The organism is Bacillus sp. SIMBA_154, from assembly GCF_046536015.1.
GTDB lineage: Bacteria > Bacillota > Bacilli > Bacillales > Bacillaceae > Bacillus > Bacillus pumilus_P.
Map to the genome: position 1 here is coordinate 1 of NZ_JAWJBV010000018.1, position 57671 is coordinate 57671.

General features: G+C 40.7%; 52 protein-coding genes, 1 tRNA gene and 4 pseudogenes (1 of these 57 running past the window's edge). 14 read left to right on the plus strand and 43 right to left on the minus strand.

Translation table 11 applies throughout. The features are described from left to right. Positions 1 to 215: 215 nt before the first annotated feature. The 11 genes and pseudogenes from R0K30_RS18125 to R0K30_RS18175 form a co-directional block, all read right to left on the minus strand. Positions 216 to 866, minus strand: a complete 651-nt coding sequence (locus R0K30_RS18125; RefSeq protein WP_249705399.1) for a response regulator — start codon at positions 864 to 866, stop codon at positions 216 to 218. Further along, a pseudogene (locus R0K30_RS18130) lies at positions 863 to 2007 on the minus strand (GAF domain-containing sensor histidine kinase). Before R0K30_RS18130 ends, R0K30_RS18125 begins: the two are co-directional and overlap by 4 nt. A gap of 156 nt (positions 2008 to 2163) precedes the next feature. Further along, complete coding sequence (locus tag R0K30_RS18135; protein ID WP_410612118.1) at positions 2164 to 3909, minus strand: phospho-sugar mutase; 1746 nt, start codon at positions 3907 to 3909, stop codon at positions 2164 to 2166. A 143-nt stretch (positions 3910 to 4052) separates the two neighbouring features. Beyond that, positions 4053 to 5714, minus strand: coding sequence for a glycerol-3-phosphate dehydrogenase (gene glpD, locus R0K30_RS18140; protein ID WP_099728211.1), 1662 nt, complete (start codon positions 5712 to 5714; stop codon positions 4053 to 4055). Between the two features lie 139 nt (positions 5715 to 5853). After that, on the minus strand, positions 5854 to 7350 hold the full coding sequence (gene glpK, locus R0K30_RS18145; RefSeq protein WP_099728212.1) for a glycerol kinase GlpK: 1497 nt from the start codon (positions 7348 to 7350) through the stop codon (positions 5854 to 5856). A gap of 15 nt (positions 7351 to 7365) precedes the next feature. Continuing rightward, a complete protein-coding gene (locus R0K30_RS18150; protein WP_099728213.1) occupies positions 7366 to 8181 on the minus strand; it encodes an MIP/aquaporin family protein in 816 nt (271 codons plus the stop codon). A gap of 215 nt (positions 8182 to 8396) precedes the next feature. Further along, the gene (locus tag R0K30_RS18155; RefSeq protein ID WP_099728214.1) at positions 8397 to 8954 is read right to left on the minus strand and encodes a glycerol-3-phosphate responsive antiterminator; all 558 of its coding nucleotides are present in this window, start codon (positions 8952 to 8954) and stop codon (positions 8397 to 8399) included. Positions 8955 to 9133: 179 nt separating this feature from the next. Beyond that, entirely contained in the window at positions 9134 to 10474 is a 1341-nt protein-coding gene (locus tag R0K30_RS18160; protein ID WP_249705458.1) for an aspartate aminotransferase family protein, read from the minus strand. 252 nt (positions 10475 to 10726) lie between these two features. Then, positions 10727 to 12319, minus strand: a complete 1593-nt coding sequence (locus R0K30_RS18165) for a PucR family transcriptional regulator (protein WP_410612122.1) — start codon at positions 12317 to 12319, stop codon at positions 10727 to 10729. Between the two features lie 28 nt (positions 12320 to 12347). Next, on the minus strand, positions 12348 to 13265 hold the full coding sequence (locus R0K30_RS18170) for an AEC family transporter (protein WP_410612124.1): 918 nt from the start codon (positions 13263 to 13265) through the stop codon (positions 12348 to 12350). A gap of 88 nt (positions 13266 to 13353) precedes the next feature. After that, positions 13354 to 13769: pseudogene (locus tag R0K30_RS18175) on the minus strand (VOC family protein). A 167-nt stretch (positions 13770 to 13936) separates the two neighbouring features. Between R0K30_RS18175 and R0K30_RS18180 the strand changes: the two are divergent. Next, positions 13937 to 14353, plus strand: a complete 417-nt coding sequence (locus tag R0K30_RS18180; RefSeq protein WP_410612126.1) for a hypothetical protein — start codon at positions 13937 to 13939, stop codon at positions 14351 to 14353. Between the two features lie 45 nt (positions 14354 to 14398). On the opposite strand, the gene R0K30_RS18185 is transcribed toward R0K30_RS18180, so the two are convergent. From R0K30_RS18185 to R0K30_RS18195, 3 genes are all read right to left on the minus strand, one after another. Beyond that, positions 14399 to 15937, minus strand: coding sequence for a GNAT family N-acetyltransferase (locus R0K30_RS18185; RefSeq protein ID WP_410612128.1), 1539 nt, complete (start codon positions 15935 to 15937; stop codon positions 14399 to 14401). A 15-nt stretch (positions 15938 to 15952) separates the two neighbouring features. Beyond that, entirely contained in the window at positions 15953 to 16618 is a 666-nt protein-coding gene (locus R0K30_RS18190; RefSeq protein ID WP_230030989.1) for an HAD family hydrolase, read from the minus strand. A 309-nt stretch (positions 16619 to 16927) separates the two neighbouring features. Beyond that, complete coding sequence (locus R0K30_RS18195) at positions 16928 to 17278, minus strand: DUF5365 family protein (RefSeq protein ID WP_410612131.1); 351 nt, start codon at positions 17276 to 17278, stop codon at positions 16928 to 16930. Between the two features lie 109 nt (positions 17279 to 17387). Here R0K30_RS18195 and R0K30_RS18200 point away from each other — a divergent pair, with 109 nt between their 5' ends. After that, a complete protein-coding gene (locus R0K30_RS18200) occupies positions 17388 to 18296 on the plus strand; it encodes an RluA family pseudouridine synthase (protein ID WP_410612133.1) in 909 nt (302 codons plus the stop codon). A gap of 41 nt (positions 18297 to 18337) precedes the next feature. On the opposite strand, the gene R0K30_RS18205 is transcribed toward R0K30_RS18200, so the two are convergent. From R0K30_RS18205 to R0K30_RS18215, 3 genes are all read right to left on the minus strand, one after another. Then, positions 18338 to 18904 carry a class D sortase gene (locus R0K30_RS18205; RefSeq protein ID WP_410612135.1) on the minus strand — a complete coding sequence of 189 codons (567 nt, stop codon included), beginning with the start codon at positions 18902 to 18904 and terminating at the stop codon, positions 18338 to 18340. A gap of 52 nt (positions 18905 to 18956) precedes the next feature. Next, on the minus strand, positions 18957 to 21863 hold the full coding sequence (locus R0K30_RS18210; RefSeq protein WP_410612137.1) for a 5'-nucleotidase C-terminal domain-containing protein: 2907 nt from the start codon (positions 21861 to 21863) through the stop codon (positions 18957 to 18959). Between the two features lie 86 nt (positions 21864 to 21949). Further along, positions 21950 to 25330 carry a CheR family methyltransferase gene (locus tag R0K30_RS18215; RefSeq protein WP_410612139.1) on the minus strand — a complete coding sequence of 1127 codons (3381 nt, stop codon included), beginning with the start codon at positions 25328 to 25330 and terminating at the stop codon, positions 21950 to 21952. A 144-nt stretch (positions 25331 to 25474) separates the two neighbouring features. Here R0K30_RS18215 and R0K30_RS18220 point away from each other — a divergent pair, with 144 nt between their 5' ends. Next, positions 25475 to 26119 carry a spore coat protein gene (locus tag R0K30_RS18220; protein WP_256499428.1) on the plus strand — a complete coding sequence of 215 codons (645 nt, stop codon included), beginning with the start codon at positions 25475 to 25477 and terminating at the stop codon, positions 26117 to 26119. A 25-nt stretch (positions 26120 to 26144) separates the two neighbouring features. Here R0K30_RS18220 and R0K30_RS18225 read toward each other — a convergent pair whose 3' ends face one another. Next, positions 26145 to 27020 (minus strand): hypothetical protein, encoded by an 876-nt coding sequence (locus R0K30_RS18225; protein WP_099728226.1) that lies wholly within the window; start codon positions 27018 to 27020, stop codon positions 26145 to 26147. Between the two features lie 158 nt (positions 27021 to 27178). Beyond that, positions 27179 to 27685, minus strand: coding sequence for a YhcN/YlaJ family sporulation lipoprotein (locus tag R0K30_RS18230; protein ID WP_099728227.1), 507 nt, complete (start codon positions 27683 to 27685; stop codon positions 27179 to 27181). Between the two features lie 153 nt (positions 27686 to 27838). Between R0K30_RS18230 and R0K30_RS18235 the strand changes: the two genes are divergently transcribed. Further along, complete coding sequence (locus R0K30_RS18235; RefSeq protein WP_099728228.1) at positions 27839 to 28237, plus strand: spore coat protein; 399 nt, start codon at positions 27839 to 27841, stop codon at positions 28235 to 28237. A gap of 226 nt (positions 28238 to 28463) precedes the next feature. Here R0K30_RS18235 and R0K30_RS18240 read toward each other — a convergent pair whose 3' ends face one another. After that, a complete protein-coding gene (locus tag R0K30_RS18240; protein WP_367308151.1) occupies positions 28464 to 28628 on the minus strand; it encodes a hypothetical protein in 165 nt (54 codons plus the stop codon). Between the two features lie 242 nt (positions 28629 to 28870). Between R0K30_RS18240 and R0K30_RS18245 the strand changes: the two are divergent. The 3 genes and pseudogenes from R0K30_RS18245 to cspB form a co-directional block, all read left to right on the plus strand. Continuing rightward, positions 28871 to 29551 (plus strand): annotated as a pseudogene (locus R0K30_RS18245) (GGDEF domain-containing protein); the annotation flags it as partial. 13 nt (positions 29552 to 29564) lie between these two features. Then, positions 29565 to 29840 carry a GGDEF domain-containing protein gene (locus R0K30_RS18250; protein ID WP_410612143.1) on the plus strand — a complete coding sequence of 92 codons (276 nt, stop codon included), beginning with the start codon at positions 29565 to 29567 and terminating at the stop codon, positions 29838 to 29840. Between the two features lie 211 nt (positions 29841 to 30051). Beyond that, a complete protein-coding gene (cspB, locus tag R0K30_RS18255) occupies positions 30052 to 30252 on the plus strand; it encodes a cold shock-like protein CspB (protein ID WP_003212277.1) in 201 nt (66 codons plus the stop codon). Positions 30253 to 30363: 111 nt separating this feature from the next. Here the strand turns inward: cspB and R0K30_RS18260 are convergent, their stop codons facing one another. The 10 genes and pseudogenes from R0K30_RS18260 to queG all read right to left on the minus strand — a co-directional run bounded on the left by R0K30_RS18260 (position 30364) and on the right by queG (position 41011). Then, the gene (locus tag R0K30_RS18260) at positions 30364 to 30723 is read right to left on the minus strand and encodes a hypothetical protein (protein WP_410612145.1); all 360 of its coding nucleotides are present in this window, start codon (positions 30721 to 30723) and stop codon (positions 30364 to 30366) included. A 13-nt stretch (positions 30724 to 30736) separates the two neighbouring features. Continuing rightward, positions 30737 to 31261, minus strand: coding sequence for an NAD(P)H-dependent oxidoreductase (locus tag R0K30_RS18265; RefSeq protein ID WP_230030995.1), 525 nt, complete (start codon positions 31259 to 31261; stop codon positions 30737 to 30739). 17 nt (positions 31262 to 31278) lie between these two features. Next, entirely contained in the window at positions 31279 to 32898 is a 1620-nt protein-coding gene (locus tag R0K30_RS18270) for a DHA2 family efflux MFS transporter permease subunit (RefSeq protein ID WP_099728232.1), read from the minus strand. A 39-nt stretch (positions 32899 to 32937) separates the two neighbouring features. Continuing rightward, positions 32938 to 33570 (minus strand): biotin/lipoyl-containing protein, encoded by a 633-nt coding sequence (locus tag R0K30_RS18275; RefSeq protein ID WP_099728233.1) that lies wholly within the window; start codon positions 33568 to 33570, stop codon positions 32938 to 32940. 362 nt (positions 33571 to 33932) lie between these two features. Then, complete coding sequence (gene yhbH / locus R0K30_RS18280) at positions 33933 to 35096, minus strand: sporulation protein YhbH (protein WP_230030996.1); 1164 nt, start codon at positions 35094 to 35096, stop codon at positions 33933 to 33935. A gap of 140 nt (positions 35097 to 35236) precedes the next feature. Further along, positions 35237 to 37132: a PrkA family serine protein kinase gene (locus tag R0K30_RS18285; RefSeq protein WP_099728235.1), complete on the minus strand. Its 1896-nt coding sequence runs from the start codon at positions 37130 to 37132 to the stop codon at positions 35237 to 35239. A gap of 378 nt (positions 37133 to 37510) precedes the next feature. Then, positions 37511 to 38173: pseudogene (locus tag R0K30_RS18290) on the minus strand (YrpD family protein). 207 nt (positions 38174 to 38380) lie between these two features. Further along, positions 38381 to 38854, minus strand: coding sequence for a tRNA (uridine(34)/cytosine(34)/5-carboxymethylaminomethyluridine(34)-2'-O)-methyltransferase TrmL (gene trmL, locus R0K30_RS18295; protein WP_003211950.1), 474 nt, complete (start codon positions 38852 to 38854; stop codon positions 38381 to 38383). Positions 38855 to 38897: 43 nt separating this feature from the next. Beyond that, the gene (locus R0K30_RS18300) at positions 38898 to 39800 is read right to left on the minus strand and encodes an amidase domain-containing protein (RefSeq protein WP_099728236.1); all 903 of its coding nucleotides are present in this window, start codon (positions 39798 to 39800) and stop codon (positions 38898 to 38900) included. A 62-nt stretch (positions 39801 to 39862) separates the two neighbouring features. Then, a complete protein-coding gene (queG, locus tag R0K30_RS18305; RefSeq protein WP_410612172.1) occupies positions 39863 to 41011 on the minus strand; it encodes a tRNA epoxyqueuosine(34) reductase QueG in 1149 nt (382 codons plus the stop codon). A gap of 83 nt (positions 41012 to 41094) precedes the next feature. On the opposite strand from queG, the gene R0K30_RS18310 reads away from it, so the two are divergent. Beyond that, on the plus strand, positions 41095 to 41691 hold the full coding sequence (locus R0K30_RS18310; protein WP_249705391.1) for a hypothetical protein: 597 nt from the start codon (positions 41095 to 41097) through the stop codon (positions 41689 to 41691). A gap of 98 nt (positions 41692 to 41789) precedes the next feature. On the opposite strand, the gene R0K30_RS18315 is transcribed toward R0K30_RS18310, so the two are convergent. From R0K30_RS18315 to R0K30_RS18345, 7 genes are all read right to left on the minus strand, one after another. Next, positions 41790 to 41863, minus strand: a tRNA-Gly gene (locus R0K30_RS18315). 127 nt (positions 41864 to 41990) lie between these two features. Further along, positions 41991 to 42647 carry a hypothetical protein gene (locus R0K30_RS18320; protein WP_249705390.1) on the minus strand — a complete coding sequence of 219 codons (657 nt, stop codon included), beginning with the start codon at positions 42645 to 42647 and terminating at the stop codon, positions 41991 to 41993. A gap of 80 nt (positions 42648 to 42727) precedes the next feature. Further along, positions 42728 to 43009 (minus strand): hypothetical protein, encoded by a 282-nt coding sequence (locus R0K30_RS18325; protein ID WP_410612151.1) that lies wholly within the window; start codon positions 43007 to 43009, stop codon positions 42728 to 42730. Continuing rightward, complete coding sequence (locus tag R0K30_RS18330; protein WP_410612153.1) at positions 43006 to 43911, minus strand: PqqD family protein; 906 nt, start codon at positions 43909 to 43911, stop codon at positions 43006 to 43008. Before R0K30_RS18330 ends, R0K30_RS18325 begins: the two co-directional genes overlap by 4 nt. Continuing rightward, entirely contained in the window at positions 43895 to 45361 is a 1467-nt protein-coding gene (locus tag R0K30_RS18335) for a hypothetical protein (RefSeq protein WP_410612155.1), read from the minus strand. The genes R0K30_RS18330 and R0K30_RS18335 overlap by 17 nt, the downstream gene beginning before the upstream one ends. Then, entirely contained in the window at positions 45339 to 46085 is a 747-nt protein-coding gene (locus R0K30_RS18340) for an ABC transporter ATP-binding protein (RefSeq protein ID WP_099728241.1), read from the minus strand. The genes R0K30_RS18335 and R0K30_RS18340 overlap by 23 nt, the downstream gene beginning before the upstream one ends. 116 nt (positions 46086 to 46201) lie before the next feature. Next, on the minus strand, positions 46202 to 46414 hold the full coding sequence (locus tag R0K30_RS18345; RefSeq protein WP_003211695.1) for a hypothetical protein: 213 nt from the start codon (positions 46412 to 46414) through the stop codon (positions 46202 to 46204). A gap of 1111 nt (positions 46415 to 47525) precedes the next feature. On the opposite strand from R0K30_RS18345, the gene R0K30_RS18350 reads away from it, so the two are divergent. Continuing rightward, positions 47526 to 48818, plus strand: a complete 1293-nt coding sequence (locus R0K30_RS18350) for a homocysteine synthase (RefSeq protein WP_410612158.1) — start codon at positions 47526 to 47528, stop codon at positions 48816 to 48818. A gap of 246 nt (positions 48819 to 49064) precedes the next feature. Here the strand turns inward: R0K30_RS18350 and lepB are convergent, their stop codons facing one another. Then, positions 49065 to 49631, minus strand: a complete 567-nt coding sequence (lepB, locus tag R0K30_RS18355; RefSeq protein WP_099728244.1) for a signal peptidase I — start codon at positions 49629 to 49631, stop codon at positions 49065 to 49067. 156 nt (positions 49632 to 49787) lie between these two features. Continuing rightward, a complete protein-coding gene (gene ltaS, locus R0K30_RS18360) occupies positions 49788 to 51728 on the minus strand; it encodes a lipoteichoic acid synthase (RefSeq protein ID WP_230030998.1) in 1941 nt (646 codons plus the stop codon). Between the two features lie 548 nt (positions 51729 to 52276). On the opposite strand from ltaS, the gene R0K30_RS18365 reads away from it, so the two are divergent. From R0K30_RS18365 to R0K30_RS18375, 3 genes are all read left to right on the plus strand, one after another. Further along, complete coding sequence (locus R0K30_RS18365; RefSeq protein WP_256499427.1) at positions 52277 to 52660, plus strand: DUF7021 domain-containing protein; 384 nt, start codon at positions 52277 to 52279, stop codon at positions 52658 to 52660. Continuing rightward, positions 52660 to 53061 (plus strand): DUF2262 domain-containing protein, encoded by a 402-nt coding sequence (locus R0K30_RS18370; protein WP_410612161.1) that lies wholly within the window; start codon positions 52660 to 52662, stop codon positions 53059 to 53061. The genes R0K30_RS18365 and R0K30_RS18370 overlap by 1 nt, the downstream gene beginning before the upstream one ends. A gap of 74 nt (positions 53062 to 53135) precedes the next feature. Beyond that, a complete protein-coding gene (locus tag R0K30_RS18375) occupies positions 53136 to 53405 on the plus strand; it encodes a hypothetical protein (protein ID WP_410612163.1) in 270 nt (89 codons plus the stop codon). A gap of 85 nt (positions 53406 to 53490) precedes the next feature. On the opposite strand, the gene R0K30_RS18380 is transcribed toward R0K30_RS18375, so the two are convergent. From R0K30_RS18380 to R0K30_RS18390, 3 genes are all read right to left on the minus strand, one after another. Next, positions 53491 to 54396 carry a D-alanyl-D-alanine carboxypeptidase family protein gene (locus R0K30_RS18380; protein WP_367308155.1) on the minus strand — a complete coding sequence of 302 codons (906 nt, stop codon included), beginning with the start codon at positions 54394 to 54396 and terminating at the stop codon, positions 53491 to 53493. A 103-nt stretch (positions 54397 to 54499) separates the two neighbouring features. After that, positions 54500 to 55615 (minus strand): sensor histidine kinase, encoded by a 1116-nt coding sequence (locus R0K30_RS18385; RefSeq protein ID WP_230031001.1) that lies wholly within the window; start codon positions 55613 to 55615, stop codon positions 54500 to 54502. Further along, positions 55608 to 56309: a response regulator transcription factor gene (locus R0K30_RS18390; protein WP_410612166.1), complete on the minus strand. Its 702-nt coding sequence runs from the start codon at positions 56307 to 56309 to the stop codon at positions 55608 to 55610. The genes R0K30_RS18385 and R0K30_RS18390 overlap by 8 nt, the downstream gene beginning before the upstream one ends. A gap of 209 nt (positions 56310 to 56518) precedes the next feature. Between R0K30_RS18390 and R0K30_RS18395 the strand changes: the two genes are divergently transcribed. Continuing rightward, positions 56519 to 56710 (plus strand): hypothetical protein, encoded by a 192-nt coding sequence (locus R0K30_RS18395; RefSeq protein ID WP_099728247.1) that lies wholly within the window; start codon positions 56519 to 56521, stop codon positions 56708 to 56710. A 66-nt stretch (positions 56711 to 56776) separates the two neighbouring features. After that, on the plus strand, positions 56777 to 57313 hold the full coding sequence (locus tag R0K30_RS18400) for a histidine phosphatase family protein (RefSeq protein ID WP_410612169.1): 537 nt from the start codon (positions 56777 to 56779) through the stop codon (positions 57311 to 57313). Between the two features lie 112 nt (positions 57314 to 57425). Here R0K30_RS18400 and R0K30_RS18405 read toward each other — a convergent pair whose 3' ends face one another. Next, on the minus strand, positions 57426 to 57671 hold the 3' portion of the coding sequence (locus R0K30_RS18405) for a hypothetical protein (RefSeq protein ID WP_410612174.1). The gene runs 381 nt beyond the window's last position; 246 of the gene's 627 nt are visible here — the last part of the coding sequence; its start codon lies beyond the right edge, outside the window — the gene reads right to left on this strand; the stop codon is at positions 57426 to 57428.

The window sequence follows — 57671 nt, forward strand, 5'->3', positions numbered from 1 at the left end:
TACATTTCATTCTTCATACATACGTTAAAAATAAAAAAGATTGTAGAAAAACATGAGTTTCTCTACAATCTGAGGCTGATTTTCAGCCTTTTTACATACGTTTAGCAGTGCCAAGTGATTGGAAACTTAAAGGGGCTTTCATCCATGTCTCTTTGTGAAAATAACAGCGCATCCTCCTCATTTGGCATCGTGACTGCATGTTTACATTTTTTCTGTCAAAGCAGCTCTTTTGACTGATTTTTTTGATAATCCACTGCATAAAGAGCCGCTTGGGTTCGATCTGCCAGCTCTAGCTTTGATAATAAATGAGATACGTGCGTTTTGACAGTTTTTTCAGAAATAAACAGCGCTGAGGCGATTTCTTTGTTGCTTTTACCCTTTGCAATTTCAAATAAGACATCTCGTTCTCTATTGGTCAGCTCGTTCATTTGTGCCCATTTCTGCTCTTTTGGTTCTGTCAGATGCTGCACAAGGAAAGTCGTGATATGACCATCTAATTGATAGGTGCCATTTTGTACTTCAATCATTGTCGTGAGCAGTTTTTCTGGCGCTACATCCTTGAGCTGATAGGCTTTCGCCCCTGCTTGAATGGCTGGTATGACATAATCTTTATCTGCATAGCTTGTCAAGATCACAATGCGCGTATCGGGCATTTCCAGTGTCATTTGTTTCGTTGCCTCAATGCCATTCATAACGGGCATAGAGAGGTCCATTAAGACAATGTCAGGCTGCGTTTGTCTGACAACTTCAAGCGCCTCTTCTCCATTGGATGCCTCACCAACGATGTCCACATCAGGCTGTGTTTGCAAGAAAAACACCAGCCCTTTTCTCACAATATGATGATCATCTGCAATGACTACTCTCATGACGAACCCTTCCTTTCTTGAGAAAATGGCACTTTCACATGAATCGTGGTTCCTTTACCTAGCTCAGAATCAATACAAAATGTACCACCTGTTCTTCGGATGCGTTCAGCCATCCCTTTCAGCCCCAGTGAAGGAAGGCTCATTTGCTCGTCATACTGAAATCCTTTTCCGCGGTCGATGATTTCCATCTCAAACGTGTCTGCCGATTGCTCGAGTTTGACCTCGACTTCTTCTACTCCCGCGTGTTTTGACAATTATTCAGCGCTTCTTGACATACGCGAAATAAAGTTTCATGCCGCGAATGATCCATCTCCATACAGCCTGATAAAGATAATGTACAGTTTAATCCTAAGAGCTGTGCGTACTCTTCAATCGCCGTCGTAAACCCTTTTTCAAGTCCTCTTGGTCTTAGCTGCCAAATGAGCGACCGCATTTCAATGAGGGCATCTTGTGACAAATGCTGAATAAAATCAATCATTTCCCCTAGATTCTGATCGCTTGTCATTTGACGGGCAGCCTTTGCAGTCAGACTCACTGAAAACAGCATTTGATTGACAGAATCATGTAAATCCTGCGCAAGCCGGTTTCTTTCTTCCAGAAGTGCATGCTGCTGTTCGTTTTGTACAAGCTTCATTCGCTGAATGGCAGTGCCAATTTGAAGCGCAATGCTTTCAAGCAAATTCAGCTCTTCTTGCGTAAATGTGACTTTTCCTTTTGCCGCCACATTTAATAAGCCGAATGTGCGCTTACACGCTTTGAGCGGAACTGTCGCATGATGTGTAATGCCTTCTGTATCCCCAAGCTTTTGCTCGATGGCCGTTTCAATCCGTTTACAGTTGATAATATTGGTGGCTGATTGCAGTGATCCCTTTGTGTATCGATTGATGCAATAACAGTCGTTTTGACACATCAATTGCTTTTGGTGCTTTGCAAGTGCTTCAGGTAAAGATACCTCTGCCATCAGTTCATACGAGCCGTCTTCCTCTATAAAATAAATCCATGCTGTCTGAAAGCCTGTCACATCCATAAGCATATGGAGCACTTCATGAAGCGTGTCTTTCATTTCCAAGCCTTCATTTAACTTTTCAGCAATTTCTTTTAACGTTTTTAATGTTTTAACCTTCTCTTTGTATTCTCCCATGCTGTTTACCCCCGGCATTTGCTGCCTCCTCTTATCATTATGTTGATTATACCACGAGCACCCTTTTGTCTCTTTCTCAAAAAGGATGATTTCTTCTCATACTTTTGGCTGAGAAAAAAGCCATCATGCATTCACACGATGGCTTTGTTTCTTTCTTTATTTAGCTGTTTCTTCAACAATATCATAAACGACTTTCATCACTTCTTCTGATAGATGCTTCAGTTTTTCTTCGCTATCTGTTAAAGATGAGCCTTTAACTGCAATATAAAATTTCACTTTAGGTTCGGTACCCGAAGGTCTTAAGCAGAACCATGAGCCATCCTCAAGGAAATATTTCAGCACGTTTGATGCCGGCAGGTGAATTGTTTCTTCTTTCTTTTCTGTCACGAGATGTCTTTGACTTGATTGGTAATCCTCAATGACAGTGATTCGCTGACCTGCGATGGCGGCTGGCGGATTTGTTCTAAAGGTATGAAGGATCGCTGAAATTTGCTCTGCTCCTTCTTTTCCTTTTAAGGTTAATGACTTTAATCCTTCCCGGTAAAATCCAAACTCCTTGAAAATATCGACAAGAGCGTCGTACAATGACTTGCCTTGTTTTTTATAAAAAGCAGCGACTTCAACGGCTAACAGCGCTGCTTGCACCGCATCTTTATCTCTGGCAAAATCACCGATCAAATAGCCATAGCTCTCTTCATAACCGAATTGAAACGTGTATTCTCCACTTTCTTCAAATTGCTTGATTTTTTCTCCAATAAATTTAAAGCCAGTAAGTGTGTCAATGGTGTCCGCACCAAATGCTGATGCGACAGCACGCCCAAGCTCACTTGTAACTATTGTTTTCATCACAACTGGACGAGGCGGCAGCTGACCTAGCTTTTGTTTTTCGGACAATAAATAATGAAGCAGCAGCGCTCCTGTTTGGTTCCCTGTTAAGACTGTAAATTCTCCCTCATGATCTCTGACGGCAATGCCTAACCTATCTGCATCAGGATCTGTTGCAATGAGGATATCGGCATTCTGCTTTTCACCAAGTTTCATGGCATATTCAAACGCTGCATGCTCCTCTGGATTTGGCGATGTCACCGTTGAAAATTGCGGATCTGGTTTTTCCTGTTCAGACACAACGGTCACATGCTGATAGCCAAGAGCCTGAAGCCCATTTCGGACAGGTTGATTGGCTGTACCATGAAGCGGGGTAAACACCACTTTGACATCGACTTCATCTGCAAGCTCAGGATGCACACTGATGGTTTTTAATTTTTCAATATAAGCACGATCAATTTCTTCTCCAATCATATGGATGAGCCCATTTTGTTTCAACGTTTCTTCTGACTCTACTGAAATCGCCAGTTCATTTTCAATTGCATCTACTTCTTTAATGACTTGATCTGCTTCAAATGGAGGCAGCTGGCCGCCATCTTCTCCATATACTTTATAGCCATTATATTCTGGTGGATTGTGACTTGCTGTCACGACGATACCAGCAAATGCTTTCAGCTCCCGAACAGCAAAGGAAAGTTCTGGTGTCGGACGCAGTTCGTCAAATACGTACGTTTGAATGCCTTGTGAAGCAAGCGTTTTGGCTGCTTCCATCGCGAATTCAGGAGATTTATGGCGTGAATCATATGCAATGGCGACGCCTCTTCTTTTTGCATCCTCTCCATGTTTCGCAATATACGCAGCAAGACCCGCTGATGCTTTACGAACGGTGTAGACATTCATTCGGTTCGTTCCTGCACCAATTTCTCCGCGCATTCCTCCAGTTCCGAACTCAAGGTTTTTATAGAAGCAGTCTTCAAGAGCTTGATGATCATCTCGATGCGCCTCTAGCCATTCCCTTAGTTCAGTATCCAGGTGCTTCTCATTGATCCATCGCTCATAATTCGTATTCCAACTCATGATCGTCCTCCCAGTTCTTTTCATCAATAAAATAATATCTACTGTTATTTTATATGGAATCAACCTTTATGTCATGCTATATCATTGGCAGATGGAAAAATGATGAACAAATAAAAAAAGCCGATACACGATCGGCTTTTCTCTTATTCGGCATCAAGCGGTACGACTGCTTCATGGAATAGTTGATCTAATTCTGTTTGATGTTTTTGTTTTGTCGCTTCATCCCAGCCAAATCGATCTGCCATATAGTCAACGACAGGCTGTGCATATTTTTTTGCCCAGTTGATATTAAATAATAGGCTTCCTGTTCTTCTTAAGAAGAAATCGACAGGTGTAACGGCTAGTTCTTCTTCGATTGCATAGACAAGCTCTGCCAGTACGTACGCTGGAATGTTTCGTTTGTCTGCTTCGCCTTGAAGCTCCTCCACACGCTGGAAGAGACTGCTGACGTTTGAGCCATATTTTTCAGCTAGTTTTTGAGCAATCGGTTCTGTTAAACCAACGGATGCTCCTTCTGCCGTTTTCGCTTGAACAAAGGATGCCATATTTTTAGAACCGCCTACATGCCCACCTGAAATTGGCATATGTTTGGTTTTACATGATCCATAATCTTTTCCAGTTTCTTCTTTCAGTCCATCACGTACAAGATTCACAATGTGCTCAGCCATTTTACGGTAGCCTGTTAATTTACCACCAGCGATGGTGATTAAGCCTGAAGATGATGTCCATACCTCATCCTTACGAGAAATTTCTGAAGGGTCTTTTCCTTCTTCATGAATGAGCGGACGAAGACCGGCCCAGTTGGATTCAACATCTTTTTCCGTAATGTTGAGATCTGGGAACATGTACTGAATCGCTTGGATGACATAATCACGATCTGCTTTTGTCATACGCGGATGTTCCAGCTGTTTTTTGTATACCGTATCTGTTGTTCCAACGTACGTTTTGCCTTCTCTCGGAATCGCAAAGACCATGCGTTTGTCAGGCGTGTCGAAATAGATCGCTTGTTTTAACGGGAAAACCGATTGGTCGAATACTAAGTGAATTCCTTTTGTATGCTGTAAGTGCTTCCCTTCTTTTGAATGGTCCTTGTCTCTTAGCTGATCTACCCATGGACCTGTCGCATTGACAATCTTCTTCGCATACACATCATATGTTTTCTCCGTCATGACATCTTCAATGACAACGCCGACAACTTTTCCTTTATCATAGATAAATTCTTTTACTTTCGCATAGTTGACAGCTTCTGCACCAAATTTCACTGCCTCTTTCATGACTTCAATTGTGAGGCGTGCATCATCTGTACGGTATTCAACATAGTAGCCGCCGCCTTTTAAGCCGTCCTTTTTCACAAGCGGTTCTTTGGCAAGTGTTTCTTTCGCACTGAGCATGCTTCTGCGTTCGTTATGCTTTACTCCAGCTAAAAAGTCATACACTCTTAGACCAATTGATGTTGAAAACTTACCAAATGTACCGCCTTTATGCATCGGAAGAAGCATCCATTCTGGTGTTGTCACATGCGGACCATTTTCATATACAATGGCACGTTCTTTACCGACCTCTGCCACCATCTTCACTTCAAATTGCTTTAAATAACGAAGCCCACCGTGCACAAGTTTCGTTGAGCGGCTAGACGTACCTGCTGCGAAATCCTGCATTTCCGCAAGACCGACACGCATCCCGCGTGAAGCCGCATCAAGTGCTGTACCGGCGCCTGTAATACCCCCACCAATGATAAACACATCATATGGTTTTTTTGTCATTTCCTGCAGCATTTGTTCTCTTTCTAAGCTAGAAAAAGTCATCTCTTGTTCCTCCCATGTTGTACGGTAAAGAAAAAGAGACCGCAAACACCCAAAGCGTATTTCTACACTTCGGTGCCTGCGGTCTCTCCAGTTCTCCAACCGTTCTATTAACTTACTTGAAGTATACCATACTTTTTGTTTATTTGAAAGCTTGAGCTGCTTTTACAGCCTTTTTCCACCCGCTGTATAACGAGTCACGGCTGTCCTCTTCCATCTTAGGGTCAAAGCGCTTTTCAAGGTTCCATTGTTTTGCAATGTCTGAACGGTCGTTCCAGAAGCCAACTGCTATTCCCGCAAGATAGGCCGCACCGAGTGCCGTCGTTTCATTAATTTCTGGACGTTCTACTGGTACATCCAGCAAATCACTTTGGAAGCCCATTAAGAAATCATTCTTCACAGCCCCGCCATCGACACGCAATGTTTTTAATGAGATGTTTGAATCCTTTTCCATCGCATCTAAAACATCTTTCGTTTGATAAGCAAGTGATTCCAACGTTGCACGGACAAAGTGCTCTTTAGAAGTACCGCGTGTTAAACCGAATACAGCGCCTCTGACATCACTATCCCAGTAAGGTGTGCCTAGACCAACGAATGCTGGAACGACATATACGCCATCTGTTGACTCGACACGCTTTGCGTAAGCTTCGCTGTCTTTCGAGTCTTTAAACATTCTCAGTCCATCACGCAGCCACTGAATCGCTGAGCCGGCAACGAAAATACTTCCTTCTAAAGCATATTCAACTTTACCATCAATGCCCCATGCAATCGTCGTTAATAAACCATGATCCGACTTAATGGCTTTTTCCCCTGTATTCATCAACATGAAACATCCTGTACCATATGTGTTCTTCGCCATTCCTGCTTCAAAGCAAGCCTGACCGAATAAAGCAGACTGCTGATCTCCCGCCGCTCCTGCAATCGGGATATTTTTACCGAAGAAGTGATAGTCCGTCGTTTCACCATAAATGTGTGAAGATGGTTTGACCTCTGGAAGCATAGAAGCAGGTATGTCTAGGATATCAAGTAATTCTTCGTCCCATTTCAAATCGTAAATGTTGAACATCAACGTTCTTGACGCATTAGAATAATCTGTGACGTGTGATTTACCGCCTGTCATTTTCCAAATGAGCCATGTATCGATTGTGCCAAACAATAAGTCGCCATTTTCTGCTTTCTCACGGGCACCTTCTACATTGTCCAAAATCCATTTCACTTTTGTGCCTGAGAAATAAGCATCGATGAGAAGACCTGTTTTATTTCTAAATGTCTCATTGTGTCCTTGGGCTTTTAACTCTTCACAAATGCCAGACGTTTGTCTAGACTGCCAAACAATTGCATTATAAACTGGTGCGCCTGTATGTTTATCCCAAACAACAGCTGTTTCACGCTGGTTCGTAATTCCGATACCCGCAATTTGATCTGCTTCAATGCCAGATTCAATTAAAGCGGTTGAAATAACAGATAGAACAGAGCTCCAAATTTCGTTTGCATTATGTTCTACCCAGCCAGGGTTCGGAAAATATTGATTAAATTCTTTCTGTGATGTATGTGCAATTTTACCTTCTTGATCAAATAAGATCGCTCTTGAGCTTGTTGTCCCTTGATCTAATGCGAGAATATATTTTTCTTTTGCCATGGTGTTTTCCTCCCCTTACATACTTTCATTTACAGCATTTGTTTGGTTTTTCGTAGAGACATAGAGTCCTAACAATACCACAACTAAAATAACGCTTACAATCCAAAAGGCTGGAGTGACGTTCGCTTTAAAGGCAGCATTGTAGAAAACACCGCCAAATGCACCGCCTAAAATGGGACCAACAACAGGAACCCAAGCATATTTCCAATTCGATGGACCTTTACCTGGAATCGGCAGAATCGCATGGGCAATTCTTGGACCTAAATCACGTGCAGGGTTGATTGCATAACCAGTTGTTCCACCTAAAGAAAGACCAATTGCTACAATTAAGAAACCAACAATCAGCGGATTCACTCCGTCTGCAAATTTATTTGCACCAATCGCTAAGATTCCTAGAACCAATACAAATGTACCGATGACTTCACTGAGTACGTTTGCAAAGGTATGCGGAATCGCAGGACCAGTTGAGAATACACCTAGTTTTGCACCTGGATCGTCTGTTGCTTTCCAGTGTGGTAAGTAATGTAAAAAGACAATAATAGCTCCGAGTAATGCGCCAAGCATTTGACCGACAATATACATTGGAACATCAGCCCAAAGAAAACTTCCTTCTAGAGCAAGACCAATTGTCAGCGCCGGGTTTAAATGTGCCCCGCTAATTCCTCCAGTTGCATAGGCTGCAATGGCTACTGCAAATCCCCAACCGAAAGCGATTACAATCCAGCCGGACTGATAGGCGAGCGATTTCTTTAGATTTACGGCCGCACACACACCGCCTCCAAAAATAATGAGCAGCATTGTACCTACGACTTCACCCCAAAATGGTGTCATGAAAAATTCCTCCTCTGGTTCAGTTGCCATCCCCTATGAATGTGTAGAAAAGATAAAGAAAAAAGATCCACAACAAACATACTTTACATCAGGGTCATTTGTCACCTAGTAAAGCGCTGTTGTGGATCTCCGTTTCTCCATCACATGATATTAACTTAGTGCTATAGTATCAGAGGATGAAAACGTTGTCAATCAATTTTCACATTTTATCTTTTTCACTTTTGGAATGCTTTCCAAAGGTCTGTGTTCGATGTCGTCACAGCTGTTGCTCCTGCTTCAAGCGCTCTTTCCACATCTTCTTTTGTTCGGATAAATCCCCCTGCAAATATTGGTATTCCCGTTCTTTCGCGCACTTCTGTAATTAAATCTGGCACGACACCCGGCAATACTTCTATAAAATCCGGACGATGTTTCCCGACAAACTCCATGCTTTTTTCCATCGCACTTGTATCAAGTAAAAACATTCGCTGAATCGCATATACCTTTTTTTGCTTAGCTTTTACTATGACAGAAGACCTAGTAGAAATAATTCCTGCCGGCTTCATTTCCTGACAAATAAATTCCGTTCCATATTCATCATGTTTGATCCCGTGAATGAGATCGACATGGACAAACATTTTTTTGTGATGGGCATTCGCCTCATTCATGATGCCCTTAAGCCTGCCTAAGTGAACATCAAGTAAGACTCCATATGTAAATGGACTTTTTAAAAATTCCTCAAATTGCTTCATATTACGAACAGCAGGTAAAATGGGTTGATCATGAAAACTCATATGCCGTCTCCTTCTAAAGTGTATTGGTTCAGCCTTCTCCTTACAGTAATAGAATCTCTTCTTTTTTTCAATACACCTAGTGTGCCCGATTGCAGGTTTCACCTAGCAACTTGATGAAGATATCTTATTTGTCGAATGAATAGATCCCGCACATAGAAAAAAGCAGAGAAGTCTCTCTGCTATAGCTGTGCCATGCTTTCTTTTAAGGTGTTGATGATAAATGCCGCGTCTTCGTCTGTAATATTTAGTGGTGGTGCAAGCTGGGCAACGTTATTATAGCCAGCGGCCGTATCACCATTTTTCCCAATGATTAAACCGCGTTTTTTACATTCTGCAATCAATTGACCGACAACACTAGGATCAGCTGGCTTTTTTGACTGTTGATCCTGCACAAGCTCAACCCCAAACAGCAAGCCTTTTCCTCTGACATCACCGACAAATGGATGTTCTTTTAACCCTTGCAAACGTTCGAGCATGTCTCGACCAAGTGTGTCAGAACGTTCCACTAATTGCTCATTTTCTATGATATTTAGGTTGGCAACTGCAACCGCACAGGAAGCAGGGTGACCGCCAAATGTATTGACATGACGCAGCCGGTCATACGTATCTTCTCCTGTATAGGCTTCATAGATTTCCCGTTTGACGCATGTGGCAGAAAGCGGTAAATAGCCGCTTGTGATCCCTTTTGCCATCGTAATGATATCTGGCTTCACTTCCTCATGCATAAAACCAAACCGCTTTCCTGTTCGGCCAAAGCCGCATATCACTTCATCCACGATGAGGAGCGCTCCATGAGCTTCACAGATGTCTTTGACCTTTTTCAAATACCCTTTTGGCGGCATTAGGATACCGCCTCCCGTAATAATCGGCTCCATGATGACCCCAGCAATGGTCTCACTTAATTCCCACGTCATCGCTTGATCAATCGCAGCAGCACTTGCCAAATTCTCTTGATCCTCTGGATGCCGATACAGATCAGGAGGCGCGACGTGGATGAAGCCCTGCCCTAATGGTTCATATTTATATTTACGCTGCGCTTGACCCGTTGCAGCAAGAGCTGCTGCTGTATTGCCGTGATACGATCGATATCGGGAGATGAATTTTGTTCGTGTACTTTCTCCCTTTTGCGCATGATATTGTTTTGCAATCTTAAATGCGGTTTCATTGGCTTCAGAACCGCTGTTGGAAAAGAAGATGACATAGTCACCCCCAAGCCATTCACTTAGCTTCTCAGCCAGCTGAATAGCTGGTACATGGCTTTGTGTAAGCGGATAGTAAGGCATCGTATTTAATTGCTTATACGCCGCTTCTGCAAGCTCTTTTCGGCCATATCCGGCATTTACACACCAAAGGCCTGACATCCCGTCTAAATATCGATTCCCATAAATATCTGTCACCCATGCGCCTTCTGCCTCGTGAATGACCATGCTTTCATTTTCTTTGTTTGTCCCTTTCATATGATGCCAGATCAACTGATCATCTTTTGCCTGAAGATTTTGAGCTTGCTCATGTATTTTCATCATCCCACGCCCCCATGTATCCGTTTTCATCATTAAAGAAGCTTAGACCAGTACAGTACATTGCCTCTTCATTCATTATATGGATGAAAAGTGAGGCATATGAAACTGAAACAAGGCCGCCTCTAAGAGAGACCAATTGTTACTTTCATTATAAAAAAGGGGCCGGGCAGATTACATTAGACAGATCGTCAACTGATTGAAAAGAACCATAAGACATTCTACTTGCTGCATTCGTAAATCTAACAAATCTCATTAACGGCGATTCCCTTGCAAAAATTCATAAGCAAGAATCGCAAATTCAAGCGCCTGGCGTTTCGGTGCTTGCATCATATCCTCTCCAAGCAAAGCATGCAATTTATCCAATCTATGATAAAGTGTCTGCCTGACAATATAGAGCTGGCTTGCTGTTTCTTTTTTAGATCCGTTCGTCTGCAAAAAGATATTCAGCGTTTGATAGAGCCTCCCGTTATTTTGCTTATCATATAAAATCACCGGCTCTAAATACTCCTTTACCATGCATTCTAATAGACCGCTTTCCTTCATAACAGGCATGAGACGGAGCAGATGTAAATCTTGATAAAACGGGCTTTCCACTCGGTGCGGCATTACTTTTTTTAAATGGAGCACTTCTTTCGCTGCTTGAAAGCTTTTTCTCATATGCAAAAACTGTTCACAATATTGACCGATGCCAAAATTGATTACGGTTCCGCGAGGCTGCTCACGATCATATAATTGCCTCATTTCATTTGCTGCCTTCTCTACTCGCTCCTTCCAGTCCTCTACCTTTCTCGTGTTCAATAAAATAAACAAGGTTTGTCCTTGATGCTCATAAGCGATCAGATGGAAACCGGCACGCTGAAAGATGGAACGGCAAGATACGAGAAAGTAAAGATTTCCTGCAATTTCTTCGATTTGATGATGTTTTTGAAAGAGCATGACTACACAGCCGGTTGGTTTTTTCAGTCCTTCCGTTTCTTCAAGATGCTCTAAAATGTCTCTTTCTGTATGCTCTTCTTGGAACCATTTTTGCAGCCATTCATTCTCTTTTGTCTTCTTCAGTTCTTCAGTATAAAGCTCTCTTAAGGTTTGCTGGGCAAGGGCATTCGCTCCCTTATCCATCACGAGCAGTTCAAATTCTGAGAGTGTGTTCGATTGATGAATGAGCACAAGATCTGCAAATGTCTGTTTGAGTGCGAGGACTTGTTTTTGAGTCACTTCGTATCCTTTTGGCAAGGAAGCATACTGCAAATAATTCATGACAATCTCTTCAGTTTGTTTGGAAGAATCACATAAAATAATCGGCTCGCCTTGAACGGGTATGAGTAAAAGAATTCCTCTTAAGTGCTGATACACTTGATCTAAAATATCCATCTGCGGATGAGGGGTCAGTAAAAGCTCATTCAGCTTTGATGATAGTGCTTCTAAGTCGGCCATCATTTGATACTGGCGCTCGATCATCATCGTATGAAGATGCTGCGTGATGTTGACGAATTTCACTTCTTTTGTAAACAGAATAAGTGGAAAATCTCTTTCTTCTGCATAGGCCATCAGTTCTTCCGGCACATCGAAGCGCAGCGGAACAAATTCAATACACAAGCCGGCTGCACCTGAGTCAATCAGCTGCCTTAAAAACTCTTTAAACACATCCAATTGATCATGGAAACCTGCGGCCGTTGTTAATATAAGCTCGCCTCCATTTAACAAATCCTCTACAGCAGGCACTTCTAACACATGTATCCATTTGACCTGCCGAAACAGTCCCTTTTCCCCAGCTAATACTTTCGCATGCGTAAAATACTTCGTTTTCAACACATCACTCACTTGAAAATGAACATCTGTATTCATTCATATGTCCCCCTTTGTTTGCCGTCCCCTATCCCAGAGGGTGCATGGATAAAATCCATAATAAAACAGGTAAAGTGACGATACTTAAGATTGTACTGAGAAACGTTGTGCTTGAGACAAACTCAGGCTTCGTTCGAAATTGTACAGCCATCAGCGTTGTATTCGCTGCTGTCGGCATGGCTGCAACTAAGACCATAATTTGTTTCACCAAATCATCTACCGGTAAAATGAGCGTAAAGCCGAATGCGATCAGTGGTGAGATAAACAGCTTCAACAGCACAGCATAGGAAATATTTCGATACTCCACTTGTTTAAAAGAAATCACTGCCAGCTGCATGCCTAAAATGAGCATAATCGTCGGTATGGCCGCATCCCCAACAAGCTGAACACCCGTCATAAGCTCTTTAGGTAATGAAAGGTCAATCAGCTGAAATAATAGACCGATGAGTGCCCCATAAGCAATCGGCATCCGCAGCACTTTTTTCAAAACGACCCTTAGATTTCCCGCATCCTCTCCGCCCTTGGCTGCATAATACATGCCGATTGTACTCATGACAAGCTGCTGAAGAACCATTAAAACGATTGCTATATCTAAGCCAGCTGCTCCGAAAACAAGCAGGACAACGGGCGTACCGTAATTCCCATTATTCATAAATGCTGACGACAGAATCATGGCACAATACGTTTCATTCGAATAACCATAAATCCGAGATAAAATGAAGACACATAAAACAAGTGAAAGGCAAAGCCCTACGACAAAAATGGACAGGTACACATAGTCCATCGATACTTTGTTTTGATAAAAGGTTTCAAACGTAAGAAATGGTGACATTAAATATAAAGACATTGATGAGAGCGTATGTATGTCAAAACCAATTGCCTTCTGCCCGATATACCCTATGAGGAAAATGCCGAGCACTGGCATTAAGACAAGTAAAAACTCCATGCTGCACCTACTTTTCTCTAGATGAATTCCTTATTCCTTTTGCTTCCTCATTATCATACCACTGATAAACAATAAAAAAGAAGCACCCTTATGAAAGGCCGCTTCTCTCCTCATCCATATAGAACACTTCCCACAAATGACCATCAAGATCCTGAAAGCTCCATCCATACATGAAATCATGATCCTGCTTTTCATTAAACGGCGAACCGCCTGCTGCAATCGCTTGCTCTACCAGCTCATCAACCTCTTCTCTTGAATCGACCCGCATCGAGATAATCACCTCAGATGCCTGCTTTGCATCGACCAATTGTTTCTCTGAAATGGATTGAAAATGCTTAAGGGATAACAGCATGACGGTGATCGTGTCGTCAATGACCAAGCAAGCGGCCTGATCATTCGTAAACTGCTGTTGGAAGTCAAAGCCCAGCTGCTCAAAAAAACCCTTGATTCCTTCACATGCTTTACCGGCAAGTTGATATACAAATGTTTCGATTGTCGTCCCATATTCCTCTCCTTTTTGAACCGATGATCTCCATTCCAGTATATTCGTCTTTTGCTTCGGCATCCCTTTGTCACATGAAAAAATAAGCGTCAAGACCCATTACCTTATTTTAACAAAAATGTATAATAAATCTGAAACACAATACTAAATGAACTAGGAGGTTTTCATTATGAAAACAATCGCAAAATCTTTGATGCTCTCCACTACTGTCCTTTTATTCGCTTCACCATTGACACAGCCAGCTGATGCTGCATCTATTCAAACTAAGCAGGTCACAACAGAGAGTGATTTTCAGCTTCCTTCAATCACAGACACAATTAAACAAAACATTGAACAATCTTTTCAAAAACAAGAAAAATGGTTACAAAAATTAGAATTGATTGCAGGACAAGAAAAGCGTGAACAATTTGAACAGTTTTTCAATCAACATGTAGGACCTGATTTAAAAAGTCTTTTAGAAGAACCGGCTCTTACATGGAAGCAGGTAGATAAAACGATTTATCAATCTCTGATCAAATCAGGTGTTCCATTTTTAGCTGCCAAAAGCTTTGCTCACATTGCTACATCAGCATTAAAGAAAATGTAAACATAACAACAAGCGCCTCGCATCATAACGGGGCGCTTCTTTTCATTATTTCTTATATTCAATATGATACACATCTCTTCTACGGTCTTTCAGCTGACGTACCGTTCCATCTTGCCGCTGTCTTCTCAAAATTTCTAAATCAACATCACCAACGACAACCATTTCAATATTTGGATTACATTCTCCTACAATCCCATCTCTTGCAAATTCAAAGTCAGAAGGGGCAAAAATAGCAGATTGTGCATATTGGACATCCATATTTTCGGTTTGCGGAAGATTTCCGACAGTTCCAGAGATGACTGTATAAATCTGATTTTCAACCGCTCTAGCCTGTGCACAGTAACGCACCCGTAAATAGCCTTGGCGGTCTTCGGTACAGAACGGAGTGAAAATAATTTTTGCTCCTTTGTCAGCAGCAATCCGAGCAAGCTCAGGAAATTCAATATCGTAGCAAATTTGGATCGCAATTTTGCCGCAGTCAGTATCAAATACACGGACTTGATCACCGCTTGAAATTCCCCACCATTTTCTTTCATTTGGTGTGATGTGGAGCTTATATTGTTTTTCAATCGTTCCATCACGTCTAAATAAATACGCAATATTGTAGATTTTCCCTTCCTCTTCAACGAAGTGGGACCCACCGATAATGTTAATGTTGTACTTCACAGAGAGATCTGTAAATAAATTAATGTAGTCCTCGGTATATTCCGTGATCCGTTGTACCGCAAGACTTGGTGATCGTTCTTCTAAATAAGACATGAGCTGTGTCGTGAAAATTTCTGGGAAAACGGCAAAGTCAGCCGACGCATCTGATGCGACATCAACGTAATACTCCACCTGATTCATAAATTCTTCAAAGGAATGAATTTGTTTCATCGCATATTGAATCACACAAATTCGAACCGGGAAGGCCGATTTATAATATCTTTTCGATTGCGGACGATAATCGACATTGTTCCATTCCATTAACGTCGCATATGTGCTAGACGCTTTATCATCCGGCAAGTAATTCGGATTGATCCGCATGAGACTAAATTCATTTAACAGCTGAAAAGATAAAACTGGATCATAAATTTGGTGGAGCATCACCTGCTCCACATATTGGCGAGGCGTCATTTCCTGTTGATATTTATGATAATTCGGGATACGTCCGCCAATGATGATGCTTTTTAAATTTAATCTTCTCGCTAAATCTTTTCTAGCTTCATACAAACGATGACCAATTTTCATGCGGCGGTACTCAGTACTAACCATCACTTCGATTCCATACATGTTCATTCCATCTGGATTATGATTCGTGATGTACCCATCATCTGTAATGTCCTGCCAAGTGTGCCGATCATCGTATTCATCAAAGTTAATTAATAAACTTGAACAAGAGCCAATGATTTCTCCCTCAAATTCCGCACAAAACTGTCCTTCCGGAAAATGCTCGAGATGACTTTCAAGATGCTCTCGTTTCCAAGGATCCATACCCGGAAAGCATACCTCTTGCAGCGCAATGATTCGGTCAATATCTTCTTCCCTGATATTACGGATCACCATTCTTTTTTCAAAACGCGTTAAATCTAGTTTTTCTGCCATGACGTCTTTGCCCCCTTACTGGTCCTCTTTTTCAAGCTGATGGAATAGCTGGAGCAATTCGATTTCAGCCATGGATTCTAATCTGACATCATATTCTTCAAATTGCAGCGTGCTCGTCACTTGGTTTGGCACGATGACACATTTCATGCCTGCTCGTTTGGCAGCAACTGAGCCATTCACAGAATCCTCAAATGCCACGCAATCTTTCGGCTCTACACCTAAGCAGCTTGCGGTTTGCAAATAAAGTTCTGGATTTGGTTTGACTTCTTCCACATCATCAGACGTGCGGATACATTCAAAGTAATCGAAAAGACCAATTTGCTTCAGGTGATCAGACACCCATTTATAATCTGAGCTGGAGGCAAGTCCAATCTTAATCCCTAGCTCCTTAGCTGCTTCTAAATAAGCTTCTACGCCTGGTCTTGCTGATTCGTCCTTCATTCTCTTTTGAAAACGGGAACGCCGGTCCGCTGTGAGAGCCTCATGATCTAGCGTCTTTCCTAACTGCTCTTCCAAATATTCAAATGGCTTAAAGCCTGCCTGCGTCCCAATGACATTACCCCATACAGAAAGAGGCAGCTCCGATTCATGCTCCGCAAACATTTCCTGTAAAACTTCATATTCATGTGTTTCTGTATCTAAAATTAATCCGTCAAAATCAAATATAATCGCCTTTACCAACGAGGCCACTCCTTTTTTTACGAAAGTCTGAAACATGATACTCACTGCTATCATATCGTGAATAAAATTGACTTTCAAAGATGAATGTCTGCTAAAATGATTATGTATAAAAGGAGCCTGCATCGTTTTGTCAGGCTCCTATCATGTTCGATACATTCTGCAAGAGGTCCAAGCGCTCCGATTCGTGGAGAAATAAGCAATGTTGAAAAAGAGCGGGTTTGGTATTACAGATTTTGAAGGTTTCTCCGTTCCCTTAAAAATAGTATGTGCGACCACCTTGTAAGTTAACAAGGAAGTTCACACCAACTTTTACGCATTTTGAAGGTGGCGGCTCACAAAATCGTCTAAGTCAAACGGAAAAGAAAAGCCGCACGCATTGACCTGCTCACGGTTCCGCTCGAATAACTCGCGATCTTGTTTTGTTACATGACGTTTAGGTTTTAAAATAATGGTATGTAATAGCTGAAGACCCGATAAAATACGAAAAGCATCATCCATCGTCCCGTTATAAACCCCATCAATGAATGTAAGCGGGCGCTGTTTTTGATACGCTTCCTGCTGCTCTTCATTGACAACATGGGATAAAAGATCTTCAACATCCTTTGATATTTCTTCAATTGCCTGCTCCTGCAGGTCTGTAGCAGCTTTCATTAATCTCACGTGACATCTACCTCTCTGTCGTTATTTCTCCATTCAGAATAGCACAGAAAAAAAGGCGTTCGCTAAGGTAAGTGTTTCCTATATATACCCAAAGAGAGGAATCGATATCATGTCAATAAAAGGACACACGCTCTCACTAAAAGTAGGTGAGCAGCAGCATGGCGCTTCATTGAGTCATTTTTTAAAAACAGAAGTGTCTGCTTCTAAACCGATCATCCATTTTTGGATGGAGCATCATAAAATACGTTTAAACCAGAAGCCTGCCCTTCACGCAGCAAAAGTCAGTACAGGTGACCAGATCATCATCGATTTATTTGAAACGGAAGAAAGTGATGTCACGCCAGAATATGGTGAATTAGAGGTGCTCTTTGAGGACGAGCATTTATTGATTGTGCAAAAGCCAGCTGGTCGACCGACGCACCCGAATGAAAAAGGACAAATGGGCACACTGGCCAACCTTGTCGCCTTCCACTTTCAAGCAAATGGGGAAGAGAAGCGGGTGAGACATATACACAGGCTTGATCAAGACACAAGCGGCACCGTCATTTTTGCAAAGCACAGGCTAGCACATGCTGTCCTTGATCAAATGCTTTCTAAAAAAAAGATTAACAGAACATACATCGCCATCGCAGAAGGACTGTTCAAGAAAAAGAAAGGCACCGTCAATGCGGCAATCGGCCGTGACAAGCACCATGCAGTCAGACGGAGAATCTCTCCTACTGGACAAAGTGCTGTGACTCATTTTCAGGTCATTGAAAACAATAAACACCTACAAATGACAGCCGTCAAGCTTCAATTGGAGACGGGAAGGACGCATCAAATTCGTGTCCATCTTAGCAGCCTCGGGCACCCTTTAGCTGGAGATACATTATACGGCGGTATACGTGATCGGATAAAAAGATGTGCCCTTCACGCCAAAAAAATAGACATGAAACACCCATTTACAGGTGAGCATCTCACCATAGAGGCGCCGCTTCCACCTGATATGGCAGAGCTAATGGACAAGATCATCCATTAAACGAACAAGAGCCTGCATATGAACAGCAGGCTCTTGTTCCATTATGCAGATGCTCTTTTTGCATAAATAATGTACCGCTCTGGTGCATTGCCGACAAAATGGAATGGATAGCATGTAGTTAACACCAGCTCTTCTTTTTCATTCTGCAAGGTGATAATGGATGTATCATGCTGATTCACAATTTTCGTATGCGTGATTTCATAAACAAACTCACCATACGGCACAGTGATTTTCAGCTGATCCCCAATGTCCAGCTCCCCTGTCCGGCGAAACACCGTATCCCGGTGACCTGACAGAACGATTTGTCCATTCTGATCAGGGTAATAACTGCCTTTATAATGCCCTACTCCTTTGGCAAGGTCGTCCGCATCTGTCCCCTCGACAATGGGAAGATCTGCTTTTAATTTCGGAATCGTCAAGATGCCAGCAGCTTTCCCCATTTGAGGAGCAAACTGCTTCTTTGACATCCCTTGATCGACCGCTACGGCCTTCTTCGCTTCTTCTAATGATTGTGCTGTGTGAAGATGAGTAGAGGCGATTTGCCAAATTCCCCAGCCAAGCAGGACAATACCTGCTGTCATCACAGTAAGTGCCAGCCACTTTTTCATGCTTAAGCTCCTTTGTTTGATGAACCATTACATTTTATTTAGATGATACCCTTCAGCTTGCTGCTGCCTTTTCTTCTTGTTTTGCTTTTTGAATGCGTCCCTCTTTTTGATACACAATGGAAGCACCCTCAAAGCTCTTCACAAAGGCAACGGTTGCTTCTAAATCTTCTGGGCCCGTTTCAGCGTTTTTCCCTAGCCGGCCTATCGGCGCATACTTACTTCCAGTTGCGGTTGCCATGAAGTTATTCACCGTGAGTGTATACGTTTGATCGAAAGCAACGGCTGAACCATCTGGCAGCTTCAAGTCGACTACTTGATATGTTAACGGATCATAGGAATATGAAAAACCCGAAATGCTATAATCTGGCCCAAATTGAGGAGATATTTGTGCTTCAATGATCTCAACCAAGTCCTTCCCCTTAATCTCCAGCTTGACTAAAACATTGCCAAATGGCTGAATATTAAAGAGATCTCCCCAAGTAATCGGCCCTTTTTCGAGGTTTTGCCTGATGCCACCGCCATTCATCATGGCAAAGTCACTTTTCATTGAATATCTCATGCCATCCGCAATGAGGTTACCGAGCGGTGTATCTCCATCATTTGAATACCCGCCTTCCATTTTTACGCCTGCTTCTCCAACAACCTCACTAATGATTGGCTCAACTTCTTTTCCGTAATGAGCTAAAATAGCGGCTGCTTCCTTGTCTTTTTCAATACTAGATTGGTCTACATACTGGATATTGGCACTCTTTTTCACAATGTCCTTCGTTTTCCGGTCAAGTGTGACACTCACTTCGCCAATGGCTTTCCCATATTCAAAGGCTTGAACGATTAGTTTCCCATTGACTTCTCCATTGACCACTTCGTGATTATGTCCTGCAAAAATGACATCAATTTCATCATCACCTTCTTTGGCAAGCTTCGCACTCTCCCCAGTAATGGTATCGCCATTTTGAGAGGCTGTCATATGAGCCAGCACTGCAATGGCTTTGACCCCTTTTTGCTTTAGTTCCGTCGTTGCTTCATTGACGGCTTTCACTTCATCTGTAAACTGAATGTCTTTAATCCCTTCTGGCATCACCATTCCTGCGGCTGACTTCGTCACAACACCGATAAATGCCACAGGAATTCCTTCGACATCTATGATTTCATAGGCAGGTAAAAGCGGTTTGCCAGTATCCTTGTATTCACAGTTCGCACAAACGAGCGGAAAGTTCTGGCCATCATACCCCTTTGTGCCTTTAGGGTGATCTCCGCCATTTAAGATACGCAATAGCTCGTCTACGCCTTCATCAAATTCATGATTGCCGACCGTGCCAACATCAAAGCCAATGTTCTCCATGAGTTCAACTGTTGGTTCATCTTGCAGCAGAGAAGATACCGGAGAGCTTCCACCAATCATATCCCCTGCATGGACCGTAATTGTATTTTTGTGTGCTGCTTGTTTTTGTTTCATATATGCCGCCACATAATCCATTCGTCCGTACATTTCTTTACTGCCATCACCTTTTATATCCAGCTCGTATTCTTGATCGATTTTACCATGTAAATCATTTATGCTTAAAATCGTTAATGGTACTTCGCTGGATTCCTCTGCCGGCTGATATCCAGCCTGCTCTGCTTCCTCTTTTGAAGCAAAAAAGACACGTTTATCTACGTCTACGTCTTTCCAGTTTTCAGGGGATACATAGGTTTTCGCAGATGAATCACCGACATAACGTGCGAGTCCTTTTTTCTGCTCGCGTGCTCTAAATTCAAACGGCTGTTCCAGCAGAGGATCCGCTTCGTTCCAAATACCCAGCCCTTTTTCCTTCGCTTCTTTAACTGCTTGTTGGAACGTATGATAGTCTTTTTCACCTCCAACTGGCCAGATGAAATAAGTGGGAGCATATCCTTTTTTCACAAGCTCTAAATTCGTATTGACCCCTTTTTTGGTTTTCACTTGAGCTAGCAGACGTCCGTAGCCATCCTTCTCTTCAGGGCCAATTTTTAACGTGACTTTATCACCGCTTGAAAGAAGCGTCTTTAAATAGTCAGTCGCTTGCTGTCCAAAGCGCAGTTGATTTTGATCTAATTCATTTTTTGGCTTATGATAGGTTTCAGGCGTGTCCATATTCACAAAGCGCACCTTGGTTGTACCTAGCACAGGCTTTTTTAAATGAATGGTATCTCCATCCACCACACGGTCAACCGTTGCCTGATATTCTTTCTTGATTTTCGGCGGCTTTGGCTGGCGTTTCAGCAGTTTGACATCATCCTTGTGTCTTGGAAGCATCTGCAGCGTATCGTACCTGCTTAAAACCCCTGTAAACTCATACCATTTCCCTGTCTTCACCTGATCAATGGCACCTGTATCAGCCATCACTCTAAGGATAGTACTGTGATATTTTTTATCTATGATGACCACATTATATCCACCGCCAGCAGGCTGATCCGGCTTTGATTCCACGTAGCCTTTTACCTTCACGAGTCTTCCTTCATATTTACCTGCCTGATCCGTTTCCAGTTGTTGAATGGAGACTCGTTTCGGCGCTGGCAATGTTTGATTCACAGCATCTACCTTCAGGCGGTTTTGAACTGGCACAATTTCGATCAGCCCTTTATAAGACGCAACCTTGCCAGTCACCGTCACCTTCATGCCGGCTTTCAGTTCCGGGAAACTTTTAGGCTGCGCTGAATAAATATTGATTCCAGCTGTTTTGTCTTGAATATATGTTGATAGTTTCCCATTGCCTATAGCGGATTGATCTGCTGTCACAATTCCGCTCACCGTAACCGTCTCTCCTATCAGCTGACGGGCTTTCTTGATATTCATTGGCTTCATTTGTTTCCACACAGTTTCCTTCTTCTCAGATGCCCCTGCCTGCTCTGCTGCCATCATGCCAGGCAGTAAGGATTGCAGACTAAAGATCACCAAAACCAAACAACAGATCATTCGAATTGATAGAATACGTTTCATTAGATCTCTCCCCTTTGAACTTCATCTCTCATAGTGTACAAAGTAAATATTGATGTTGAATGGATTTCATGTAAAACTTATCTCCATCAACTCATTGGAAACGAAATAATCACCCGTGTCCCCTCAAAGCTTTTGCTTTCAAAACGAATGGTGCCGCCATGGCTTTCAATGATTTTAATGGTCATCATCAATCCAAGGCCCGTCCCTTTTTCTTTCGTTGTATAAAAAGGTTCACCCAGTTTCCCCATTTCGTCTTCTGGTATGCCCTTTCCTTGGTCTTCAAATATCAACATCATTTGATTGTTTTTCAGTACCGAGGTCACTTGGATGACACCTGTCACGCCATCCATGGCTTCAATTCCGTTTTTAAGGATGTTCAGGAAAACTTGTTTCAATTCATTCGGTATGCCTTGAATGTTTGGCAGTGACGGAGACAGGTTTTTTTGAATGGACACGCCTTTTAAGACCGCCTGCGATTCAACGACCATGATGACTTCTTCGAGCAGAAGATTGACATGTACCGGCTCGAATTTCACAGATTTGTTTCTAGAAAGCACTAGGAATTCGTTAATAATCGCCTCAAGCCGATTAAACTCTGACATCATCACATCTGCATAATCCTTTTGATACTTTTTACTTTGAATCATCAGCTGTAAAAATCCCTTTAACGACGTAAGCGGGTTACGTATCTCATGGGCAATGCCGGCTGCAAGCTGGCCTACTGCCGACAGCATCTCAGACTTCATCAGCATTTTCTCTGACTGCTTTTGATTTGTAATATCCTCTGAAATACGCATCACGGTTGCCTGCATTTTGTTAGGATCATCAATTCGATGTAAAGAGACTCTCTCCCATCGTTCGCGTCCTGACAAATCCTGAAAGTACAGCTCACCTGTCCAGCTGCCATCTCTTAAACAAACCTCCCATTGCTTCGCTAAATCGTCACATTGACATAGCGAATGGTAGACAGAAAAAATATCTTTGCCGATAAGGTCATATTCATGCTGCTGTACAAACTGACAAAAGCGCTGATTCACACATTGGATAGTGCCTTCCTCTGTTGCGACAACAATATGAATATGGCTGTTATCAAGCGCTGTCACCGCAAGATGAAGTGACTGTTTCATTTTCGTCATTTCCGTCATTTTGATCCATGTCATCACCGCCCCCTCATGATCCTGATCATAGATAGGTGTAATGTGAACAGTGAATTGTTCTCCTTCGTTCGTTTCAATTTCACGTTCGATCACGCGCCTGTCCGATATGACGGATTGAATATCATGATAAAGCGTTTCCTGCGTTAGTTTCTTAGCCATCGACTGAAAGGATTGCTGGTGCCTTATTTGAGCTGAAGTAAATAAAGAGGCAGCTGTAGGAGTGTAATAGCGAATATTCATGTCCCGGTCCACAAACAACGTCGCAAGCTCTGGCTTCACAGAGGGGCGGTACAGTTCTTCTCTTGTCACCTTTAAGTTGTTTATGATATTAATAAAATGTTCGTGTTTTTTCTCAAGCTCCTCTATTTGCGTGTTTTTCGCTTTTAATTGAGCCCTTGCCTCTTGCTCTTTTTGTTTGACTTCATTGAGTTCATTTTCTAAATCGACAATACGCTGTTGATAGACTGAATTCTGATCTAGCATCCCTTTGTCCCTGCCGTTCTTTTGATTTTTTCCTCTCTCATTCATCCGAATAAGAATGACGTATACTCCCTTAAAACGGCGGTCAAAGCTTTTCACGGTAAAATCTGCATACTGTTTTCTGCCTTTTTCCGAAATGAGGACGTGCTGAAACACAACCTCTGTCTCATCTGTCCACACCTTTTGAAAGGTTTGGTTCAACATCTCTTTCATATAATCAGGTATCACATATTCACATGATTGATCTGGCACTTCTGTATGCTCTAGGAAAGAATAGGCACCCTTCGATATCGCCAGGATTTTGTCACAATCATTGATCACCATGCATGCGTCATAATCCTTCCTCACTTCTTGCATATATTGTGCAGCTCGCTCTTTTAACTCCACATAACGAGCATCATGTGTCCAAGGTACATTGTATTTAGGAACGTTTGAATGGGTGTAAATGTTCCACTTTTCATTGAATAAATGAAACAAATGAGGGATATTAGGTACAGTTTCATTTGGCCCTAATATCAACATCCCTTGATCATTTAAAGCATATTGGAATCGGGACAACACTCGTTTTTGTATTTCTGGCTGGAAGTACATCAGAACATTTCGACAACTGATAAAATCGAGGTGGATAAAAGGTGAATCGATCAATAAATTGTGAGGAGCAAAGACAATATGTTTTCTAAGCGACTGCTTCACAATAAAAGCGTCACCTTTTTTTTCGAAATATCGCACCCGCCATTTTTCCGGCATTCTTGCCATAGACTCTACCGAGTAAAGACCTTTACTAGCCATTTGAATGGCTTTCCGGTTGATGTCTGTTGCAAACACTTGAAGTTCAATGGACACTTGTCTTCGCTTCATTTCTTCTAAAAATAAAATCGTAAAGGAATAGGCTTCTTCCCCTGTGGAACATCCCGCAATCCAAATGCGGCATGGAGATTTCCCGTTTTTCATCGTATTTTCAATGATCGACGGAATGATCTTATGTTCACATACTCGAAAGGCCTCCATATCCCTAAAAAAAGAAGTCGTGCCGCTTAGAAGCTGTACATGTAAACGGTCAAGCTCATCTGGTTCCCTTTCTAATAAACGATCGTACTCTGATAATAATGAAATCGGTTGTTTTGCACTCCGCATGCGTTTTTGAATGACAGTGAGCATCCTTTTCTTTTCATAGGTTGAAAAGGCAATTCCTTTATACATTTCAAGACGTTCAATTATTCTGAGCAAGACGGGATCTGCATCATCGACATGCGGGACATTGATGATATTGGCGATATATGCCGCAAGAATTGAAGGATCTTTGAATGTTTGATGATACATGCTGTCAAAACCACTTTCTATCTCACTGCATGATAAGGCTGTACCGCCTTGCTCCACCAATTGAAGCAGTCCGCTCCCCACACAATGGCCTTTTTGAAAAAAGATCGCAAAGGCCTCTTCCTTTTGCACACTGGCAAGTGACTGAAAAAGCGAGTCGACAGAGCAGGCCTTGTTCGTTGGAAGCTGCTCTGATACGTGCAGCCGCTTGTCTTCTGTTAACATGACAAACGCATGCTTCGGACAAAAATAAATCATATTTTTCATGACTTTCTCACCATGCTTAATCGTTTTTGCCCGGTAGCCAATCGGTAAAACAAGTGATTCCAAATCAGTGATACAATCGCCCGTCACATGATTTTGTACAACAATAAAAGAGGCATTTAATTCATGTGGAAACGATTGAAAAAAAGCCTCAAGATGATGCTGTTCAAACGGCGAAACACCGATGCCAATCACTGGTGCCTGCACATGTTCGTCTTCTGTCAAACGATTAATGATTTTGTCCTGCATCTGGTACCCCCATGTTCATTCGTCTGATACTTTTTTTCGACAAAAAGGAAGAAAACCCTCTAATTGTAAATAATGTTTTTTGCATGAAATAAGGAAAACATCCTCACATTAAAACAGAACATATAAATAGAAGGAGGAATCTCTATGCAAAACGATCAGCAGTCATTCGTTCAAGGAAATGCTCAGCAACCTGAATTCAACCATGGTGGGCATGAGTTATTCGATTTACATGAAATTTTAGCAGGCACGATTAATATTTTGGATCAATACATGATCTTTCGGCAATTTATCCAAGATCCTGCATTATCCGACATCTTAGATCGACAATATCAATTCGTTTTGTCGCAGTACAATGTCACGGTAGATTGTTTTTCTACTGGACAAAAGCCTAGTGAAGAAACAACTACTTATATGATGAAAGAACAAACACAGGTGTCATACGGAATTAAACCATCTCAGCCAAAGAAGCCGAATCAGTCATTGCAGGACGTAAAAGACGCAGGGATTACAGGGCATATGCTCGGCCTCGTTAAATCACATGCAGGATTACTTTCAATGACCGCGTTAGAGGTAACAAATCCTGTGGTTAGACGTGTGCTTGCCGCGCAAATTCCGAACTTTATTGAAATGGCATATGAAATTTTCTTATATCAAAACAAACATGGCTACTATCAAGTCCCGCAGCTTTCTACGCAAGACATGCAAGCCATGACGTCTACATTCGCCCCAATGCAGGGCCAAGTTCAAATGCCTCCAAGCAAAGCCAATCAGCAAAAGCCGCTTCATTAAAAAAACGGCTGACCCCTTTCTCTGGTCAGCCGTTTTTTCTTTGATACATCACTTTAAACTGTTCTTCAAAGTCAGTTAGCCGCTGCCCTGTCGCCTGTTCAAAGCCTCTATCAAATCGGCCCGTTTTCGCCGTTTCCTCCATGATCTCATGTATGATGTCTCGTCCGTAAAGCTGGACCAGCTCATAGATCATATAGTAGCTTTGTAAATAAACATCTGTCTCATACGTCATCCGAGAGTCTTGCCAGTCTTGATCAGAATGAAGAGATTGAAAAGGAACGACGTCGAACCGTTCAGACGTGGCATTTAACACGTCATAGGCAGTCCATTCTGCTGTTCCTTCATGGAACCAAAGAGGGAAGATCACTGGAGATACCTTGTATGCATGCACCTTTTCATAGAAAACAAAATGAGCATACTCATGAATGAATAACGTGTTGAAAAAGTATAAAGGCAGTGTCTCTTTCTTCAACAATTCTTCCCGTTTATCTGGGTATAACCCAATCATTTGATCATAATCAGAGTAAAAGCCCGTAATATGCTTGATGCCGGCAAATTGTTCGATCGTGTCTTTATCATCAAAATAAATAATGTCTAAAGGTTTGTCAGGTTCAAACTGAAACACTGACGCTGTCCTCTTCTTTGCCTGATCCAGGGCCTCTATTGTCAGATCCACAAACACGTCCTCTTCCTCTGCATAGTAAATTCTGATATGTTCATAGACTTGCTTATTGAGTCCTTCTGTTAAGACCGTTTTAGGAGAAGACTGCTGCTCTAAATAATGTCCTGTCAGCTGAAACGCAACATAAATCAAGTACGCGGTGAACGCATAAAAAATCAAACCTGCTGCAATCATTCCGCTTACAAGTTTTTTATGAATCAATGACGATTTTGCTTTCATTTACTCCCCACCTGAATTCATCCTGCAACCTCTTTCTCTTTCTATGAAAAAACAAAGATCAACAAGAGGTGATATATTTTTTACTTTATGCAGTCAGGTGCGCGCAAGGTGCGGTTCCAAACAAAAAAGCCGCATATGACATACGGCTTTTGTCGTAGCTATTTTGATTCAGGGAAGACACGTCGAACAGTTTCAGTAAATTCATCGAAAAATCCTGAAATTGGCTCTCCGCTACTAATACGTTTTCCATATCCTTGCATACGATCAACAAAGTCTGGATTAGCGGATACATACACATTATCGATTTGTTGATCCGTTGATTTTACTTTGTCAGAAATTTTCTTTTTCAAATCATCTGTCACATCGCCGTTTTTATTACCTTCAAGCATAACGGCAACAAATGCATTTTTTCCTGTGACAAGCACGTTTGCTGTTTTCACTTCAGACATGTTGGCTACAAGCTCTGACGCCTTGTCTGCCACTTTGACTTTCTGAGGTGTTTGAACATTTGGCTGATCCTGTCTCATGTTGTCGTTCTTATATGTGACATTTTCATACTGTCGATTCATTGTTCCTCTTCGCTCATCGCCTTGATTGTTCATTCCACACCCAGCAGTGATCAATGTTGGAACAAGTAGTAAAGAAAGCATCCATTTCCTATTCATCAATTATTCCCTCCTTTTGTTCATAGGTTTTTCATCCAATCGACTTTTTATGCACACATTTCTATTTCATCAAAATGAATTCATAATTCAGCCTACTTTGGTCATCCTAAACATGATGAAGAAGTATCATCACGATCAAATGGAGGGATTCGTTTGTTTAAGAAAAGAAAAGGCATGAGCACTGGCGCAATGATCGCAGGTTCAACAGCCATCATTGCATTATTTTCACCAGTATTACGAAGAAGGCTGAAAAGCATGACGCAAATGAATATGTCTTCAATGATGAAAGGCAATGATCATCAGCACCATGACTCGTCTCGCCATGAGTCACACTCCCATAAAGAATCAAAAGGAACGGCTGAAGTTGGGCAAATGATCAAGCAAGCATTTACCGCTGTCCAGCCAGATCACACGAACCAGCACCAATCACCATCAAGAACCCATCAGCCAAGAGAGTCTTATGCACAATCTCTTCACATTGATGAAAGTGTCATGAATGTGATGGATGATGAATCTATCCAGCAAGTGATCAATGACATCGAGCACAAATAAATGAAACAGGAGCCTTCATGAAAAAGGCTCCTGTTTATTCTCCTGAAAAATGTTCTTTGTCCATGAGACAAAAGGAAGGCAAAAAAGTGATTTCACTCGTTGTGATGAAGCGGTTACGAGTATCTAATATGAGCAAAAGCTCTTTCTCACCCTTCCGATCTTTTTTTATCTCTACATCTTGCACAGTTTTAACATCATTTATCCCTAAAACGTCTGCGTTCATTTTTCAAACGACCTCTAAGGAAAACTCCTGCATCGCGAGCGACATGGTTACGACAAATCGCTCCTCTTGATCCTCAAATCGAAACGTCACCTCTTGATATTCAATCGGCATCTGTTTTTCAAGCATGCCAACAGGCTGTTTCAAAAAAAGAAAGCCAATCCGTTTCATCTGGGTAGCGTTTTCCTCGCATCTGTTTAAACCCCCTCATCAATGAAATTTTTATTAATTATCCTTTTTCTCTTTTCTTTTGCAACAAATTTTAGTAATTTTAAAAAGGTGATTTTATTTTGCTAAGAGACCTCTTTATTAATATAACAATTCTTGTCACTTTCCATTATTTATTTATGCTTGTGTTTAGAGAGAAGTTTTTAAAGAAAGAAGATACCTTGCTCAGACAACTATGTAAAGGCATGCTTTCTGGGCTACTCGGTGTCCTCATCATGTTTTTTTCTATTAAAGCAGGACCAGCGATCATCGATTTAAGACATATACCTCTTATTTTAACAGCATTTTATGGAGGCATCGCGCAAACGTTCATTGCGGCATGTGTTGTCATTATTGGTCGATTATTAATCGAAACCAACGTCGGTTCTTTCATCAATATTTTTTCCATGATATTTATCGCCACAGCCTCTTTTTTGATTGCTGAACGTCATATCAATCATGTCTTGAAAATGCTGTTATCTATTACGATCAGCAACGTGATCGCAACCATTTTGTTTATCACCATCGCACATGAAATATCAATTGAAATGCATTTCGCTTATTGGATTTTCTCGTATATTGCCGGATTATTTAATTTTTATGTCATTGAGCATCAAACAAAAGCCTATCAGCTGTTAAATTTGTATAAATTCCAAGCTCATTATGACTTTTTAACAGGTGTTTTAAATAAACGGAAATTTGATGAGGTATTAAATGATGCTTTTTCTCTAAAATTAAAGCAGCCTATCCATCAAATGTCCCTTATTTACATAGACATCGATTATTTCAAATCCATCAATGATCAATATGGACATCATGAGGGAGATATCGTTTTAAAAGAAATCGGGACAAGGCTGATCAAAAACACAAGAAGCTCTGATTATATCGGACGGATCGGCGGTGAAGAATTTGCTGTGCTTCTACCGAATTGTTCAGTTGAAAAAACATGGCAAATTGCAGAAACGATTGCGGAGAAAAATTGCGGATCAGCCGATTTATTTACAAAATGGAATGTCCATTCATATCACAGTATCACTTGGGTGTGCTTATTACCACGGAACAAGTGCAGACATCAAACAATTACCGATTATGGCTGATCAGGAGCTCTATAAAGCGAAGCAGTCTGGCCGAAATCAAGTGAGCTTCTCAGAGAGAAAAAGAGGCCAATTAACATAGGCTTTTTCCTCAATTTGTTAGCGCTAATTATTTTTAAAAAAGTTTTCGTATAACAGTTGTTTTTTCCCGCAAACACTGGTAAAGTAAAGGTAATTATTTTTGTTCGTATCATCTTTAAGAAGAAAGTTTTGAAAGAGTTTTCGTCTTTGAAGTTTGTGTAAGAGCAAGAATAGTGAATTTAAGCGTTAAGATCGCTTTAGGAGGAAATTTCATGTTAGAAGGTAAAGTAAAATGGTTCAACTCTGAAAAAGGTTTCGGATTCATCGAAGTAGAAGGTCAAGACGATGTATTCGTTCACTTCTCTGCTATCCAAGGCGAAGGCTTCAAAACATTAGAAGAAGGTCAAGCAGTTTCTTTCGAAATCGTTGAAGGTAACCGTGGACCACAAGCTGCTAACGTTAACAAAGCGTAATTTAAGAGCATCTGCTCTTTTAGCACTTTATAGAGTGAAGGAAAACCGCTCGGCTTCTGCCGGCGGTTTTTTTATGCAATCAAAAAGAGAACCTGACGAGAGGTTCTCTTTTTATTTGTCCTTCTGCTTTAGCTTCTGCAAAGCAGAACGATACATATTATCATTCATTTTTGTCTCTGGTTCTTCTTTTTTGACAGGTGGTTCTGGCTGCTTAAACTTTTGAAGCGCCTGTCTATAGAAATCGTCGCCAGACACGTGTTCGTCCGTTTGAGAAGGCTCTGACGCTTTTTCTTCTTCTTCAGGCTCTACAGTTCTCGCCGCAACTTCTGGCTCACTGCGCGGCACGTCAGGCTGATTAGACACATCTTCTTTGATCTCTTCCTTCTCGACCGAAGCGTGTCTGACATTGAACGCTACTAATCCGATAATGACTAGAACAGCAGCTACTAACGCTACAATAATCGTCGCCAAAAGAACCCTCTCCTTATCGCTTAAATGACGCAGTGACTGATGCTACACGTCTTCCTAATGCTTTCCCGAGTTCAATGCCTTCCGTAGAAATCAATTCATCAGAATCAATTGGACATGTCACACCTGCTCCATAATAAGAGCCGTATAAAGCATTCTCTGGAACATTTCCAGGAAGGCCTACCACAAGCATCCCTTGATGGAACATTGGCGTAATCAAATTGTGCATCGTCATTTCTAAACCGCCGTGCGCTGTAGCAGTTGTACAGAATACAGCACCGACTTTATCAATGAGTTTTCCTTCTGCCCATAAGTAGCCAAGACGGTCAATCCATGTCTTTAATCCAGAACTAATGGTACCAAAGTGACCAGGGCAGCCCCAAATGATCGCATCCATTTGATCAAGCGTGCGAATATCCGCATCTTTCACATGATCAATGAATACTTCAGCTTGCTCTGTTTCACCTGCGCCCGCTGCAATCGCTTCTGCAAGTGCTTTTGTATGGTCACCTTCACTATCGTATACGACATAAATTTTCATGTACGGTCCCTCCACACTTATCTTGCATCTTGGTTTGCTTCCTTAGGTGCTGGAAGCAGCGTCATTTCTTGTTTCTTATGCTGCTGATCTTTTCGTTTTTTATCCTTACGTACATCTCTCAGGAACAAGCTGAGAATGACACCGGCCGCACAGAATAATGTGACCCACATGTAAGCATCATTGATGCCCATCACGTTTGAATCGACCTGTGCTTTCGTAAAGAGCTGGGTGGATACATATTTTTGGGCAGCTTCAGCTGTCATCCCCATATGATGCATCACATTCGACACAGCCGTCTGGAATGAATTCATAAAGAATGGGTCAGCTGTATTCGTTTGATCTGCCATATTCGAATAATGGAATGTTGTCCGATTCGTATAAATCGTCGTGATCAGACTCGTACCGATCGAGCCGCTAATTTGTCTTAATGTATTAGACATCGCTGTACCATGACTGTTTAAATGCTGTGGTAATTGGTTCATCCCAGCTGTCATAACAGGCATCATCAGCAGTGACATACCAAATGCACGTACTGCATACATGAGCACAATGTGACTATAGGATGTATCAATGGTCAGCCTTGTAAACTCGTATGTGGTGACAACAGTAATCACCATCCCCACAATCGCAAGCGGACGAGGTCCAAATTTATCAAACAAGATCCCTGAAATCGGGGACATAATCAGCATCGCAAGTGCCCCTGGAAGCATTAACAGACCCGATTGCAATGCAGTAAACCCAACGAGGTTTTGCAGATAAATCGGAAGTAAGAACATTCCAGTGTATAAGGCAACGGTAATAATGATATTAATGACACTTGATAATGAGAAAATGCTGTATTTAAACACGCGGAAATCAAGCATCGGATTATCAGCTTTTAGCTGTTGGAATATAAAGAGAATGATCGCAATCGCACCAATCATAATCGTCGATAAGACGATCGGATCTGTCCAACCATCACTCCCCGCTTCACTCACTCCGTATAGAAGCGAAGCAAAACCAACGATTGAAAGAATCGCACCAAGGGTGTCCAGCTTGATTTTTTTGGGCTCTACAATATTTTTAAACATAAAGAAAGCCGCGATAATGACAATCAAACCGATTGGTACAAGGCCATAAAACATAATACGCCAAGAATAATGTTCAATAATGTAACCAGATAATGTTGGTCCTACAGCTGGTGCAAACATCATCGCAAGACCAAAAATCCCCATTCCTTTCCCCCTGTTTTCCGGAGGGAAAATAAAAAGGATTGTTGTCATGACAAGCGGCTGCAAGATACCGCCACCGATTGCCTGAATCAAGCGGCCAATGAGCATCGTAGAAAAGTTCGGTGCAATACCGCAAATAAAGGTACCAAGTGTAAACGAGATCATGGCTACTAGGAATAAGCTGCGCTGTCCAAAACGTGTGATTAAAAACGCGGATAGCGGAATCAGCACACCGTTGACAAGCATGTAACCTGTTGTAAGCCACTGAATGGTCGTCGCACTGACATTAAATTCAGTCATTAAATGGGGCATGGCTACGTTCAGAAGCGTTTGGTTTAAAATCGCTACGAACAAACCGGCCATTAAAATGATCAGTAAAGACAAGGAGCCTGTTCCCTGTTTTGTCGCTGCAGGTTGATTTGCCATCTCAGACAACCTCCTTTCATTTTTTAATATCAATCATCATTAAGATGAAATTTTGACAGAAGCATTCATACCTGGAAGTACTTTGTCAGATGGGTTTTTAATTGAAATCTTGACTGCTACTTTTTGTGTCACTTTTGTATAGTTACCACTTGAATTTGTTGCTGGCAGCATGTTGAATGTTGAGTTTGTCGCATAACCAATTTGTTCAACAGTTCCTTCAAATGTTGTATCAGAATCACCATCTACCACGATGTCGACTTTGTCACCTTTTTCAATGTTCTTAATGTCTGTTTCTTTGATATTTGCTGTGATATAAAGCTTGCTTAGGTCAATTGTTTCACCAAGAACTGTACCTGGCTGCACTTGCTGATTGTTTTGTACTTCTTTTTTGACTAATGTGCCATCAGCTACTGCTTTAATGTTTGTTTTTGCTTCCCCTTCAACTTTTGCAACTGTGCTGTCTTTTTGCACTTCGTCACCTTCATTGATATCCCAGCCTTTGATTTGTCCAGCTGCTGGTGCTGTAATTTGATACATATCACCTGTCACTTTTGCCTCGTCTGTTTTTACAAAGTTTGTGCTTTCGTAGTAGTAATAAGCACCTCCGGCAATAATAGCAAGAATCACAATAAGGCCAATAATATTCGTTAGTAATAAACGCCCTCTGTTCATGTTTTGTTTCTCCTTTCATGTATAAAAATATAGTGTCATATGCTTTAGCAAGCTTAGAATGCCCATCATCTGACAGAATATGAAACAAGCTCATAAAGCTGACATTTCCCCTTCATCTACTCCGCTGAAAAATGGTGTGCAGCCCATTTATACTTATTGTTCACTCATGAGCAAAGAGCAGAAAAAGAAGAAAAGACGATCGGCATCTTTTTTGAAAAACTTATATTTAACAAGATTAAATATTAATAAATGTAAATTGAAATGTCAAAGAGAAAGTTTTACTTTTTTTCTGGTGATCCCTTCCTTTTCCACACAAAAAACCTTTCAGCCCTTATGCTGAAAGGTTTTTTCAAATGTGCTATTTAAGAAAGAACTTCTTCCTGCTGAAAAAATTTTTTTAATGCGAGAAAAACGTCTGATTTTTGCTTTAAAATATAATGCTTAAATTTCTCATCCTGAATATGCTTATATGCTGACATTAACGTAGAGTGCCGGTTGTATTGATTCACTTCACCATAACAGAATAAGTTGGCTTTTTTCATAATCTCTTGAACAAGCTTCACACACCGCGCATTGTCTGAGGTCAGATTGTCACCATCAGAAAAATGGAAAGGATAAATATTATATCGTGACGGCGGATATCGTTCGTCTATGAGCTCTAGTGCCTTTCGATAGACAGACGAGCAAATGGTCCCCCCGCTCTCACCCCGTGAGAAGAAGTGTTCCTCTTCTACAACCTTCGCCTCCGTATGGTGGGCAATAAATTCAATATCAACCGTCTCATACTTTGTCCGTAAGAAACGTGTCATCCAAAAGAAAAAACTCCTCGCCATATATTTTTCCCAAAGTCCCATACTTCCGCTCGTATCCATCATCGCCAAAACGACGGCTTTCGACTCTGGTTTGGTCACTTCATTCCACGTTTTATATTTAATATCCTCTGGGTAGATTGGATAAAAGGAAGGACTTCCCGTCATCGCATTTCGTTTAAATGCGGACAGCATCGTTCGTTTTTTATGGATATTTCCTGTTAAGCCCGTTTTGCGAATATCGTTGAATTCAATTTGCTCGACAATGATGTCGTCAAGCTCCTTTTGTTTCAGGTTTGGCAGTTCTAATTCACGAAACAGCGCTTCCTCCAGATCCATTAATGAAACTTCTGCTTCGTAATAATCCTCACCTGCTTGATCTCCAGCACCTTGCCCCTTCCCTTGCCCTTGCTTACTGTCTGATCCATCACGCGCGACAACATCACCAACCTGACTGTCTCCATCCCCTTGACCCACATGCTTATTCTTGTCGTAGTTGTACCGAATTTTATATTCATCTAATGAACGAATCGGAATTTTGACAACATCTTTTCCATTAGACATGATGATGCTTTCCTCTGTGACAAGATCCGGCAAATTGTTTTTAATCGCCTCTTTGACTTTTTTCTGATGACGCTGCTGGTCGTCAAAGCCTTTTCGATGGAGGGACCAGTCTTCCTGAGAAACAATAAACTGACTTTTTTCTTGCCGGGACATCCATCCCCCTCCTCACCTGTTTGCGCAATTCTTCTAACTATCGATTCCTTTATCGTATGCTGCCGTCATCCAAGATGACGATCATTTCTAAAAAAGACATTACCGGTGCGGATGTGCGCCAATAATGCCTCCTTCATTTATTAACGATTCAGAAGACTGCCTACATATTTTAAGAGTTCATTTGCACTTGTTGAATTATAGCCATGCTCATCAATCAATCTAGCCACTACCTCATTTACCTTTTTCAGCTGCTGTTCATCTGGTGTCTTCGTCGATGTCGTAATTTTGACCACATCTTTTAGATCGGCAAATAACTTCTTCTGAATCGCCTCTCGTAATCTCTCATGAGAATTATAATCAAAACGCTTGCCCTTTCTCGCATAAGCCGAAATACGAATGAGAATTTCTTCTCGGAATGCCTTTTTGGCATTTTCAGAAATACCGATCTGTTCCTCAATTGAGCGCATAAGCTTTTCATCAGGATTCATTTCTTCACCAGTTAACGGATCACGCAGCTTGTTTTTATTGCAGTAAGCTTCGACATTATCTAAGTAATTATCCATTAGTGTTTTCGCAGACTCCTCATACGAATACACAAATGCCTTTTGAACTTCTTTCTTCGCAATATCGTCATACTCTTTTCGCGCGACAGAAATAAAATTCAAATAACGCTCCCGATCTTCACTTGAAATGGATGGATGCTGATCAAGCCCTTCTTTTAAGGAACGAAGCACATCCAGTGCATTGATCGATTCCATATTCTTTCGAATAATGGTGGATGAAATTCGGTTGATCACATAACGCGGGTCAATTCCGCTCATCCCTTCGTCATGAAATTCCTTTTTCATCTCATCTATGTCAGCAGATTGAAAGCCTTCGACACTTTCCCCATCATACAGACGCATTTTTTTCACCAAATCAATATCAGAACGCTTTGGCTCTTTGAGTCTCGTCAAAATAGAGAACATCGCTGCCACCTTCAGCGTATGCGGTGCAATATGAACGTCTGAAACATCACTTTCTGAAATCATTTTATGATAAATCCGTTCTTCCTCTGTCACCTTTAAATTATAAGGAATCGGCATCACAATAATTCTTGAATGAAGGGCCTCGTTCTTCTTATTTGAAATAAACGACCGGTACTCGGTTTCATTCGTATGAGCGACAATCAATTCATCCGCACTAATCAAGGCAAATCGGCCTGCCTTAAAATTTCCTTCCTGCGTTAATGAAAGAAGGTGCCACAGAAATTTCTCATCACACTTTAACATCTCCTGAAACTCCATCATCCCGCGGTTTGCTTTATTGAGTTCTCCATCAAACCGGTATGCACGAGGGTCTGACTCTGATCCAAATTCAGCAATGGTTGAAAAATCGATGCTGCCTGTTAAATCGGCAATGTCCTGAGATTTCGGATCAGACGGGCTGAAGGTACCAATGCCGGTCCGTTTATCCTCTGAGAAAAAGATCCGCTCAACCCTTACATCCTCAATTCTGCCGCCATATTCCTCTTCCAGTCTCATCATATTCAGAGGCGACAAATTCCCCTGCACACGAATACCATATTCTCTATAGAAATCCTCCCGCAGATTTTGCGGAATGAGATGAAGCGGGTCTTCATGCATGGGACAGCCTTTGATCGCATAGACTGCGCCATTGTCTGTCAAGGAATAGGCTTCGAGTCCTCTTTTCAGCCTTGTTACAAGCGTCGATTTCCCGCCGCTTACCGGTCCCATCAATAATAAAATACGCTTCCGCACATCTAATCGCTTTGCAGCAGGATGAAAATATTCCTCCACTAGCCTTTCCAGTGATTCCTCTAATCCAAAAAGCTCCTGATCAAAAAATTTGTAGGTTCTGACCCCATTCTCCTCTTCAATCCCGCTGTCTTTAATCATATGATAAACGCGAGAATGAGCAGATTGAGCGACAAGTGGATTTTCCTTAATAATGTCTAAATAATCGCTGAATGTGCCTTCCCATTTGAGACGCTGCTCTTCTTCTCTGTGCTGTTCAATTTTCTTTAAAATATCCATATGAACCTCCTCTTTCAAGATTGAAGCTAGTAATCAGATACTGTTTTACAATCTATGCGCAGGCGTCCTATTACATGCTTTCGTTCTTCAAAATGACGAATTGGCAAACTGAATTGACAACCATCCGCAATACCCTTCATAATAAAGGAAAAACAGGAGAAAAATGATCTTCTTCTCCTGCTTTTCAAGGCGAACTTCACATCATATGAAACAGGCAGCGGACAGGAACAAAGGGATAAGGGGGAGCTTATATGAGAACGGTCATTATGATGGGCGTCATCATTACGTTTTTAGTATCCATTTTCACAGCTGGCTACGAAGGCAAGCCTGGTAAATGAAAAAAAGGATGTTCCATTAGCGGAACATCCTTTTTTTCATTTAGTTCATTGTTTTCAGCACTTGCATATTCACTGTATTACCTGACACCTGAATCGAAGTAAAGTCTTGCGTATCTATCACCAGTGTGACTGCTCGATTATCTAATGTGATATCAGTAAAACGAGTAGAGAAGTTTGCCCGAATATCTTTCCGATAAATATCGTCAGTCACTGCAACCGTCGAAAGTAATTTCCATTTGGTCACAGAGATAATGTTTGAGTTTTGAATTTCTGTGATAATGCGCCCTGTATAACCAACATTGTTTGTCCCCCAGAAAATCGCTCTTCTATGTCCATTCAAATTTTTATAAATGGTCATTTGAACAGTACTTCCAGGCTTAAATCCTTTTGTATACGTAAAATTACTATGTTCTTCGATATATGTTTCTTGATTATTTGTTCCTACCTTCATCGTAGGTTTCCATACATTATAGGTTGGACTGTATTGAAGACCAATATCCGCTTCTTTTGATCCTGTGAATCCAGAATAAATATAAGCTGCCCCTTTAGACACACTCATCGTGGAAGGAAGTTGAATTTTTGTGACCAATATAGATCCATTACTATTGATATAGGTACGCCCGCCAATTCCTTTAGATCATTGCGCTGCTCCTATTTCCTGCGTCTGAGAAAGACCTGGGATACTGACTGGAACGATCCCCATTAAAATAGCTGAGATAATGGCACTAGTAATCAGTTTTTTTCATCTCATTATTCATCCTAATGGATTCATCATTTTTGAAAATGCAATCTATCATCATATCTATTTTCAACATGTTAAAAAAAGTATAAATAAGTCATATTTTTCATCACCCTGATTCTAATCTCACATAAAAAAGCCGAGATGGGTATCTCGGCTTTCATCATGATCTTATATGAGATCTCGATATTGCTGCTGGCGAAGTGCCTCATAAACAAGGATCGCTGCTGTATTCGATAGATTAAGCGAACGAACATGCTCTGTCATCGGTAAACGAAGACAGCGGTCCATATTTCGTTCAATCAAATCTTTCGGCAACCCACTTGTCTCTCTGCCAAAGACGAAGAAATAGTCTTCATCTAACTGAGAGTAATCAAACGTTGTATGCGGCTTTTGGCCAAACTTTGTGATATAGAAGAATTGCCCCTTCGGATGGGCCTCAAACAATTCATCGAGTGAATCATGATAGACCACATTGGCATACTTCCAATAATCGAGTCCAGCACGCTTCAGCATTTTGTCATCTGTCGAAAAACCAAGCGGACGAATCAGATGAAGTGTTGTATTTGTTGCTGCACATGTACGCGCAATATTTCCAGTATTAGCTGGAATCTCTGGTTGATATAAAACGACATGAAGTCCCAAAAAAGTTCACCTCTAATTTTCTTTTCCGCTCAACATTATACCATTAACTATCCTTTGCGGCATCGTCCAAAATGTGAAAAAACGTATAACGAATAGCTGGTGTATAGGCAGTTGAATCCTCATATGACCAAAACCGCATGCGGCTGTCATACGTCTGTGCATTCACAAGAGGCATTCCGCCTTTATCATGATCAACAACAATGGTTGTATGATTATACCTTCCATCACCCTCGAAATCGTAGCAAATGACATCACCAATTTGAAGCTCCTGCGCTTCTTTTAGCTTCTTTGCCCTTAAGCCTGCTTTAGAATTCGCTAAATAGTTTTTCATCGAATGAGCCACCGTCCAGCTGTAGCTCCACGTATGTGGACGCACCCACCAGCCAGACCCGCGATTCGGATACCCTCTCGTTGGCGCATTCCCTGCTTTCAAGCATTGTGAAATAAAATTTGTACAGTTATCTTCAAAATTCTTGTAGGCTGGATTCCGTTTATTCCAGTACGTCTCCGCATATTGCACGGCTGCCCGCCGATCATAGTGAAAGGCTCTCCCGAATTGTTCCTCGTTCTGGAAGCGCTCATCCACCCGCTCCTCCTTTTGCCGTTCCTCCTGCATCATGCGATCTTTGACAAGCATGTCGTTATAAAGAAACGCTTCTCTTTTTTCAACCTGTTCCTCCAAATAAAAAGAATCGTCTACATCCTTACAGACATAAGTGAGATGAGCAAGATATTGCACATGCTGAGCCCCATCATCCTGAATTGTTGAATCTAGAAGCTTTGTTTTTGCCTTTGCCTTCACAATCTCAACCTGTCTTCTAGCAAAAAGCTCCTTTTTTCGTTCTACTGCTTCCACATCAGACATGAGCTGCGGCTGTTTGATCGCACTGTCATTTAATAAATACGCCAGCCTGTCTTCTAACGTTTGCGCTAATAATTGTTTCACACAGACACCACCAAAACTTTTTTTAAAACCTCTGTTTGGTACATTCTATGTTCATAGGGATGTTATTTAGTATTTAAAGGTGTCTGTAATAGCTCAATCCCTTTGATCATCTCTTGTTTCGCTTCTTCATCACTTTCCCGCTCAAGAGCTTTTTCCAGCTCTGAAAGCTGCTGCACGTCGCCAATTTTGCCAATGGCCCAAGCGGCCGTGCCTCGAATGACCGGCCTTGGATCCTTGTGCATCAATTCAATCAAAACTGGTAAGGCAGATGCGTTTTTAAAGTGAGCGAGTGCCAAAATCGCATTCCGCTGAATGGGCTTTTTCCCCCGCCATGATCCTGATACATGACCGTATTTTTCCTTAAACTCACGATTGCTGATCGTAAGGAGCGGCTTTAAAAGCGGCTTTGCAATTTCAGGGTCCGGCTCCATTTCAGGATGCAGATGAAAGTCTTTTCCTTTATTGATCGGGCAAACTATTTGGCACGTATCACACCCATACAAGCGGTTCCCTATTTTCGAACGGAACTCGTCAGGTAAAAACCCTTTTGTCTGAGTTAAAAACGAAATGCACCTTTGAGAATTCAGCTGTCCTGGATTCACAAGCGCACCTGTTGGACACGAATCCACACATTTATTGCACGTCCCGCACTGGTCTTCAATTTTCTCATCCGGTTCAAATGGAACATTTGTAATCATTTCAGCCAAGTACACATAAGAGCCGAACTCTGGTGTGATAATCATACAGTTCTTTGCACTAAAACCAATGCCAGCGCGTTCTGCTACAGCACGATCAGACAGTTCCCCTGTATCCACCATTGATTTTGTTCGTATATCGACATGCTTGCTCCGCAAGAATTCCTCGAGCATATCAAGCTTTTTTTTCAATACAACATGATAATCCGTTCCCCAAGAAGCCCTGCAAAAGATTCCTCTTCTTGCATCCTTTGTACTTCGAGGGGCATCTTTCATTTTGGAAGGATACGCGAGCGCTATTGCAACAATTGATTTGGCCTTTGGAAGCAGCAAAGAAGGGTTTGTTCGTTTTTCGATATCAGGCTCTTCAAAGCCGGACAAATACCCTAACGATTCATGTAAGATCAGGCGGTCCTTTAATGAATCAAATGTATCAGCACTTGCAAATCGAATTTTATCGACACCAATTTCTTTCGCATATTGAATCAATTCTTCTTTTAATTCTCCAACATGAATCACCTTGCAAACCTCCTTTCTTTGTTTCTTCTGTTGTTTTCAGTATAATACGAGTGTATCATGACCGATTGGAGTGAGTCACTGTGAAGATACATATGGAAATTCCTTATCCTCAAAGCCCGTCTATCCATGTTGGACAGATTGAATATTCACATATTGAAGTCGGTAAATCACCTCAAATGTTAAAAGGTCGATTACGCCTGTTTCAAGAGTCTTTGTTTTTTGAATACGAAGATAAAGCCTTGAAAGAAGTACCTGCGATCAAAGAATGGACTGAGCTTATAGAAGACATTCCTTTCCTTCCACTTCTTTCTGATATTCAAAAGGAACAATTTATTGACTCGACCAATTCCGTACAGGATTTGTCGATATTTTTCTCATTAAAATATTTCTTGCCCATCCTGACATTAGATGCCGATCGCCTAAAAGAGCCACTTTCACTTGCAAAAAATGATGCTGGTCACATCGAATGGCAGGACGAAACGGGACTTAAAGGGTTATTTTCTCAAGCAAGTAAAGCACAAATTTCTCAAGACACAAAGAACATTCTTCAAATCATCCTTTTCCCGCCATCTATTTCCCGGGAAAAGAGTGAAGCTCTTATACAATCCTTGACGAAGATGTTTATACAAATACATGGTGGAGAAAGCAAATATGAACTCATTGAAAAAGCACTGTAGCTGACAGTGCTTTTTTCACATTATACTGACATAATAAAAAACGCAACACTTCGTTTATCTAAGAAACGAAATACTGCGTTATAAACAAAATTATGTATTGGAGCGGGTGATGAGAATCGAACTCACGACATCAGCTTGGAAGGCTGAGGTTTTACCACTAAACTACACCCGCATCAATCTTTTAAAAGCAACGTCATTGCGTTGACTTTTATTATGTTACAACTTTCTTAACAATTCGTCAAGAGAATATGAAGATTTTTCGTCAAAAAACTTCATATTCTCCATATATATTAAGATAGTTATTTATCTAGCTGGACATAAAACAAGTATGCATGTGACATATTCTTCAACGCTTTCTCTGGGTTCTTTTCGATTGCCTCAAGCATTGGTAAATTCCCATCTTTCCCCATTGCAGCTGTATACGCAATTAGTGCTTTTTCTCCTGAAGCCACTTTGACAGATTCAGATTGTGCAGAAAAAACATAATCACCTACTTTGAATGGAAAGCTTGAAGTCGCTTTTATCATTCCATCATTCTTCTTGTCTGACCAAATACTAAATTGTGATTCGTATATATCTTTCTGATGATTCAGTTGTAAGAGCACATTCATCGTTTGATCGGTTCCATCCTGATGTAAAACAAAGGTGGCAGATGATGCTTCCTTATCAACTAATCGACCATTTTTGTAATGACTCCCAATAAAAGTGATACTCTTATTCTTCTTCGTTAATCCCTTTAGGGTAAGAGCCACCATTTCATTAGTGGTTGTGGCATCTAGTAAGCTTTCTTCTTTCTTTGTCAGTTTCATTTTTTCAATTGTTACTTGATCCTTAGATACGGGTTCTGTTTCTTTTTTAGATACTGTCTTCACTGTCGTTGTTGTTTCTTCGGCCTTCTCACCGCATCCTGCTAATAGAAAAACAGTGAACAAAAGTATGCTCCATTTTTTAATCATTGATATCCCCTTTAATATTTTTCATTCTTTATTATACTAAAATTTGGTTGAGCATACAAAAAAAGATTAGGAAAATTCTCCTAATCTTTCGCTTTTTTCTGTTTCATTGCCAACAGCAATGCCACAATGAGAAAACTCGCTGCAAAAATCACAATCATATAAATAAAAAAGTTTGGCTTGATCTGAAAAGTAAACGCTGACGAACCTTCCATCTCAAAAGCGAGACTGTTAAATAATAATGCATCATTTGTTTTTGATTGAAATAAATGATAGAACAGTACACCAATTGTCAGCATCGGAAAGCCTAAGAATCCTAGGAAACCACCAACTATAGCACCTTGTTTCATTGCCTGAACGTTCATGATCGTTGTCCTCCCATTCCACGAAGCAATAGCTGCTTCATAATGGATTTACCATCCCCCATAAACGGAAGAAGATAGAGTAATTGAATAAAATACGTAATTGAAAAAATAAAGAAACCTGTCGAAATTGGATTTTCTTTCAGAAATAATACGGTCACAATGATTCCAGCTGCCCCAATCACACCAGGGAGAAGCGGTCCAAGCAGCGTAATCCATACCTGCTTTTTCTGAAACGGATCTAATACAGGTCTCACAAATTTCACAGACATCATATCACTCGCAAAAAAACCTTGAGGACCATCCCGTCCCGCAAACTTCCGATGTGCATAACCATGTGCTGCCTCATGCAAGGCCGTCCCGGTAATTAATCCGAAATAAATAATGGAAAAATAAATCGCAATGGCTGCAATCGATGGATCAGGGATGAATAAAAAGGCGATGCCTGCCATGACCATGAAAAGCACCCAGAAAAAGATGATTTTACGCATCACCATAAGCAAGGCCGTCCCCAATATTTGAAGAAATGAGTGGCCTGTGCAATCAAATCGTTCCTTCATCTTTACTTGATACTGCTTAAAAAATTGACAGCAGGCTGTGACAATCCGATATGGTGATTGATAATGAATAGACAGCAAATGATGCTGATTCAGCCCCATCATCAGCTGATAAAAATCACGAGCAATGACAGACTCATCGACCTGAAACAAATCGGCTAGCTCTGCCGTAATACTCGCTTCTGTCCTCTTGCCGTCCACTTTCGTTAACATATGATAGGCACTTTCATTAATCGGGAGTGTGCTTCCATACTGCGTATCAGTGAGATGCCTCTTTTGTAAGGTCACATAAGGCCCAAGAGCCGGTACCCGCTCAATCTTTAGCTTACTGTTAAGAAGTTGAATCATGTGAATACCTCCATGAAAAACCTTTGTATATGGCAAAGATGAGCAGACCCTCAAAAGCAGCCACAAGCAGCCACTGAAGCGTTTGACTCGACTCCCCTATGACATAGTTTCCAATAAAAACAATTGGAATCATAAGTAAAATAAGTGCTCCAAATGAAAAAATGCCTGTGTATGGATTGTTCCGATCAAGAGGAAGTAAAATACCTACCACATAAAAGAGCGCAGTAGCATTGCATAACACAGCGGCCCCAATCAATACGTTCCAAATCTGATCAGGGAGCGTCAGTGTTGTCAGCATGAATAAAGCAATCTGCATCACACCAACGAGCAGAAGTCCAATAAACTTATACAGAGCCACTTCCCACGACATTAGGCCAAATGTTTTATACATCCCTAGCATACGTTTATCATTGCCAAATGAATTAAAGGCTGTTAATCCAGCAAGAGCACATAGAACAAAAAACGCTTCTTCTTCAAACCGGAATCCAAACTGATAACGGACGAATAAGATCACAATGAGAAGAATGAGAAAGTTTAAAATGTTTTCTTCATTTCGCACCTGTGATTTGATTTCCTTTACAATAAGTGACCATTTTTTTGAAGAAGAGAACGGCAATTTGTTTAAAAAGGTTAACGCTTTTTTCTCTGCCATAATCGGCATCATCGCAAGAGAAAGAAATGCGCCGCCCGCTGATAAAAGGATGAACAGAATCAAAATTGCATAGTATACCCCTTCTGGAGACATCCCTTGTGCTGCAAGGAAAAACGGTGCTGTAAAATACATTAAATGATAATCAAACTGAATATATGATTGCTGAATTTGGCTGATATCAAAATGCGTCAATCCATACGCCACAACCAGTGCCAATAAAACAAAGATCGCTGCAAATTTTTGCAACGGTAATTTTAATTTTAGAACGAGCAAATAAGTAATGTTATAAATGAGCTGCAGCAGCATGAAGACAAAAAGCGATTGCAAAATCACCATCAAAAAGAAAGTAAAGATAAAGAAAATTCCGATTCCCTGGGCAATAAAGTTAGGTAAAAGCAGGATACCGATAAAAAATAAAACAAGCCCTGCCACCACTATCACCATCGGAATGAAGTATCCAAGACTTTTCTGAAAGGTAGAGAGCGGGAACCAGCTGAGCTGCATAGAAAACCGGTCTTGTTCAGGCGTTCTGACCTTGATCAGAACAAATAACAAGCTTGTAAAAATAGATGCATTGATCGCCATCGACACAACCAATAATCCAAGTGAACGTTCATCTCCATTTAAGAAAGCCTTCATAAAGACACCAGTAAAACTATATCCAATGATGGCCCCCATTGTGACTGCAAACAAAAAGAATAAGACCACAATGATTCGCTTCGTTTGAGTATCAAAGAGCTTATACATCTCCTGCTGCCACATTTTAAGCATCATTTTAGAAATGATTAATGATTTCATCAAAATGTGCACCCCTATCACTTAACATTGAAGCTTTCAGAAACACCTGTTCCAGTGTGCTTGATTGATACTTTTCCTTTAAGGCTGAGACTGTTCCTTCATCCATTTTATTTCCCTTAGAAATAATGGCGATTTTGTGGCACAGCTCTTCCGCTGAAAGCATATCATGCGTTGAAAGCAAGATTGCACCATGGTTCTCGGCATAACGCTTCATCAGTTTCTTTGTGTTTATAACCGCTTCAATATCAAGTCCTCTAAAGGGCTCATCCATGATCACCAATTGACTATCAAGCATAAAGGCGGCAATGAGCTGTGTCTTTTTTTTCATACCATGTGAATACGTTTCGATCGGTCTTGATAAAGCCGAGTCCATATCAAACAGTTCAATTAGTTGATTTCTTCTATGAATTGTTTTACATTCATACATAGAAGAAACAAAATCTAAATATTCAGCACCAGTCAATGCTTCAGGGAGCAACAGGTCATCTGGAATATAGGCTACTTGTTTTTTAAAGGATGGGTCATCATTTGTGACGTCCTGCAAGTGAATCGTTCCTTTTGTATGCTTAATGATGCCGAGTATACAATTAATCATCGTTGTTTTACCAGATCCATTCGGTCCAGCAACAGCAACGATTTGATGAGGGGCAACCTTTAAATGAAAATCATTGACAGCAGTCACATTATTTTTATACGTCTTGGTTAAATTCTCGATCGTAAACATATAACCTCCAAGTGTCTGCATATTCTTTTAAAAACAGATCAGGCTAAACCGCCCGCCACAGACGGTTTAGCCCTGGTGTCATATCATAGAAGTAAAAAGATGAATCCTAAGTATAGCTACTTACATTCAATTTGGACTTTTAAGCCACTTTCCCACTGAACGGCTCCTGTAAAGCTACCCTTGCCGTTTGCTAAACACCAAACTGCTGCTCCTAGAACAACTGTTGCTCCCAATCCAAGAAGGACTGCAACAAATACTAAGAACCAAGCTTGGTCCATAATAGCAGGTTCCATAGTGGAATAGTCAACTTGCGGCGCTGCATAAGTCATACTTTTCACCTCCCAGCTTATGATGATCGTATCATAGGCGTCACACTCCAAACATCAACAGAAGATCCCATTTTTGACCGAACATACTTTCGATTAAAACGTGACTTTTTATTCAATTATTCACTCCCAACTGGATGAACCCTCTCTTTTTCACTAGTTTTTACCACAACACAATACCTACAAAACCCATATAATGGCATTGATTCCATCTTTTTTCTACTTTTTTTCAAATAGTTCATTTTCATCATCTCTTCTATATGTTCTTTCATTTTTGTGAGATAGAAAGAATTCCCCCGATATATCAGATATAAAAGTCCTGATTTCATGTCGTTATGTCACCAATTATGAAATATTTACTGATAATTCCGACAAAAGAGTGGGCATATTTTCCTTCTTCTCTTGTCACCGAAAATATGTATATACAAGAAAGTGCCTTGGGAAAAAAGCCCTTACCTGCTTCAGCAGGACACAACATATGACTCGCTTCCTTTCGATGAAAAAAGAACAGCAGCCTAGAAGTGACTACTATACTTTTTCTATATTTCTGAGAAAATTGCGGCAGAGGCTCTATCAGAAAAATAATTGTTCCCAATGATTTCACCAGCAATCATAATTGAAATTGTCAATGAAACCTCGATCCCTGTTGTCATCAGACATATACACAGTAAGTCCCTTAACCTAAAAAAGTTATTTTGACCTTATATGCTTTTCATCAATTCGATCGTAAATCGCTTCTATTCGTTCTTTCTTGATTGCTGTAAATCTCATATTTGTTCTGCTCAATCAAAATGTCTAGTGTGAGATCCATATGTTTTCTGTATTTTTTTCGTTTTTTCTTTTTTCCAAGTTCATCTTCCCTTCTGATTAAAATAAAAAAAGGCCCTTCACTCATGCTTGAGTGATAGAGCCTTCGGTTGACCGATCAGCCATTCTTGGTGATGTTTTCAGTATGCTTATGTTGATACATATTATTCCGACCTGTCAACTATATTTATTGTTTTTTCAGATTTATCTAAAAAATGATTGACCAAGCATGAAACAAGATTTATAGTCTTATTAAATATTTCTTATCAAAGTAGTTGGTTTTATCTAACAAAAGGAGGATACACACATGTCAGAAGAACTTCAATTTCGTTTAGAAACAAAAGCCATTCATGCAGGTCAGGAACTTGATTCAGCAACCTATTCAAGAGCCGTGCCTATTTATCAAACAAGCTCTTTCGGTTTTAGGGATAGTGAGCATGCGGCGAATTTATTCGGACTGCAGGAACCTGGAAATATTTATTCACGTATTATGAACCCTACAAACGACGTATTTGAAAAAAGGATCGCTGAGCTTGAAGGTGGAATTGGTGCACTTGCTGTCTCTTCTGGACAAGCAGCCACTACGTACTCTATTTTAAACATTGCAGGAGCCGGGGACGAAATTGTATCCTCCAGCAGTCTTTATGGAGGCACCTACAATCTGTTTGCTCATACCCTAAAAAAGCTCGGGATTACAGTGAAATTTGTCGATTCATCCAATCTTGAAGAACTTGAAGCAGCGATTACGGATAAAACAAAAGCAGTGTATGCAGAAAGCATCGGGAATCCAAAAGGCGACATTTTACATATTGAAGCCGTCTCAGCCATTGCACACAAACACCATATTCCGCTTATTGTGGACAATACGCTCGCCAGCCCCTATTTATTAAGACCTATCGAGTTTGGCGCAGACATTGTCGTCCACTCAGCGACGAAATTCATTGGCGGACATGGCACATCAATTGGCGGTGTCATCGTCGATAGCGGCGGGTTTCCTTGGGCTGACAGTGATAAGTTCAAAGGGCTGACTGAACCAGATCCAAGTTATCATGGCCTCACGTATACTGAAGCGATTGGAGAAGCGGCCTATATCACAAAAGCACGTGTACAGCTCTTACGTGATTTAGGCGCAGCACTGTCACCTTTTAACTCATTTTTGCTTCTTCAAGGCTTAGAAACATTGCATTTACGTCTTGAGCGGCATAGTGAAAATGCGTTAAAAACAGCGCAATTTTTACAGGATCACCCTTTTGTAGAGTGGGTAAGCTACCCTGGTCTTGAAGGCCATGAATCCTATGAGCTGGCTCAAACATATTTACCAAAAGGACAAGGTGCGATCCTCACATTCGGTATTAAAGGTGGACGAGAAGCAGGTAAAAAGCTCATTGATTCCGTGCAGCTTTTCTCACATCTTGCAAACGTGGGCGACTCTAAATCACTGATCATTCATCCTGCCAGCACGACACATCAACAATTAAGTGAAGATGAGCAAAAGGCGACAGGCGTCACACCAGAACTCATTCGTTTATCTGTTGGAACAGAAGCGATTGAAGACATCCTTGCAGATCTTGAGCAGGCGATTGCAAAAAGCCAGTCTTAAAGAAACAGAAAAAAGCACACGGCTGTGTGCTTTCAGCATGTAGACAACCCCTCGCATTCGGTGTCAGTCCTGCGTGCCGGTGCTCACGAATCTTAAATTCGCTCCGCTCCGGTACTCGTCCTTCCTAGACTTCAAGGGTTTTCTATCACGCTGAGCTGAAAAGAAGACAAAGGGCTAAAATGAAGATCATTTTAGCCCTTTGTCAACAATCTGAAAGCACACGGCTGTGTGCTTTCAAATTGTTTATTATTGGTTGAGTAATCGAATATCTTGGAAAGGATAAAACACAAATGATGTTGTCCCTTGAATATCACTCTTTGTAAAAAGACCTAAGCCGTTGCGGCTGTCCATTGAATTCTGGCGATTGTCACCCATGACAAAGTACTTTCCTTTTGGGACTGTAAGAGGGCCAAAATCAGGTGTCAGCAAAGTGCCATCTGCGGCTGCTTGCTTTTTGTTTGACGCTAAATAAGGCTCTGCCACTTTTTTGCCATTTACATACAGCTGGTCGTTTTTCATTTCGATTTTATCACCAGGTAAACCAATCAATCGTTTCACGTAGTGAGTGCTGCGGTCTTCCCCATCAAGGACAATGATCTGTCCTCGTTTATAATCACCGAAATAATCGACGGTTTTATTCACAAAAACCCGTTCTGTATCATGCAATGTCGGATACATAGATGACCCTTTGACAATGTACGGTGCGAATAAAAAGTTACGAATGATAAAAACAGCAATGAATGCGATTAAGATGGCTTTGATCCAGCCCCATAACTCTGATTTCTTTTTTTGTGTTTTTGTATTTGTTGTCATAAGCTCCTCCTGAAATCCCCTAGGACGAAATGAGTTTTCGCCAGCTTACAGCTGACGTCACGCTTGTTTCCCCCTAAATATAAACATATTTTGCCAACAAATCAAGCTGTAAGAGAGAAAAAGGCAAGCACCTTTCTGTGCTTGCCCAAAACTCAGTTAGTTAGCAGAAGAATCTGCTTCGTTCTCTTTGTTTTTACCATAGAAATAATCAGACGGATTCACTGGTTTGAAATCCGATAGCTTATGGAATCGAAGAAGATCCCTGTAGAGCACTTTATCTGAAAGGCTTAACTGATTATCAACACGGGCTTTAATTGCCTCTGTCTTTTTATTTTGTTTCACCACTTTACCCGTTTTTGTATCGTAGACTGTATTATCTACAAGGGTATATGTCGGTGTCACATAGTTTCCGTTACGGAATGCAACGGTTTGGTCATGCTTTTTAGAAAATAGATCTGTTCCGAAATTCACGAACTCGTTTGAATCAATCCCTTGTAAATGAAGAAGCGTTGGCATTACGTCTACTTCACCACCATACGTATGATTCACGCCACCCTGTTTTCCAGGGATACGAATCATGAGCGGTACACGCTGGTTTTGTGCATTTTGATAAGGTGTAATTTCTTTTCCTTGAATTTCACTCATTGCACGGTTATGGTTCTCAGAAATACCGTTATGATCACCATATAATAAAATAACTGAGTCTTTATAAAGACCTGATTTCTTCAAGTCCTTAAAGAATTGCTCTAATGACTCATCCAAATATCTTGCTGTTTGGAAGTAATTATCCACTGTTTTATCGCCAGTTGTGGCCTTAGCAATCGTCGCATCTTTTTCATCTAAATTAAATGGATAGTGATTTGTCAGTGTCATTAAATGTGCATAAAATGGCTTTTTCATTGATTCTAACATTGGGATTGATTCTTTAAAAAATGGCTTATCTTTCAGACCCATATTTACAAGGTTTTCTTCATCCATGTTGTAATATGAAGCATCGAAGAATTGATCAATTCCCATATGCTTATAAATCGTGTCACGGTTCCAGAAAGACTTGTAGTCCCCGTGAAGCACAGCACTTGTATAGCCTGCTTTTTGATCTAGGATCGCAGGAAGTGATTGGTAGGTATTTTCACCCTTTGTCACAAACGCTGCACCCTCTGGCAAGCCAAACATACTATTATCCATCATCAGCTCAGCATCTGCTGTTTTTCCTTGACCTGTCTGATGGAAGAAGTTATCGAAATACGTAAAATCACCTTTTCCGTGAGCCAGTTTGTTTAAAAACGGCGTTACTTCTTCTCCATTTAGTTTGTAATCAATTAGGAACGACTGGAAACTCTCTAAATGGATTTTAATGATGTTTTTACCTTTCGCTTTACCAAAATATTCTGCATTTGGCTTCGCATAGTGAGAAGCCGTATAGTTCACGACATCAGTTAAATCTTCACTGCTCGCATTTGCGACCTGCGTTGCGTTTTGCGCTGATTGCACCCCGTCATAAATCGTATAATTATAGACACCTAAATATTTGACAACATACTTATGATCAAATGTTCTCGTTAATAATTCCGGACGATCCTTTTCAGCTAAATGCAGATTGACAAAGAACAACCCAACACCTGCAGCCACAATAAGCAGTGCAAACGTCTTTTTCATTTGGAATTTCTTCACTTCCGGTCTCCAAATCACAATGGCAATCAAGATCATGATATCAAGGAAGTACAAAAGATCATGCGGCTTAATGCTCGACAACACACCGCCAGTCATACCTCCTCCAAGATTGCCTGCTTGTTTCATTGTTGAGAAAGTCAAAAAATCATCAAAGAAACGATAGTACGCTACATTTGCATATAAAAGTGCGGTCATAATAAAGTCAATGACAATTAAAACAATGGCAGATTTACGCCCCTTCAAAAAGAGAGCAAGTCCCAAAAACACGATGGCTGAACTAAATGGATTTAATAAGAGAAGACCCTCTTGAAAAGAACCTTTCACTCCTAAATTAAAGTCCATTTTGTAGGCTGTGTAAGATTTTGCCCAGAATAAAAGAACAGCCAAAACAAAAAAGCTATATTTGTTCGCAAATATTTTTTTCATAAAACCTCTTCTTTCTTTTTTTCGATCTGATATAAATGAAATCATAAAAAATTTACATTCATTTTGCAAATGTAAATCTTCTGCACCCAGCATTCCGATGCTCTGTCTCCGCCGGATACATGTGCTCCTTTAATATAACGGATGAGAAGCATCATAAGTTTCAAAAAAAATACGAGTAAATAAAAGGTGAAATATCCATTTACATTAAATTCACTAACACTTCATGCTTCAGTGGATGATGAAGGTTTTGTAAATCACTTAGTATTACTTTACTTTTTTCATCTAATCGTGTCAAAGTAATTATAAAGAAAAGGAAGAATCACCTAGGCTTTTCGACTCATTTACCCAAATTTATACAAAATTCGAACCCAACTCCTCAATTTGCTCTTTTATTGTGACTCAACTCCAGCAATCCATGTATTCTCACTCCTTCTGTAAGTCCAAAAAACAGTTTTAAGCAAAAAAGGCTTGATTTCCCCTGCTAATGTGCGGTGTGATAAAGATATAGATTTTGATCATATCATTCTTATGTAGCTGGGGGACATCACATGAAGAAAAACAAACAAATGAACGCATTTGAAGAAAGGTTTTCAGAAGAACTAGTAGACATGATTGCTGTCACAGGACCTTCTGGAGTAGGCGCAGGAAAAGAATCTCTTTGGACCGCTTCAATTCCACTGATTGCATGGAAGGAAAAAGGCCGCATCACAACCGAAAAAGTGAGACTCTGCTGGTTAACAGATGAAGAGGGGTTACGGGAAAAACAGGCACAATTACATAAAGAATCAATCGTTACACTTCAGGTACGAAAAGGTACAGATGAATTCATGCTGGTATCACTCATCGATACAGATACAAAGGATAGAGAGCTTCAAGAGATATTAGAAGAAGCTCCTTTTATCACGATGACAAGCTGGGCACCTTTGAATTAGTGAAAGGACTAGACTTATTTGAAACGACGATCCAATGGGGGAAGCAAGAGTGCCTTCTCTACTTCAATCTCGGAGAAGAAGAAGAAATAAACGACTCTCTCCAAGCCGCTAGACGACTCGTACAAGAGCAGACTAAATGGGATTCTTCTATTAAATCATTTGCGGCAAATAAGCTGATTGAGCTAGCAAAAGACTGGCAGGAACAAGACGATTCAGATGAAAATCAAGAAGAGATCACACATGACCAATTTATAAACCGCATTTCACTTGAAAGCCTGCAAGCTTATCCAAATGGAGAGTTTGAAGCCTACTATCATGACGGTGATTTATTTTTGGGACATGTCATCCTTGTCACTGGAAATATAAATGGCACATTTAAAGATGCACACATTGCAGGCTAAAGGATGGAGTTGTCTATTGAATGAAACCTTTCCTCTTTCTAAGCGTAATGAAACATATGAAAGGAGGAGGTCATGTGGGATTCTTTTTAGACATCTTTACCCTTGCTCTGTACATCCCTTTTCTACAGGTAGATGAAGAAGAGATATCAAGGAACGCAGTACATCTGAAAAAATATAGCTGGTTTCAAGCGTTATTAAATGATCAAACTTTCAGAGAGCTCATCATTTATAACCAAGATGTTCGCCGTGTCATTGGTCGGTTTAAAACGGATAAACTCCATCATAAGCGTTACAACATAAGATGCGAACGTAAATTACTGCAAGCATTACGCCGTGCCATGTAAATATAAAAAAGTGCCCCACTTCGGGACTGGGCGCTTTTTTATGTCTCAGAAATTGGTGACTCTTGCAAATTCAAAATTCCACTTCTTAAATAGACGTCACTTTTTGATATAACTTCATCGTATCTTTTATTTGCTGCCTGTCTGGATGACGTATATCTTCTAGCGGAGCACCCATGACAACAGTAATATATTCACGATCATTGACTACCCCAAGAGACGCCCAGCATTGACCTGCTTCGGAAGTCGTCCCTGATTTACCGCCAATAATCTCAAATCCCTGTTTGTCTTCCTGATGAAGTAACGTAAGAACAGTTGATTTCAACAAAACACCAGTCGGATGCTCTTTCGTCGGAGAGGTTTGAAAGGTTTCTTTTGTAAATACCTCTCTAAAATGTGGAACATTCAGCGCATAAGATAACATGCTCGCAACATCGTAAGCGGTTGTATATTGGTTTTCATCATGCAGTCCTTCAGGGTTCATAAAATGAGTATCATGTAATCCGAGTTCAGCAGCCTTTTCATTCATCATGCGAACAAAATCCTTCACATTTCCTGCAGTATGGATGGCCAACGAGTTTGCTGCTTCACCACCTGAAGGTAACATGGTTCCATATAAAAGATCACGATACGTGACTGTTTCACCACCCAAAAAACCAGCCATTGAAGAATTCTTTGAGATCATGTCTTGATATGTATTTTGATCAATTGAAACCGATTTAGTTAGGTCGTCCAAATGTTCAAGTGCTACAATCACTGTCATGATTTTTGTCAATGATGCTGGATACACCTTAGACTTCGCCTTTTTTTCGTAAACGACATCCCCTGATTCTCGATCGATCATATAAATATTTGGACTCACAAATTCATTGGCACCGGAAAAAGGAATGAACTGTTTCATATCTACATGTATTTGTTCCTCTACCTTTTCCCAAACAACTATCAACAGCACAATGATGACAAAAATTTTGCCCCCTATTAACACCTTTCTCATCTATCATCTACCCTTCCCTCACAAATTCTCTTATCTTAGAGAAAAGTATAGGCGAAATGATTTAAATAATAAGTAGGGCAATTCTTAAATTTTTCTTAAACCATCATGACGTTTCATAAAGTTTTTTCTCCATTGGCAATCGAACCTCAAAAGTAGTCTGAATTCTATTGCTATCCGCAGTAATTGTTCCTTCATGCTGTTCTACAATATTTTTAGCAATGAACAAGCCGAGCCCAGTGCTATTTTCTTTATACGTTCGCGACTTATCTCCAATATAAAACATATCAAAAAGATGGGGCAGATCACCTTCATGGATCACATGTCCATAATTCACAACTTGAATCACAATTTCTTTCACATTCTCATCCGTAAAACCATTGATATCAATATACTGACCGTCGTTTCCATACCGAATCGCATTAGTCATTAGATTTTCAAATACTCGAGCAAGAAGATCTCCATCACCCATGACCATCAGATCAGACGTAGAATGGATTCGGACACTCAATTGATTTTGTTCTATTAAAGGATACAACTCTTCCTTCAACTGATGAAGAAGGTCTGTTAAATGAATTTCACTCTTTTTAATTGGAAGCATTCCATAGTTCATCCGAGTGATCTCAAACAATTCATCAATCAGTCTCTCTAAACGCTGTGATTTTGTAAACGCAATGGTTAAAAAGTGGTTCATTTGCTCTTCGGTTACATACTCACCCTTCAAAATCAAATCCAAATACCCGAGAACAGACGTCAGCGGTGTTCGCAAATCATGTGCTAAATTCACCACTAACTGATCCTTACTGCTTTCTGCAAAATCCCCTCGCTCAATAGCTTCTTTTAAAGTGGTTGCTGCAGAATGAATATCCTCAGCAATCGCTTGAAATTCATCCTTCGATTTAATCTGCACACGATGTGTAAAATTTCCCTCGGCAAGTTGATGGATGCCTTGTGAAATTTCTTGGAAATATAACGCATATCGCTTTGTGAGCAAAAAGAAAAAAAGAATGGACACAGGAATAAACAAGCACAAAAACAGATTATAATCGCCAAATGCAGCAATTATTAGACGCACTTGATGGAAAAAGCCCCCCATTTGGACATAGTTTTGATAGTAAAAACGAAGAACTAAAAAGACAGAAGAAATGACGGCTCCAGCAAGCAGCATACTTAGTCCAAACAATAGTACCATTTTCATACGAAAACTCATGAATTTAACCATTGAATGCATACCCTACGCCCCAAACAGTCTTAATCCATTTATCTTTCTGCCGGTCCTCTTTTAATTTCTTCCGAAGTGTCCGAATATGAACCATCACCGTGTTTGCACCTTCAAAATAAACCTCTCCCCACACTTTGTTAAAAATAGCCTCTGTACTAAAGACTTTCTTAGGATGGCTAGCTAATAAATATAAAATATCAAACTCTTTCGGCGTAAGCTCAATGGTTTTGTCATATAACGTAACCAAGCGTTGATCAAGCGAAATCACTAGCCCACTATATTCTAACCGTGTGTGATCTTCTTTCAAAGCGTGAGACTGATTAAACTTCATCGAACGGCGTAATTGCGCATTCACACGAGCTACTAATTCAATTGGAACGAATGGTTTTGTCATATAATCATCTGCCCCAATCACAAGTCCTTGTACTTTATCAAAATCAGATGTTTTCGCACTCAAAAAGATAATAGGCATATGATACTTTTCACGTATACGATGTGTCACTTCATAGCCGTCCATTTCAGGCATCATGATGTCCAATATGAGTAAATCAATCAATTGTTCTTCCACGACCTGTAGCGTTTCCCGGCCATTTGATACTCTGATAACATGAAATCCTTCCTTATTCAAATGAATGGCAATTAAATCCGCAATTTCTCGATCATCATCAGCCACTAATATTGAAATCTCTCTCATTTGTATATGCTCCTCTATAAATGTTTTCATTTGTCCTGTGAGGTGTTTTCCATTTCATTATAGCAAAGTGACTTGCTACTTGAAGATATCGCAACAAATGATCGAAAATCAAATAATAGAAATGTTTAAAGAAAACAATTGACGCCTGGACAACTCTCCCCGTATATTATGTATAAATCCATCTTTTTCTTAGAAAAGGAGGCTCCCACATGCGCTTGTTTAAGAACTGGCGAAAAAAGCAGCACAAACAGCCGATCGCTTCAGAAACGCAAGAAGACAGCATTCCAATCAACTTTTCCACACTTCCCTTTGGTACAGACACCGTAGATGATTTTTTGTTCAACTTAGACCTGACCTCCAAGCTTACAGATCCCTATAAAGAAACAGATACGAACAAATGAACCTAGATCATGAATGCTCATCCAATCCTGGATGATTTTTTTATACTCAATGAAAGGTGTAATTCCATGAAAACCTATTATGTCGTCAGACACTGCCAAGCAGATGCACAATCCAAAGAAGCGGCTTTAACACCGCAGGGCATCGCTCAATCACACACACTTGCCCAATTCTTTTCCAGCATACACCTCAATCAGATCATCTCAAGTCCTTATAAACGAGCGATCCAAACCATCCAGCCTCTTGCTCTTGCAAAACAACTTAAGATGAAAATTGATGAACGTCTCTCTGAACGTGTGTTAAGCTGCAAACCAATGGACGATTGGTATGAGAAGCTAAAGCTTAGTTTTATGGATGTAAACATCACATATGAAGGCGGTGAATCAAGCCAGGAAGCCATGAAAAGGATCGTAGAGGTTCTATACGAACAAATACATTTAGAAGAAGATCATACCCTCTTCGTCACACACGGTAATATCATGAGCCTGCTCCTCAAACACGTCGATTCGAACATTGGCTTCAATGAGTGGGAGAAGCTCAGCAATCCAGATGTCTATGTATTGAAATACTTTCACTCAGATCATTTAGAAATAGAACGAATATGACATAACATATAAAAAACGGCAGAATCCATTCTGTCGTTTTCTCATCACAATACACCTATTGGCGATAATAAAAGGCTTCCACCCATTCATATGGTTTTTCAAGTTCCGCACATCATTTCATAAACCCGATTGTCTCCGTTTGCTGAAATTCAATCCAGGCAGATAAAAGCTGAGCATAGTAGTCTGCTTGTTTTTGAAAAAAAGTACGTGTTCTTTCATCTTGTATCAGCATCATGACATCTTGAATGCCCTGAATTCGCTCTTGATCCATCTCGAAGGTACTTAAATAAAGATCTTCATGTATATGATGAAACGAATACCATAAAGCCGCTAGATAGATTTCACAAATATGAACAAT

Bases quoted from the DNA above. Each gene is read 5' to 3' on its own strand.
- R0K30_RS18125 (WP_249705399.1), bottom strand. From the start codon at position 866: ATGAGAGTAGTCATTGCAGATGATCATCATATTGTGAGAAAAGGGCTG.
- R0K30_RS18135 (WP_410612118.1), bottom strand. From the start codon at position 3,909: ATGAGTTGGAATACGAATTATGAGCGATGGATCAATGAGAAGCACCTG.
- glpD (WP_099728211.1), bottom strand. From the start codon at position 5,714: ATGACTTTTTCTAGCTTAGAAAGAGAACAAATGCTGCAGGAAATGACA.
- glpK (WP_099728212.1), bottom strand. From the start codon at position 7,350: ATGGCAAAAGAAAAATATATTCTCGCATTAGATCAAGGGACAACAAGC.
- R0K30_RS18150 (WP_099728213.1), bottom strand. From the start codon at position 8,181: ATGACACCATTTTGGGGTGAAGTCGTAGGTACAATGCTGCTCATTATT.
- R0K30_RS18155 (WP_099728214.1), bottom strand. From the start codon at position 8,954: ATGAGTTTTCATGATCAACCCATTTTACCTGCTGTTCGTAATATGAAG.
- R0K30_RS18160 (WP_249705458.1), bottom strand. From the start codon at position 10,474: ATGAAAATACATGAGCAAGCTCAAAATCTTCAGGCAAAAGATGATCAG.
- R0K30_RS18165 (WP_410612122.1), bottom strand. From the start codon at position 12,319: ATGAATACAGATGTTCATTTTCAAGTGAGTGATGTGTTGAAAACGAAG.
- R0K30_RS18170 (WP_410612124.1), bottom strand. From the start codon at position 13,265: ATGGAGTTTTTACTTGTCTTAATGCCAGTGCTCGGCATTTTCCTCATA.
- R0K30_RS18180 (WP_410612126.1), top strand. From the start codon at position 13,937: ATGAAAACAATCGCAAAATCTTTGATGCTCTCCACTACTGTCCTTTTA.
- R0K30_RS18185 (WP_410612128.1), bottom strand. From the start codon at position 15,937: ATGGCAGAAAAACTAGATTTAACGCGTTTTGAAAAAAGAATGGTGATC.
- R0K30_RS18200 (WP_410612133.1), top strand. From the start codon at position 17,388: ATGTCAATAAAAGGACACACGCTCTCACTAAAAGTAGGTGAGCAGCAG.
- R0K30_RS18205 (WP_410612135.1), bottom strand. From the start codon at position 18,904: ATGAAAAAGTGGCTGGCACTTACTGTGATGACAGCAGGTATTGTCCTG.
- R0K30_RS18210 (WP_410612137.1), bottom strand. From the start codon at position 21,863: ATGAAACGTATTCTATCAATTCGAATGATCTGTTGTTTGGTTTTGGTG.
- R0K30_RS18215 (WP_410612139.1), bottom strand. From the start codon at position 25,330: ATGCAGGACAAAATCATTAATCGTTTGACAGAAGACGAACATGTGCAG.
- R0K30_RS18220 (WP_256499428.1), top strand. From the start codon at position 25,475: ATGCAAAACGATCAGCAGTCATTCGTTCAAGGAAATGCTCAGCAACCT.
- R0K30_RS18225 (WP_099728226.1), bottom strand. From the start codon at position 27,020: ATGAAAGCAAAATCGTCATTGATTCATAAAAAACTTGTAAGCGGAATG.
- R0K30_RS18230 (WP_099728227.1), bottom strand. From the start codon at position 27,685: ATGAATAGGAAATGGATGCTTTCTTTACTACTTGTTCCAACATTGATC.
- R0K30_RS18240 (WP_367308151.1), bottom strand. From the start codon at position 28,628: ATGAAACGGATTGGCTTTCTTTTTTTGAAACAGCCTGTTGGCATGCTT.
- cspB (WP_003212277.1), top strand. From the start codon at position 30,052: ATGTTAGAAGGTAAAGTAAAATGGTTCAACTCTGAAAAAGGTTTCGGA.
- R0K30_RS18265 (WP_230030995.1), bottom strand. From the start codon at position 31,261: ATGAAAATTTATGTCGTATACGATAGTGAAGGTGACCATACAAAAGCA.
- R0K30_RS18270 (WP_099728232.1), bottom strand. From the start codon at position 32,898: ATGGCAAATCAACCTGCAGCGACAAAACAGGGAACAGGCTCCTTGTCT.
- R0K30_RS18275 (WP_099728233.1), bottom strand. From the start codon at position 33,570: ATGAACAGAGGGCGTTTATTACTAACGAATATTATTGGCCTTATTGTG.
- yhbH (WP_230030996.1), bottom strand. From the start codon at position 35,096: ATGTCCCGGCAAGAAAAAAGTCAGTTTATTGTTTCTCAGGAAGACTGG.
- R0K30_RS18285 (WP_099728235.1), bottom strand. From the start codon at position 37,132: ATGGATATTTTAAAGAAAATTGAACAGCACAGAGAAGAAGAGCAGCGT.
- R0K30_RS18320 (WP_249705390.1), bottom strand. From the start codon at position 42,647: ATGATTAAAAAATGGAGCATACTTTTGTTCACTGTTTTTCTATTAGCA.
- R0K30_RS18325 (WP_410612151.1), bottom strand. From the start codon at position 43,009: ATGAACGTTCAGGCAATGAAACAAGGTGCTATAGTTGGTGGTTTCCTA.
- R0K30_RS18330 (WP_410612153.1), bottom strand. From the start codon at position 43,911: ATGATTCAACTTCTTAACAGTAAGCTAAAGATTGAGCGGGTACCGGCT.
- R0K30_RS18335 (WP_410612155.1), bottom strand. From the start codon at position 45,361: ATGAAATCATTAATCATTTCTAAAATGATGCTTAAAATGTGGCAGCAG.
- R0K30_RS18340 (WP_099728241.1), bottom strand. From the start codon at position 46,085: ATGTTTACGATCGAGAATTTAACCAAGACGTATAAAAATAATGTGACT.
- R0K30_RS18345 (WP_003211695.1), bottom strand. From the start codon at position 46,414: ATGACTTATGCAGCGCCGCAAGTTGACTATTCCACTATGGAACCTGCT.
- R0K30_RS18350 (WP_410612158.1), top strand. From the start codon at position 47,526: ATGTCAGAAGAACTTCAATTTCGTTTAGAAACAAAAGCCATTCATGCA.
- lepB (WP_099728244.1), bottom strand. From the start codon at position 49,631: ATGACAACAAATACAAAAACACAAAAAAAGAAATCAGAGTTATGGGGC.
- ltaS (WP_230030998.1), bottom strand. From the start codon at position 51,728: ATGAAAAAAATATTTGCGAACAAATATAGCTTTTTTGTTTTGGCTGTT.
- R0K30_RS18365 (WP_256499427.1), top strand. From the start codon at position 52,277: ATGAAGAAAAACAAACAAATGAACGCATTTGAAGAAAGGTTTTCAGAA.
- R0K30_RS18380 (WP_367308155.1), bottom strand. From the start codon at position 54,396: ATGAGAAAGGTGTTAATAGGGGGCAAAATTTTTGTCATCATTGTGCTG.
- R0K30_RS18385 (WP_230031001.1), bottom strand. From the start codon at position 55,615: ATGGTTAAATTCATGAGTTTTCGTATGAAAATGGTACTATTGTTTGGA.
- R0K30_RS18390 (WP_410612166.1), bottom strand. From the start codon at position 56,309: ATGAGAGAGATTTCAATATTAGTGGCTGATGATGATCGAGAAATTGCG.
- R0K30_RS18395 (WP_099728247.1), top strand. From the start codon at position 56,519: ATGCGCTTGTTTAAGAACTGGCGAAAAAAGCAGCACAAACAGCCGATC.
- R0K30_RS18400 (WP_410612169.1), top strand. From the start codon at position 56,777: ATGAAAACCTATTATGTCGTCAGACACTGCCAAGCAGATGCACAATCC.